This is a genomic window from Streptomyces sp. NPDC006365, assembly GCF_042870755.1.
GTDB classification, from domain to species: domain Bacteria; phylum Actinomycetota; class Actinomycetes; order Streptomycetales; family Streptomycetaceae; genus Streptomyces; species Streptomyces xiangluensis.
Genome location: NZ_JBIAHS010000010.1, coordinates 120,623 through 176,360, shown reverse-complemented (window position 1 = coordinate 176,360; position 55,738 = coordinate 120,623). Strand labels below are relative to the sequence as shown.

At 70.2% G+C, this 55,738-nt stretch carries 52 protein-coding genes (2 of these 52 cut by a window edge); 31 read left to right on the top strand and 21 right to left on the bottom strand.

What is annotated here, in order from left to right; genetic code table 11:
* Window positions 1-710, bottom strand: partial view of an ADP-ribosylglycohydrolase family protein gene (locus ACFYO0_RS26765; protein ID WP_388680778.1) — the 5' portion only. Its footprint begins 160 nt before the window's first position; 710 of the gene's 870 nt are visible here — the first part of the coding sequence; its start codon is at window positions 708-710; the stop codon falls past the left edge of the window.
* Window positions 711-819: 109 nt separating this feature from the next.
* On the opposite strand from ACFYO0_RS26765, the gene ACFYO0_RS26760 reads away from it, so the two are divergent.
* Both ACFYO0_RS26760 and ACFYO0_RS26755 read left to right on the top strand, forming a co-directional pair.
* Window positions 820-1,107: a hypothetical protein gene (locus ACFYO0_RS26760; protein WP_388680776.1), complete on the top strand. Its 288-nt coding sequence runs from the start codon at window positions 820-822 to the stop codon at window positions 1,105-1,107.
* Window positions 1,108-1,244: 137 nt separating this feature from the next.
* Window positions 1,245-2,411, top strand: coding sequence for a glycerate kinase (locus tag ACFYO0_RS26755; RefSeq protein ID WP_388680774.1), 1,167 nt, complete (start codon window positions 1,245-1,247; stop codon window positions 2,409-2,411).
* 114 nt (window positions 2,412-2,525) lie between these two features.
* On the opposite strand, the gene ACFYO0_RS26750 is transcribed toward ACFYO0_RS26755, so the two are convergent.
* Window positions 2,526-3,716, bottom strand: coding sequence for a PucR family transcriptional regulator (locus ACFYO0_RS26750; protein WP_388680771.1), 1,191 nt, complete (start codon window positions 3,714-3,716; stop codon window positions 2,526-2,528).
* Between the two features lie 180 nt (window positions 3,717-3,896).
* Between ACFYO0_RS26750 and ACFYO0_RS26745 the strand changes: the two genes are divergently transcribed.
* Genes ACFYO0_RS26745 through ACFYO0_RS26725 form a run of 5 tightly spaced genes read left to right on the top strand, consistent with a single transcriptional unit; the run spans window position 3,897 to window position 8,799 of the window.
* Complete coding sequence (locus ACFYO0_RS26745; protein ID WP_388680769.1) at window positions 3,897-4,712, top strand: ABC transporter ATP-binding protein; 816 nt, start codon at window positions 3,897-3,899, stop codon at window positions 4,710-4,712.
* Window positions 4,709-5,527: an ABC transporter ATP-binding protein gene (locus tag ACFYO0_RS26740; RefSeq protein ID WP_388680767.1), complete on the top strand. Its 819-nt coding sequence runs from the start codon at window positions 4,709-4,711 to the stop codon at window positions 5,525-5,527. The genes ACFYO0_RS26745 and ACFYO0_RS26740 overlap by 4 nt, the downstream gene beginning before the upstream one ends.
* Window positions 5,524-6,414, top strand: coding sequence for a branched-chain amino acid ABC transporter permease (locus tag ACFYO0_RS26735; RefSeq protein ID WP_388680765.1), 891 nt, complete (start codon window positions 5,524-5,526; stop codon window positions 6,412-6,414). Before ACFYO0_RS26740 ends, ACFYO0_RS26735 begins: the two co-directional genes overlap by 4 nt.
* Window positions 6,407-7,537 carry a branched-chain amino acid ABC transporter permease gene (locus ACFYO0_RS26730; RefSeq protein WP_388680762.1) on the top strand — a complete coding sequence of 377 codons (1,131 nt, stop codon included), beginning with the start codon at window positions 6,407-6,409 and terminating at the stop codon, window positions 7,535-7,537. Before ACFYO0_RS26735 ends, ACFYO0_RS26730 begins: the two co-directional genes overlap by 8 nt.
* Window positions 7,534-8,799 (top strand): ABC transporter substrate-binding protein, encoded by a 1,266-nt coding sequence (locus ACFYO0_RS26725; protein WP_388680759.1) that lies wholly within the window; start codon window positions 7,534-7,536, stop codon window positions 8,797-8,799. Before ACFYO0_RS26730 ends, ACFYO0_RS26725 begins: the two co-directional genes overlap by 4 nt.
* 97 nt (window positions 8,800-8,896) lie before the next feature.
* Here the strand turns inward: ACFYO0_RS26725 and ACFYO0_RS26720 are convergent, their stop codons facing one another.
* The 11 genes from ACFYO0_RS26720 to ACFYO0_RS26670 all read right to left on the bottom strand — a co-directional run bounded on the left by ACFYO0_RS26720 (window position 8,897) and on the right by ACFYO0_RS26670 (window position 24,105).
* Window positions 8,897-10,006 (bottom strand): class I SAM-dependent methyltransferase, encoded by a 1,110-nt coding sequence (locus tag ACFYO0_RS26720; protein WP_388680757.1) that lies wholly within the window; start codon window positions 10,004-10,006, stop codon window positions 8,897-8,899.
* Between the two features lie 64 nt (window positions 10,007-10,070).
* Complete coding sequence (locus ACFYO0_RS26715; RefSeq protein ID WP_388680754.1) at window positions 10,071-13,043, bottom strand: BTAD domain-containing putative transcriptional regulator; 2,973 nt, start codon at window positions 13,041-13,043, stop codon at window positions 10,071-10,073.
* A 103-nt stretch (window positions 13,044-13,146) separates the two neighbouring features.
* Window positions 13,147-13,965 (bottom strand): CDP-diacylglycerol--serine O-phosphatidyltransferase, encoded by an 819-nt coding sequence (pssA, locus tag ACFYO0_RS26710; protein WP_388681014.1) that lies wholly within the window; start codon window positions 13,963-13,965, stop codon window positions 13,147-13,149.
* A 28-nt stretch (window positions 13,966-13,993) separates the two neighbouring features.
* Window positions 13,994-14,650, bottom strand: coding sequence for a phosphatidylserine decarboxylase (locus ACFYO0_RS26705; RefSeq protein WP_388680751.1), 657 nt, complete (start codon window positions 14,648-14,650; stop codon window positions 13,994-13,996).
* Between the two features lie 169 nt (window positions 14,651-14,819).
* The gene (locus ACFYO0_RS26700; protein ID WP_388680749.1) at window positions 14,820-16,025 is read right to left on the bottom strand and encodes an acyl-CoA dehydrogenase family protein; all 1,206 of its coding nucleotides are present in this window, start codon (window positions 16,023-16,025) and stop codon (window positions 14,820-14,822) included.
* 2 nt (window positions 16,026-16,027) lie between these two features.
* On the bottom strand, window positions 16,028-16,540 hold the full coding sequence (locus tag ACFYO0_RS26695) for a MaoC family dehydratase (protein WP_388680747.1): 513 nt from the start codon (window positions 16,538-16,540) through the stop codon (window positions 16,028-16,030).
* A gap of 6 nt (window positions 16,541-16,546) precedes the next feature.
* Window positions 16,547-17,521: an HpcH/HpaI aldolase/citrate lyase family protein gene (locus tag ACFYO0_RS26690; RefSeq protein ID WP_388680744.1), complete on the bottom strand. Its 975-nt coding sequence runs from the start codon at window positions 17,519-17,521 to the stop codon at window positions 16,547-16,549.
* Window positions 17,518-19,581 carry a protein meaA gene (locus ACFYO0_RS26685; protein ID WP_388680741.1) on the bottom strand — a complete coding sequence of 688 codons (2,064 nt, stop codon included), beginning with the start codon at window positions 19,579-19,581 and terminating at the stop codon, window positions 17,518-17,520. The genes ACFYO0_RS26690 and ACFYO0_RS26685 overlap by 4 nt, the downstream gene beginning before the upstream one ends.
* 9 nt (window positions 19,582-19,590) lie before the next feature.
* Window positions 19,591-20,928: a crotonyl-CoA carboxylase/reductase gene (ccrA, locus tag ACFYO0_RS26680; protein ID WP_388680739.1), complete on the bottom strand. Its 1,338-nt coding sequence runs from the start codon at window positions 20,926-20,928 to the stop codon at window positions 19,591-19,593.
* 419 nt (window positions 20,929-21,347) lie between these two features.
* Window positions 21,348-22,160 (bottom strand): TetR family transcriptional regulator, encoded by an 813-nt coding sequence (locus ACFYO0_RS26675; RefSeq protein WP_388680735.1) that lies wholly within the window; start codon window positions 22,158-22,160, stop codon window positions 21,348-21,350.
* A gap of 139 nt (window positions 22,161-22,299) precedes the next feature.
* On the bottom strand, window positions 22,300-24,105 hold the full coding sequence (locus tag ACFYO0_RS26670; RefSeq protein ID WP_388680733.1) for a 3-hydroxyacyl-CoA dehydrogenase family protein: 1,806 nt from the start codon (window positions 24,103-24,105) through the stop codon (window positions 22,300-22,302).
* Between the two features lie 367 nt (window positions 24,106-24,472).
* On the opposite strand from ACFYO0_RS26670, the gene ACFYO0_RS26665 reads away from it, so the two are divergent.
* Entirely contained in the window at window positions 24,473-25,063 is a 591-nt protein-coding gene (locus ACFYO0_RS26665; protein ID WP_388680730.1) for an adenylosuccinate lyase, read from the top strand.
* Between the two features lie 177 nt (window positions 25,064-25,240).
* On the opposite strand, the gene ACFYO0_RS26660 is transcribed toward ACFYO0_RS26665, so the two are convergent.
* The 4 genes from ACFYO0_RS26660 to ACFYO0_RS26645 all read right to left on the bottom strand — a co-directional run bounded on the left by ACFYO0_RS26660 (window position 25,241) and on the right by ACFYO0_RS26645 (window position 29,031).
* Window positions 25,241-25,747: a GNAT family N-acetyltransferase gene (locus ACFYO0_RS26660; RefSeq protein ID WP_388681010.1), complete on the bottom strand. Its 507-nt coding sequence runs from the start codon at window positions 25,745-25,747 to the stop codon at window positions 25,241-25,243.
* A 14-nt stretch (window positions 25,748-25,761) separates the two neighbouring features.
* Window positions 25,762-26,160 carry a RidA family protein gene (locus tag ACFYO0_RS26655; RefSeq protein WP_388680728.1) on the bottom strand — a complete coding sequence of 133 codons (399 nt, stop codon included), beginning with the start codon at window positions 26,158-26,160 and terminating at the stop codon, window positions 25,762-25,764.
* Between the two features lie 73 nt (window positions 26,161-26,233).
* Entirely contained in the window at window positions 26,234-27,823 is a 1,590-nt protein-coding gene (locus tag ACFYO0_RS26650) for an alpha/beta hydrolase (protein WP_388680725.1), read from the bottom strand.
* Between the two features lie 170 nt (window positions 27,824-27,993).
* Window positions 27,994-29,031 carry an Rv2578c family radical SAM protein gene (locus ACFYO0_RS26645; RefSeq protein WP_388680722.1) on the bottom strand — a complete coding sequence of 346 codons (1,038 nt, stop codon included), beginning with the start codon at window positions 29,029-29,031 and terminating at the stop codon, window positions 27,994-27,996.
* Window positions 29,032-29,222: 191 nt separating this feature from the next.
* Between ACFYO0_RS26645 and ACFYO0_RS26640 the strand changes: the two genes are divergently transcribed.
* The 14 genes from ACFYO0_RS26640 to ACFYO0_RS26575 all read left to right on the top strand — a co-directional run bounded on the left by ACFYO0_RS26640 (window position 29,223) and on the right by ACFYO0_RS26575 (window position 43,392).
* Complete coding sequence (locus ACFYO0_RS26640; protein ID WP_388680720.1) at window positions 29,223-29,612, top strand: VOC family protein; 390 nt, start codon at window positions 29,223-29,225, stop codon at window positions 29,610-29,612.
* 131 nt (window positions 29,613-29,743) lie between these two features.
* Window positions 29,744-30,187: an SRPBCC family protein gene (locus ACFYO0_RS26635; RefSeq protein ID WP_388680717.1), complete on the top strand. Its 444-nt coding sequence runs from the start codon at window positions 29,744-29,746 to the stop codon at window positions 30,185-30,187.
* Window positions 30,188-30,401: 214 nt separating this feature from the next.
* A complete protein-coding gene (locus tag ACFYO0_RS26630) occupies window positions 30,402-32,900 on the top strand; it encodes a SpoIIE family protein phosphatase (protein ID WP_388680714.1) in 2,499 nt (832 codons plus the stop codon).
* Between the two features lie 151 nt (window positions 32,901-33,051).
* Window positions 33,052-33,774, top strand: coding sequence for a class I SAM-dependent methyltransferase (locus ACFYO0_RS26625; RefSeq protein WP_388680711.1), 723 nt, complete (start codon window positions 33,052-33,054; stop codon window positions 33,772-33,774).
* A 221-nt stretch (window positions 33,775-33,995) separates the two neighbouring features.
* Window positions 33,996-35,165, top strand: coding sequence for an NAD(P)/FAD-dependent oxidoreductase (locus tag ACFYO0_RS26620; protein ID WP_388680708.1), 1,170 nt, complete (start codon window positions 33,996-33,998; stop codon window positions 35,163-35,165).
* Window positions 35,162-35,485 (top strand): (2Fe-2S)-binding protein, encoded by a 324-nt coding sequence (locus tag ACFYO0_RS26615; RefSeq protein ID WP_388680706.1) that lies wholly within the window; start codon window positions 35,162-35,164, stop codon window positions 35,483-35,485. The genes ACFYO0_RS26620 and ACFYO0_RS26615 overlap by 4 nt, the downstream gene beginning before the upstream one ends.
* On the top strand, window positions 35,466-36,896 hold the full coding sequence (locus ACFYO0_RS26610; protein WP_388680704.1) for an NAD(P)/FAD-dependent oxidoreductase: 1,431 nt from the start codon (window positions 35,466-35,468) through the stop codon (window positions 36,894-36,896). Before ACFYO0_RS26615 ends, ACFYO0_RS26610 begins: the two co-directional genes overlap by 20 nt.
* 34 nt (window positions 36,897-36,930) lie before the next feature.
* Window positions 36,931-37,845: a dihydrodipicolinate synthase family protein gene (locus ACFYO0_RS26605; RefSeq protein WP_388680702.1), complete on the top strand. Its 915-nt coding sequence runs from the start codon at window positions 36,931-36,933 to the stop codon at window positions 37,843-37,845.
* A gap of 16 nt (window positions 37,846-37,861) precedes the next feature.
* A complete protein-coding gene (locus tag ACFYO0_RS26600) occupies window positions 37,862-38,863 on the top strand; it encodes a proline racemase family protein (protein ID WP_388680699.1) in 1,002 nt (333 codons plus the stop codon).
* Window positions 38,864-38,908: 45 nt separating this feature from the next.
* Window positions 38,909-39,586: a GntR family transcriptional regulator gene (locus ACFYO0_RS26595; RefSeq protein ID WP_388680696.1), complete on the top strand. Its 678-nt coding sequence runs from the start codon at window positions 38,909-38,911 to the stop codon at window positions 39,584-39,586.
* Window positions 39,587-39,698: 112 nt separating this feature from the next.
* On the top strand, window positions 39,699-40,694 hold the full coding sequence (locus tag ACFYO0_RS26590; RefSeq protein WP_388680693.1) for a branched-chain amino acid ABC transporter permease: 996 nt from the start codon (window positions 39,699-39,701) through the stop codon (window positions 40,692-40,694).
* A gap of 10 nt (window positions 40,695-40,704) precedes the next feature.
* The gene (locus ACFYO0_RS26585) at window positions 40,705-41,697 is read left to right on the top strand and encodes a branched-chain amino acid ABC transporter permease (protein ID WP_388680691.1); all 993 of its coding nucleotides are present in this window, start codon (window positions 40,705-40,707) and stop codon (window positions 41,695-41,697) included.
* Window positions 41,687-42,649 carry an ABC transporter ATP-binding protein gene (locus ACFYO0_RS26580; RefSeq protein ID WP_388680689.1) on the top strand — a complete coding sequence of 321 codons (963 nt, stop codon included), beginning with the start codon at window positions 41,687-41,689 and terminating at the stop codon, window positions 42,647-42,649. The genes ACFYO0_RS26585 and ACFYO0_RS26580 overlap by 11 nt, the downstream gene beginning before the upstream one ends.
* Window positions 42,650-42,651: 2 nt before the next feature.
* A complete protein-coding gene (locus tag ACFYO0_RS26575; protein WP_388680687.1) occupies window positions 42,652-43,392 on the top strand; it encodes an ABC transporter ATP-binding protein in 741 nt (246 codons plus the stop codon).
* 38 nt (window positions 43,393-43,430) lie between these two features.
* Here ACFYO0_RS26575 and ACFYO0_RS26570 read toward each other — a convergent pair whose 3' ends face one another.
* Window positions 43,431-44,678, bottom strand: coding sequence for an ABC transporter substrate-binding protein (locus ACFYO0_RS26570; RefSeq protein WP_388680684.1), 1,248 nt, complete (start codon window positions 44,676-44,678; stop codon window positions 43,431-43,433).
* A 197-nt stretch (window positions 44,679-44,875) separates the two neighbouring features.
* Here ACFYO0_RS26570 and ACFYO0_RS26565 point away from each other — a divergent pair, with 197 nt between their 5' ends.
* The 7 genes from ACFYO0_RS26565 (at window position 44,876) to ACFYO0_RS26535 (ending at window position 52,088) form a co-directional block, all read left to right on the top strand.
* A complete protein-coding gene (locus ACFYO0_RS26565; protein WP_388680681.1) occupies window positions 44,876-45,709 on the top strand; it encodes a M55 family metallopeptidase in 834 nt (277 codons plus the stop codon).
* Window positions 45,702-47,015, top strand: a complete 1,314-nt coding sequence (locus tag ACFYO0_RS26560; RefSeq protein WP_388680678.1) for a M20/M25/M40 family metallo-hydrolase — start codon at window positions 45,702-45,704, stop codon at window positions 47,013-47,015. Before ACFYO0_RS26565 ends, ACFYO0_RS26560 begins: the two co-directional genes overlap by 8 nt.
* Before the next feature lie 163 nt (window positions 47,016-47,178).
* The gene (locus ACFYO0_RS26555; RefSeq protein ID WP_388680675.1) at window positions 47,179-49,152 is read left to right on the top strand and encodes a prolyl oligopeptidase family serine peptidase; all 1,974 of its coding nucleotides are present in this window, start codon (window positions 47,179-47,181) and stop codon (window positions 49,150-49,152) included.
* Window positions 49,149-50,072 (top strand): LD-carboxypeptidase, encoded by a 924-nt coding sequence (locus ACFYO0_RS26550; protein ID WP_388680672.1) that lies wholly within the window; start codon window positions 49,149-49,151, stop codon window positions 50,070-50,072. Before ACFYO0_RS26555 ends, ACFYO0_RS26550 begins: the two co-directional genes overlap by 4 nt.
* A 76-nt stretch (window positions 50,073-50,148) precedes the next feature.
* Window positions 50,149-50,709, top strand: coding sequence for a GNAT family N-acetyltransferase (locus ACFYO0_RS26545; RefSeq protein ID WP_388680669.1), 561 nt, complete (start codon window positions 50,149-50,151; stop codon window positions 50,707-50,709).
* Window positions 50,710-50,714: 5 nt separating this feature from the next.
* Complete coding sequence (locus ACFYO0_RS26540; protein ID WP_388681008.1) at window positions 50,715-51,617, top strand: arginase family protein; 903 nt, start codon at window positions 50,715-50,717, stop codon at window positions 51,615-51,617.
* Between the two features lie 66 nt (window positions 51,618-51,683).
* Window positions 51,684-52,088, top strand: coding sequence for a DUF5709 domain-containing protein (locus ACFYO0_RS26535; protein WP_388680666.1), 405 nt, complete (start codon window positions 51,684-51,686; stop codon window positions 52,086-52,088).
* 10 nt (window positions 52,089-52,098) lie between these two features.
* Here ACFYO0_RS26535 and ACFYO0_RS26530 read toward each other — a convergent pair whose 3' ends face one another.
* A complete protein-coding gene (locus ACFYO0_RS26530) occupies window positions 52,099-52,452 on the bottom strand; it encodes a VOC family protein (protein ID WP_388680664.1) in 354 nt (117 codons plus the stop codon).
* Between the two features lie 114 nt (window positions 52,453-52,566).
* On the opposite strand from ACFYO0_RS26530, the gene ACFYO0_RS26525 reads away from it, so the two are divergent.
* Together ACFYO0_RS26525 and ACFYO0_RS26520 are read left to right on the top strand one after the other, a co-directional pair.
* Window positions 52,567-53,085 carry a phage holin family protein gene (locus ACFYO0_RS26525; protein WP_388680662.1) on the top strand — a complete coding sequence of 173 codons (519 nt, stop codon included), beginning with the start codon at window positions 52,567-52,569 and terminating at the stop codon, window positions 53,083-53,085.
* A 3-nt stretch (window positions 53,086-53,088) separates the two neighbouring features.
* Window positions 53,089-54,159: an SDR family oxidoreductase gene (locus ACFYO0_RS26520; RefSeq protein ID WP_388680659.1), complete on the top strand. Its 1,071-nt coding sequence runs from the start codon at window positions 53,089-53,091 to the stop codon at window positions 54,157-54,159.
* A gap of 18 nt (window positions 54,160-54,177) precedes the next feature.
* Here ACFYO0_RS26520 and ACFYO0_RS26515 read toward each other — a convergent pair whose 3' ends face one another.
* On the bottom strand, window positions 54,178-55,302 hold the full coding sequence (locus ACFYO0_RS26515) for an enolase C-terminal domain-like protein (protein WP_388681006.1): 1,125 nt from the start codon (window positions 55,300-55,302) through the stop codon (window positions 54,178-54,180).
* A gap of 160 nt (window positions 55,303-55,462) precedes the next feature.
* Window positions 55,463-55,738: the 3' end of an LLM class F420-dependent oxidoreductase gene (locus tag ACFYO0_RS26510; protein ID WP_388680657.1), read on the bottom strand. The gene runs 690 nt beyond the window's last position; only the last 276 of its 966 coding nucleotides appear in the window; the start codon falls outside the window, past its right edge; it ends in the stop codon at window positions 55,463-55,465.

Sequence of the window (55,738 nt, the reverse complement as noted above, 5' to 3'; positions counted from 1 at the left end):
GCGCAAGCCGTCCTCTCCGCTGTGCTCGGGGCGGCATGCTGGCCTGGCGCCTCCGGGGTCGGGAATGACCTCGTAAATCGGCGTGACCTGGGGTGACGTGGCATGGACACGTGGGTGTAAGAACGGGGTTTCTGCACGCCGTTGGCGGTGTGCGACAGGACGGCGTCGCGGCGGGCGAGGGAGGCCGCGCGTCGAGGGTCGCCCGGGCTGGTCCAGCCGTAGATGTCGGCGCGGATGAGGGCGCCGATCCATTCCTGGTAGGGGTTGTCGTGCGTCGCGGTCAGCGGCGGTTTCAGACCGTCCGCGAGGTTCCGGTACGCGACGCGCTCCGCCGTGAACGTCTGCAGATACGGCAGCCGCAGCAGCCACAGCTCGCCGACCTGCTCCGTACTGAAGCCGAAGCCGTACGTCTCGAGGAGATCGAGGCCGAGGATCGCGTAGTCCACGTCGTCGTCCCGGCAACTGCCGTGGATCCGGCCGCGTACGCACTCACGCCACTCGGGGCGCAGCTCCAGTTCGACGCCCGGCTCGACGGGCTCGGGCAGATAGTCGGTGAGCGGCAGGGCGGCGGCCTGCCGCAGATAGTGGTCGATGCGGTCCCGCGTCCAGTGGTCGCCCTGCTCGACCGGCTTGCCGAGCATGTTGCCCGCGATCCGGCCCAGCCAGCCCCCGAGAACGCGGTCCGCGACGTCAACACCGACAGGGGTCATACGTCCGGTGTACCGAATTCCTGCCCGTCCTGCCTGGTTTATGCCGATCCCGTCTCGCGCCACATGAGAGTCTCGTCGGGTTTTATTCGTAATGCGGGTTTGGAGATCCATGCGTTCCGTGCGTTCCGTTCAGTCCCTGCGCTCCGCGCAGCCGAAGAGCCGTGCGACCGTCCTGGCGGTCGCCACCGCTGTCGCCGCCCTGTCCGCCGCCGCGGCGGCCCCCGCCCACGCCGCGCCCGGCGATCCGCTGGTCAGGACCGGGGACGTCGGCAACGTCCGGATGGGCGACACCGACACCCTGGAGGACGTGCTGGAGCACATCAGCGTGCCGTTCGGCGGCAGCGGGACGCTGACGCACCAGATGTACGACTCGCCGGGCGCCGCGACGGCCGAGTAAGCGCCGTTCACTGTTCACTCAGGCACTGTCCGGCGTGCGGGATTCTGCCTGGGCAGCGCCCGCCTCCGCCGGTTAGGGTCACAGCGGCGCGACTGCCTTGACATGTCAAGGCCCGGAGAGCAAAAGGGGAGTACAAGGTGGCGGACGCTGCAGTGAACCGGACCCGGGGGCGTACCCAGCGGGTGCTCATCGCCGCGGACAAGTTCAAGGGCTCGCTCACGGCCGTGGAGGTCGCGCAGCGGGTGACGGCGGGGCTGCACCGGGTCGCGCCGCGCGTCGAGGTCGAGGCACTGCCGGTGGCCGACGGTGGCGACGGCACGGTCGACGCCGCGGTCGCGGCCGGGTTCGAGCGGCGTGAGGTACGCGTCGCCGGGCCGCTCGGGGACGAGGTCACCGCCGCGTACGCACTGCGCGGCGACACGGCGGTCGTGGAGATGGCCGAGGCCAGCGGCTTGCAGCGGCTGCCTCGCGGCGTCCTCGCTCCGCTCACCGCGTCCACGTACGGGGCCGGAGAGCTGCTGCGGGCCGCCCTGGACGCCGGGGCGCGGACCATCGTCTTCGGGGTGGGCGGCAGCGCCACGACGGACGGGGGCGCGGGGATGCTGGCCGCGCTCGGGGCCCGCTTCCTGGACGACGACGGGGAGCCGCTGCCTCCCGGCGGCGGTCCGCTGCGGGAGCTCGCCACGGCCGACCTGTCCGGTCTCGATCCCCGTCTCGCCTCCGTCGACGTCGTGCTCGCGAGCGACGTGGACAATCCGCTGACCGGGCCGAAGGGGGCGCCCGCGGTGTACGGCCCGCAGAAGGGGGCCTCTCCGGATGACGTGGTGGCCCTCGATGCCTCCCTCGCGCACTTCGCCGCGGTTCTGGAGAAGGCGATCGGGGACAGAGCCGCGGAGTACGCCGTGGCGCCCGGTGCGGGGGCCGCCGGCGGAATCGGCTACGGGGCTCTTGTGGGCCTCGGCGCGAGCTTCCGGCCCGGGATCGAGGTGATGCTCGACGTTCTCGGCTTCGCGCCCGCGCTGGAACGGGCCACGCTCGTCATCACCGGCGAGGGCTCCCTCGACGAGCAGACCCTCCACGGCAAGGCTCCCGCCGGAGTCGCCGCTGTCGCTCGCGCCGCCGACAAGGAGGTCATCGCGGTCTGCGGCCGGCTCGCCCTTCCTCCGGAGGCCCTCGGCCGGGCGGGCATCCGCAGGGCGTACCCCCTGACGGACGTGGAGCCCGACGTGGCGCGCTGCATCGCCGAGGCGGGGCCGCTTCTGGAGGCCGTGGGGGAGCGGATCGCGCGGGACTTCCTGCTCTGAGACCCGGAGCCCAGGAAAACGGGCGTGGGCCCGAGCCTGAACCCCCGCGGTGGTCTGGGGGCACAGCCCGCGGGAACGGGATGGGGCGAGCAGGGCGGCGGGGGCGAAAGAAGTTCACCGGCCCGACAACCGGTACGCGTCCAACGCCAACGTCATCTCGATCAGATCCCGAGGCCGTGCCAGCGACCTCGAGGTCAGCTGTTCCAGGCGGCGCAGGCGGTTGAAGACGGTGTTGCGGTGGCAGTAGAGACGCCCGGCGGCCCGCCCGGCGGATCCCTCGCAGGACAGCCAGACGTCCAGCGTCTCCAACAGCACCGCCTGATCGCCCGGTTCGAGCTCAAGGAGGGTTCCGAACACGTCGGAGACGAGGCGCCCGGCCAACTCGGGCTGGCTCACCACGAGCGCCGTCGGCATCCGCTGATCGAGCCGGACCACCCCCGTCGCGTCCGGCGGACAGGTGCGGAAGGCCAGTTCGGCAAGGCGCCGGGCTCGGCCCAGTTCGCCGAGACCGGCCACTACGGGGCTGATCCCGCCCGGACCGGAGCAGCGGCCGTCGAGCGCCCGCTCGACCACGTCGAGCCCCTGCCCGTCGGCGAGGGCCACCACCCCGACCTCACAGTCCGCCCGCATCCGCCACACGAACCGGACTCCGTCACCCTGCACGGGCCGCAGAAACGACTCCCGCCGCTGTGAACGCAGCACCACCACGGCGTACGGCCCACGTTCCGGCAGATCCAGCCCGGCCGCCGCCCGCGCGGCGAGCCCCGGCGCCTCCTGCCCCTCCAGCAGCGCGTCGAGCAGCGCCTGAAGCTGCTCGTCCGTACGCCGCCGAAGCTCCATCTCCGTCGCCCGGTACGCCTCGGAGGCCACCGCCGCCTGCGCGTCCACCGCCGACCACATCATCGTCGCGGACCGCATCAGCGCCGCGAGCCGCTCGGGCTCCCGACCGGCCGCCCCCTCCATCAACGCGTCCCACACCAGATAACCCGCGCTGCGGTACGCGTGCACAAGGAGCTCCAGCGGCAATCCCTGCTGGGCACGCCGCCGTCCCGCCTCCTCCGCGTACTCCAGGTCGCGGCGCGGCGAGTCCCGGGGCGCGGAGATCGTCTCGATGCCGATCCGCATCGCCTCCTCCGCCTCCCGCCACTGCTGGTCGTAGGGCAGGAACCGCTCGTAGAGGGGGGAGTACTCGGCGAGCTGCCGCATGTGCTCGTCCACGAGCTCCGGTACCCGTCCGAGCAGCGCCGTACAGGACTCGGCGAGCAGCTTCCAGTCATGCCCGGTACGCCTTCTGCGCGCTCCCATGGCCGGAGGATGCCACCGGAGTGCCGCTCCGCACAGGCCCCTGACACGCGGTGTTGTGCCCGTGCACAACGCGCGGCGGTGCCCGCTGGTCACCCGCAGCGATTCGACCTCGCCCCGTGGACGGGCGCCCGCCCTGGTGCTGTGGTGAGCGCCACACCGCGCGACTACAGGGGGAATGGCATGGGCGCTTCCGGGCTGGTCGTACGGGACCTGTCGGTCGGATACGGCCCCGTACGCGCACTGCGTCAGGTGTCCCTGGAGGTGCCGAAGGGAGCCGTGGTCACAGTGCTCGGCGGCAACGGCGCGGGCAAGTCGACGCTGCTGCGGGCCGTGTGCCGCACCCTGTCCTTCCACGGTGGCGCCGTCACCGGCGGCACCGTGAGCCTCGGCGGCCGACGGCTCGACGGGCTGTCGCCGGACCGCGTGGTCGCGGCCGGGGTGTCCCAGATCCCCGAAGGACGGCGGGTGTTCGCCCGGATGACCGTCGCCGACAACCTGCGCGCCGGAGCGCTCGGCGCCACCGGAGGCCGCGCGCAGCGGGCCGCCGCCCTCCACCGCGTCCACGAACTGTTCCCCGTCCTGGCCGCCCGCGCCCAGCAGCGCGCCGGACTCCTGTCGGGTGGCGAACAGCAGATGCTCGCGGTCGGCCGGGCCCTGATGGCGACGCCCAGGGTGCTGCTCCTCGACGAACCGTCACTCGGCCTCGCTCCGATGATGGCCGAGCGGATCGCCGACACCGTACGGGAGATCAACGCCCAGGGCACCTCGATCCTGCTCGTCGAACAGAACGCAGCCCTCGCGCTGCGGCTCGCGTCACGCGCATACGTCCTGGAGGTCGGCGAAGTGACGCTGTCCGGCCCGGCTCAGCAACTGGCCGCCTCGGACGAGGTGCGCCGCCGCTACCTCGGGGTGGTCGACGAGGACGCGGCGGCCGACGCCTCACGGGGCACGGCCACGTTGCCGTCGCTGTCCCGGTGGGAGGGTGACGCCGAGTGACGCCCACGACGGACGTTCCCCCGCTCCAGGTACGCGAGTTGACCGTACGCTTCGCCGGGCTGACCGCCCTGGACGCGGTGAGCTTCACGGCGCGGCCCGGTACCGTCCACGCTCTCATCGGCCCGAACGGTGCCGGCAAGTCCACCTGCTTCAACGTGCTGTCCGGCGTCTACCGGGCCACCGGGGGGAGCGTCCGCTTCGGCGAGCACGAGCTGACCGGCATGCCTGCGCACCGCATCGCCGATCTCGGCATCGCCCGCATCTTCCAGAACCTCGCGCTGCCGCCGCTGGCCACGGTCGAGGACAGCCTGCTGCTGGGCCGCCACCGGCTGACCCGAACCGGGTTCCTGGCGGCCGGACTTCGGCTGCCCTCCGCCGCGCGCGAGGAGCGCCGCCACCGCGCACGTGTCCGGGAGATCGCCGAGTTCGTGGGCCTCGCGCCCTACCTCGACCGTCCCGCCGGTTCCCTCCCGTACGGGCAGCGCAAGCTCGCCGAACTGGCCCGTGCCCTGTGCATGGAGCCCCGGCTGCTGCTCCTGGACGAGCCGGTCGCGGGCATGACCGCCGACGAACGGCGCCGGACCTCCGCCGTGATCGCGGGAGTCCGCGACAGCCTCGGCATCTCGATCGTCCTGGTGGAACACGACATGGGGGTGGTGATGCGGCTCGCTGACGCGGTGACCGTGCTCGACTTCGGCCGCCTGATCGCGGACGGCGTCCCCGGCGACGTACAGAGCGATCCGGCGGTCGTACGCGCGTATCTGGGCCGGCGCTCCGAGGGCGAGGGCCCTGGAGGAGAGGAGAGCGCCTCATGAGCACCTTCGCCGAACTCCTCCTCAACGGCGTCTCGCTGGGCTCTGTCTACGCCCTCATCGCGCTCGGCTTCGTGATCATCTTCCGGGCCACCGAGGTCGTCAACTTCGCGCACGCGTCGCTGCTGCTGGCCGGCGGATACGTGACCGCGACCCTCCACGACGACATCGGCTTCTGGCCCGCGCTGCTCGCCGGGATCGCGGGCGCCGCGCTGGTCGGCGCGGCCGTGGAGTTCCTGGTGATGCGCCGCTACCGGGGCGCCGACCACAGCGTCCTCGCCATCGTCACGATCGGCGTGGACATCCTGCTCACCACCGAGCTGACCCGCCGCATCGGTACGGATGTCCTGGCGCTCGGCGACCCCTGGGGGGACGCCGTGCTCACGGTCGGGCCGATCTCGCTCGCCCACACCCGCATCGCCGCCTTCGTCGCCGCGGCCCTGCTCATCACCGCCTTCCTGCTCGCCTTCCGGTACACCACCTGGGGCGTGGCGATGCGCGCGGCGGCCGAGAGCGCGGAGACGGCGGCGCTGATGGGCGTACGGCTGGGCCGGGTCTCGCTCGGCGCCTGGGCCGTCGCGGGCGGCCTCGCGGCCGTCGCGGCGCTCTTCCTGACCGTCTTTCCGACACCCGGCCTGGAGAGAGCCACCTCGCTCGCCGCCCTCAAGGCATTCCCCGCCGCCATCCTCGGTGGCCTCGACTCCACCACAGGCGCGCTTGTCGGCGGTCTGCTCGTGGGCGTCACCGAGTCCCTGGCCACCGGCTACCAGAGCGATCTGACCTTCCTGGGACGCGGGTTGGGCGATCTGGCCCCCTATCTCGTCATGACCGCGATCCTGCTCATCCGGCCCGCCGGGCTGTTCGGTACGAAGGAGCTCGCCCGTGTCTGAGGTCCTGGCCACTTCCGACGAGGCGAGCGGCACGCCCCGGCCCACCCGCCGCCGGCGCGCCTGGCTCACCCGCACCCGTACGTACGTCTGGGCCGCCTGCGCCGTGCTCCTGCCAGCCCTGCCGTTCTACCTGGACCGCTTCTGGCTCCAGGCCGGCCTCTTCGCGATGGCCGCCGCGATCGGCGCGATCGGGATCAACCTCCTCACCGGTTCCACGGGGCAGCTCTCCATGGGCCACGCCTTCTTCCTCGCCGTCGGCGCCTACGGTTACTGCGTGTTCGCCGCCGACGGGAGCGGGGGCGACGGGCTGGCCGGTCTCGGGCTGCCGACCTGGCTCGCAGCCGTGCTCGCCGTGCTGGTCGCCGGGGTGGCGGGCGGCCTCTTCAGCCCGATCGCGGGCCGTCTGCGGGGCGCGTATCTCGGAATAGCGACGCTCGCCCTGATCTTCATCGGCCAGCACGTGCTGTTCAACGCCCGCGACCTCACCGGCGGCTTCAACGGCCGCGACGTACCGCCCCTGAGTCTGTTCGGCCTCACCTTCGACGACCGTGAACTCGTCGTGGCCAACGTGCCGTTCGGCTCCGCGGAGAAGCTCTGGTACGCGGGACTCGTGCTGCTCCTCGGCTGCGCTCTGTTCGCCCGCGGGGTGCTGCGCGGGCGCCCGGGACGGGCCATGAACGCGATCCGCGACCACCGAATCGCCGCCGGGGTCATCGGCGTGCCCGTCGCCCGCTACCGGGCCGCCGTCTTCGTGCTCTCCTCGATGTACGCGGGACTCGCGGGCGTCCTGCTCGCCCTGGTCTTCCAGCGGACGGTGCCGGACTACTTCGGTATCACCCTGTCGCTCGAATACCTCGCCATGATCGTCATCGGCGGGCTCGGTTCGGTGTCGGGGGCGGTGCTCGGGGCGGCCTTCGTGTCGCTGCTGCCGCAGCTGCTGACCCGCTACAGCGATGCGCTGCCCCTGGTCTCCGACCCGGGCACGGGCGGGATCGCACCGGGCGAGGCATCCCGGTACCTCTACGGCGCCGCCGTCGTCGCGGTGGTGCTCTTCCTGCCCGGCGGCCTGGTCAGGGCGACCGCCGGGCACCGTGCACGGACCCACCCAGGGGAGGAACGATGAGGACGACATACGCGGCCAGGGCGGCCGCCGGCGCGCTCGCGGCGCTGCTCGTGCTGGCCGGGTGCAGCTCCAAGGCCCAGGACGACGACAAGGGGGACGGCGCGGCCGCCGGCGAGGTGAAGACAGGCGACGGAATCTCCGGCAAGACCATCAAACTGGGCGCCCTCACCGACATGACCGGTGTCTACGCCACCCTCGGCAAGAGCGTCACGCAGGCTCAGCAGCTCTATGTGAAGCAACTCAACGCCGACGGAGGCGTCTGCGGCTACAAGGTCGCGCTCAGCGTCCGCGACCACGGTTACGACCCGCAGAAGGCCGTGGCCGGGTACACGGAGCTGGAGCCGGACGTGCTCGGTTTCGCCCAGTTCATCGGCTCCCCGTTCGTCGCCGCCGTCAAGCAGCGCATCGACGGGCAGGACAAGGGACTGGTACTGCCTCAGGCGTGGTCGGCCTCGCTGCTCGGCAGCCCGTACATCCGGGTCATCGGATCCACGTATGACATCGAGACGATCAACGCCGTCGACTTCCTGATCAAGGAGAAGGGCATCAAGAAGGGCGACAAGATCGGCCACGTGTACTTCGAGGGTGACTACGGAGAGAGCGCGCTGGTCGGCTCGAAGCACATGGCGAAGGAGTCCGGGCTCGCCGTCGTCGAGCAGAAGATCAAGCCGACCGACAACGACATGACCGCGCAGGTCGCGGCCTTGAAGAAGGCCGACGTGCAGGCGGTCGTGATCAGCGCGGGCCCGCGGCAGGCGGCCTCATTCGTCGGCGTTGCCGCGGCCGGCGGCTTCGATGTCCCGATCATCGGCAACAACTCGGCCTTCGCCCCGCAGCTCCTCGCCACCCAGGCGGGTCCGGCCCTCATGAAGAACTACTACGTGGCGTCGCCCTCGCTGCCCATCGGCGCGGACACCCCTGAGGCCAGGAAGCTCGTGGCCGACTACAAGGCCGCGTACCCGAAGGACGCGCTCGACAACGGCGTGGTCGCGGGCTGGACGGCCGCCTCCGCCTTCGGAGAGGCCCTCAAAAAGGCCTGCGCGAGCAAGGACCTCACGCGCGCCGGCGTCGGCAAGGCCCTCCTGACGATCGACTCCCTCGACACCGGCTTCGGCATCCCACAGGATTTCACCGACCCGAACGCCCCATCCTCCAAGCAGAGCGTCATCCTCCAGCCGGACAAGAGCGTGACGGGCGGCATGAAGGTCGTACGGGACGCGGAGGCTTCGGAGGTGGCGGAGGCGTACGCGCCCGGCGCCTGAGCCTGCCGTCCGACCCGTCGTCCCAGCGTGTCGTGACCGGCACGTGGAGAGGGCCCGAACCGTGTGGTCCGGGCCCTCCTGTCATCGCTCCAGCCGATCACTTGGTCGCGGTGAGTACCAGGTTGAAGCCGGTGTCGGCGGCCAGCGCCGGGTTGCGGAAGCCCGCCTCGGAGAGCAGCTCGATGCGCTTCGAAGGCCCGCCCTGGGTGCCCAGCCCGTAGCCGCCGGGCTGCGCCAGCGAGGTCGGCGTGCACACGGACGTGGACGCGGAGTAGTCGATCCGCACCGACGGGTTGCCGATACCGTCCTCCAGCCGGTCCAGTGACCACGGTTCGACGGCGACCACGATGCCGCCCTCGGAGAGCACCTCGTGGGCCCGCCGCAGGGCCGCGGGCGGATCCCCGAGGTCGTGCAGCGCGTCGAAGAAGACCACCACGTCGTACGGGCCGGGGCCGGCACCGGCGGCATCGCTCACACGGAACGACACATTGCCGGGACTGCCCGCCTCGATCGCCTTCGCGCGGGCCTGGGTGATCGACGGCTCGTGGGCGTCGAAGCCGGTCACCGTGGACGCGGGCCAGGTCCGGCCGATGAGCAGGCTCGCCACTCCGTGCCCGCAGCCCACGTCGGCGACCCGGGCGCCGCGCTCCAACCGCTCGACCAGCCCCGGCACGGCAGGGAACCAGCTCGCCGCGAGCTCGTGCACGTACGCGGTGCGGAAGAACCGCTCTATGCCGCTGAACACGCACGTGGGCAGCGCGCTGTAGTCGACGCCGCCGTCCGTGCGGAACGCCTGGGCAAGCTGGTCCAGGGACTGGTACTGGCCCGCGATGAAGTCGGCTGCGCCGATGACGTAGGCGGGGGAGTCCACGACGGACAGCACCGCCGCGTGCTCGATGGGCAGTTCGTACGTTCCTGCCGTCGGGTCGTAGGTCACGTACTCGGAGACCGTCTGCGAGCCGAGCCACTCGGTGACCAGCCGCGGATGCAGCCCGGTCATCTCCGCGAGCGCTTCGGCCGTCAGGGGGCCCGCGCCGGTCATGGCCTCATAGAGCCCGAGCCGGTCGCCGAGGACGGTCATCGCCGTGCTCGCGGCCCCGGCGAAGTCGGTGAGGAGCCGGCCGAGGAATCCCTCGACGCGGGCCTCGTCGATCTCGCCGGCCTTGTCGTTCTTGTCGGCTTCTTGGAGCTGGGTTGTTGTCGTCATGGTCCGACGGTGCCGCGCTCCGCTTGCCGGACGCCTGCTGACGGCTTGCCCGCCGCCTGCCCGCTCAACAGTGCACGTCAAGGGCGCGCAGGGCGCGTTCCGTGGCGCCGGCTCGGCCGTCCGTACGTCCCTCGCTCCTGCAGTGCGCGAGGCGGTGCGGGTCGAGGCGGTCGGTGATGGCCGCCCACAGGACCGCATGGCGGTCCCGGTCGGTGCCCAGCACGGCGGGAGCGAGCGCGTCGCCGTCGGCGGCGGTGAGCAGGGCCGCCGCTGTCGCGTGATCGCCGAGCGCGACCAGCAACTCGGCGGTGAGCCGCAGCACCATCCACAGCTGGGGCCACATGCCGAGGCGGCGCAGGCTGTCGACGAGGCCGCGGCAGGCGGCCGCGGCTTCGCTGTGACGGCCGAGCCGGATGAGCACGGCGGCCCGCCCGACCGCGGCCGCCTCGCGGATATAGGTCTGGCCCTGCGCGTCACACCGCTGACAGGCCTCATCGAACCAGGCCAGGGCACGAAAGGGATCCTGGTCCGCAGCCAGCTCACCGCGCGTGTACGCCACGATGCCTTCTACGGGGTTCACCTCGGCGAGCAGCGCCTCGTCCCGCGCCAGCCACCGCGCGGCGGCGGCGTGGTCGCCGGAGAACTGTCTGACCAGTGCCGCACCGCACACGCCCGTGGCCGCGGCCCAAGCAGGAGCGGTGCGATCATGTCGTAGCGCCATGGCATCGGACTCGACCCCGCTCACGTCGCCGCTGAACATCCGATTGGTCAGGCGGAAGAACAGTCCGATCCACGCGTACGGAGAACCACCGGGAAGCCGCTCGACAGCTGCCGTCAGGAGCTGTTCGGCTCTGGGCGCATCGCCCGCGAGGCCGGCGGCGGTGCCTGCCGCGACGGCGCAGACGGCCTCGCTCTCCGTGCGGGGCGGCAGCACCGCGGGCGCGAGGCGGAGCAGTTGCGTGGTCAGAGGGAGGGCCGGCTCGTCGGACTGCGCGCACGCGGTCAGCATCCCGAGCAGGGCGGCGAGCTCCCGTCGGCCGGAGTGGACCGACTCCCCGGCCGGTGGTTCGGTTGGTGGTTTCTTCGACGAGTCGGCCAGCCAGGAAAGCGCCTGGTGGAGGTTGGCCGCCTCCCGCCGCAGCAGCGGCGTGGCTTCGGGGGACCGCTCCCGCTGCAACGCGTGGATCGACTCGACATGAGCCATCATCCACCGGGCATGCGCACCGCGGGCGTCGTCTGCCTCGGCGGGCGTCAGGTGACTGCCGCAGACGTGGCGTACGGTCTCCAGCAGCCGGTAGCGCGGAGTCGCGGCCGACAAATCGCAGCCGACCAGCGACGCGTCGACCAGCTCGGCCAGCAGCGCCGCGGGGTTGGTGACCCCGACGGGTGCCAGATGCTCCAGCGCCTGCGGCCCGAATCCGCCCCGGCACACCGAGAGCCGGTCGAGCAGTGCCCGCGCGTCGGGGTCGAGCAGGCGGCAGGACCATTCGACCGTCGCGGTCACCGCGGTGGACCGATCACCTCCCCGCAGGGGTTCCAGCACGTCGAGGCCGGCGGACAGGCGCTCGCGCAGCTCAGGCAGCCCGAACGCGGCTTCCCGGCGGGCCGCCAGTTCCACGGCGAGCGGGAGCCCGTCGATCAGGTGACAGACTTCGCCGACCAGCCGGCGGGTGTGCGCCGAGGCGTCGAAGCCGTCGCGCAGCAGCGCCGCCCGGTCGCAGAAGAGCTCCACCTGGTGGCCCTCCGGCAGCGGCCCGAGTCGGACCACCCGCTCGCCCGCCACGCCGAGCCGCTGCCGCGACGTCGCGAGCACCCGCAGGGCAGGGCATCGCGCGAGGAGTTCCGCGACCAGATCGCGAGCCGCCGTCAGCAGGTGCTCGCAGTTGTCCAGTACGAGCAGTGCGGGTTCACCGCCCAACCGGTCGGCGACAGCTCTCGCACTGCCTTCGGGCGCCGCACGCAGACCGAGGGCAGTGGCCACGACGCCGCCGGTCTCGGCGGGCGTAGAGGTCTCCGCGAGCTCGACCAGATGCACCGGCTCGGCACCGGCGCCCCGGTGCAGCAGCTCCAGGACCAGCCGTGTCTTGCCGACGCCACCGGGGCCGACGACCGTAACCGCCCGGTGCTCCCGCAGGGCATGCCGCACACGCTCCAGTTCGGGGCCGCGCCCGATGAACCGGTCGGCCGGCCGGTGCACGAGGCCCCCGGATGCCACGCCTTGCGCGTCCTGGCGTGCCGGGTCACGGCGCGCCGAGTCACCGCGCACCAGTGAGGAGCCCGGCATTCGCCGCGCCCGCAGCCCGGGATCGTCGGCCAGCAGTCGCTGCCGCAGATCGGCGAACGCGGGGCTCGGGTCGAGACCGAACTCCTCGATGAGCCGGCGTCGGTACGCGTCAGCGACCGTGAGTGCTTCCGCGGTCCGGCCCGCCTGGTGGCGTGCGCGGATGAACAGCAGCTGGACGCGTTCGCGCAGCGGGTCCGCTGCCGCGGCCTCCTCCAGGTCGGGCAGGACGCCCTCGGCCTCACCGGCTGTGAGGCGCAGTTCGAACCACTCCTCGCGCAGCTGTCGGTGCCACTCGGCCAGACGGGCTCGCTCGGGTGCGAACGCCGGCCGGTCCGCGAGGTCCGCGAGCGGTTCACCGCGCCAGACCACCAGGGCCCGGCCGAGCAGCTGGGCGCCCCGGGCCGGATCCGTGGTGGCCGCAGCCGCGGCCACCTGCCGCTCGACCCGGCCGATGTCGACCTGGTCGTGCTCCAGCCGCAGCCGGTACCCCGCGGGTTCCCGGTCGATCCGCTCGCCGCCCACCACGCGTCGTAGCCGGGAGACGTAGCTGTGCAGGTTGCCGACGGCGCCCCGCGGGGGCTGTTCACTCCAGAGCGCGTCGATCAGGTCGGCCACCGGCACGACCTTCTGCGGGGAGAGGGCGAGGCGGGCCAGCAGGACCCGCTGGGGCAGGCTCGACAGCGGCAGCGCCTCACCGCCGACGCTCACCTGAATCGGGCCCAGCAGCCCGATCTCGACCGGCGGTACGCCCACGGCAGCCATTGTGGCCGAACACGGGGCCACCGGCTCCTCGGGTACGTGAAAGAGGGCCCGAACCTTCCGGTTCGGGCCCTCTTTCACATACCTGCACAACGAGCTAAGGCAACTGCGCCGCCCGGGCCTCACGCCGGTTGTCGCGGAAGTTGTTCACCCTGCGAGCCGTGGCGAAGAGGGGGATCACCGCGCCCGTGACCAGCTGGAGTGCGCAGCCCGTCTGGAGGAGGAGCGCACCGCCGGGGGCGTCGAAGGCCCAGGACGTCAGCAGGCCCATGCTGAGGACGATCCAGGAGAGCATCGCCACCGCGAGGCGGCCCCGCGGCTTCGGGTACTCGACGCGGCTCACCATCAGCCAGGCCGTGCCCAGGATCGCCATGAGCGTGGCGACGAAGGGCAGCTCCAGCAGCACGATGGACACCACGGTCAGCGCGCCGAATGGTGACGGCATGCCCTGGAACGTGCCGTCCTTCACTGTCACGCACGAGAATCTGGCGAGCCGCAGCACGACCGCCAGCAGGACCACGATGGCCCCCACCGCCGCCACTCGCTGCTGCGCGTCGTCCGCGACCATGCCGTAGACGAGGACGAAGTACGCGGGTGCCAGACCGAAGCTGATCAGGTCCGAGAGGTTGTCGAGCTCCGCACCCATGGGAGAGGAGCGCAGCTTGCGGGCCACCAGTCCGTCGAAGAGGTCGAAGACCGCCGCGCACAGCATCAGGATCACGGCCGTGGCCGCGCTGTTCCGGGCCATACCGGACTCCTGGCTGCCCGTGAGGTGCGGGATCAGGATGCCGGTGGTGGTGAAGTACACCGCCATGAAGCCGCACGTGGCGTTGCCGAGAGTCAGCGTGTCCGCTATTGAGAGGCGGAGTGACAGCGGCATCTCCTCCGCGTCGTCCACCTCGTCGGTATCCGGCACCCAACCGGTGCCGGCCTGAGTCTCCGGATCAATCACGGTCAATGCGAGTCACCCCAGCCACCGTCTTCTGACCGACCTCCACCGCGACCTCGACGCCCTCGGGGAGGTAGATGTCGACGCGTGAGCCGAAGCGGATCAGACCGATGCGGTCCCCCTGCTCGACCTTGGTGCCCTGCGGAACGTACGGCACGATGCGCCGCGCGACCGCACCGGCGATCTGGATCATCTCGATGTCGCCGAGCTCGGTGTCGAAGTGCCAGACGACGCGCTCGTTGTTCTCGCTCTCCTTGTTGAACGCCGGAACGAAGCCGCCGGGGATGTGCTCGACCGACGTGACCGTGCCGGAGAGCGGGGCGCGGTTCACGTGGACGTTCAGCGGGCTCATGAAGATCGCGACGCGGGTGCGGCCGTCCTTCCACGGCATGATGCTCTGCACCACTCCGTCGGCGGGCGAGATGACCAGGCCCGAGGTGATCTCGCGCTCGGGGTCACGGAAGAACCACAGCATGCCCGCCGCGAGCGCGGTGGCGGGTACGGCCACTGCCTTGGCGGCGCCGGACTTGCGCGCGCGTACCAGGCTGAGGGCTGCGGTGGCGACGGTCGGGAGGAGCCACGGCGATGCTCCGCGCGCGAGGCGTGCGCCGACCAAGCTGTCGCGAGGTGCAGAGATTGGGCTGTGGGGCATGGATGACCTTCGTAGCGGATGATGCCGCGCTGCAGGAGGGGGACGGCGGCTTCCTGGGATCGTACCGGTCGCGGGCCACAACTGGGCAAGCCAGGAAGCCGAGTCAACGGCCGAAGAGTCTTGACGGGGTGTGATGTTCACCTCGAGCAAAACACCCCAATCGGCACGTCTAACCCTGGAATCGATACTCTTCGAGCAGCCGGCGCCCGATGATCATTTTCTGGATCTCGGCCGTACCTTCACCGATCAGCAGCATCGGAGCCTCTCGGTAGAGGCGCTCGATCTCGTACTCCTTCGAGAAGCCGTAGCCGCCATGGATCCGGAACGCGTCCTCCACGACTTCCTTGCAGTATTCGGAGGCGAGGTACTTCGCCATCCCTGCCTCGAGGTCGTTTCGCTCCCCTGAGTCCTTTTTGCGAGCTGCGTTCACCATCATCGCATGGGCGGCCTCGACCTTGGTGGCCATCTCGGCCAGCTTGAACTGAATGGCCTGGTGCTGGGCGATCGGCTTGCCGAAAGTGTGACGCTGCTGGGCATACGAGACACCGAGCTCGAACGCACGCTGAGCGACGCCACAGCCACGCGCCGCCACATTGACGCGGCCGACCTCGACACCGTCCATCATTTGGTAAAAACCGCGGCCGGTGACTCCGCCGAGCACGCGATTGGCCGGAATACGCAGGCCATCCATGATCAGCTCGGTGGTGTCGACGCCCTTGTAGCCCATCTTGTCGATCTTCCCGGGGATGGTGAGGCCGGGCCGGACCTCACCGAAGCCGGGCTCCTTCTCGACCAGGAAGGTCGTCATCGACTTGTGGGGCGCGGTGCCCTCCGGGTGTCCTTCGTCACTTTTGACGAGGACGGCCACGAGCGTCGACGTACCGCCGTTGGTCAGCCACATCTTCTGGCCGTTCAGGACGTATTCCTCGCCGTCCTTGACCGCCTTGGACGTGATCGCCGACACGTCCGAGCCGAGCGCGGGCTCCGACATGGAGAACGCGCCGCGCACCTCGCCCGCCGCCATACGCGGCAGGAAGTACTCCTTCTGCTCCTGCGTGCCGTGCTGCTTGAGCATGTACGCCACGATGAAGTGCGTGTTGATGATGCCGGACACCGACATCCAGCCGCGCGCGATCTCCTCGACGCAGAGGGCGTACGTCAAGAGCGACTCGCCCAGGCCCCCGTACTCCTCGGGGATCATCAGCCCAAAGAGGCCCAACTCCTTGAGGCCGTCGACGATCTGCTGCGGGTACTCGTCGCGGTGCTCCAGCTCGGTCGCGACCGGGATGATCTCCTTGTCCACGAAGTCCCGGACGGTGGACAGGATCTCCTGCTGGATGTCGGTCAGACCGGCGGTCTGGGCGAGTCGCGCCATGGCTACTTCTCCTGCTCCTTGAGCTGGGGCCGGCCGGGCTGCTCGCCGCCGCGCTCCTTGATGTACGTCTCGGTGGGAACCATCACCTTGCGGCGGAACACGCAGACCAGCGTGCCGTCCTGCTTGTAACCCTTTGTCTCGACGTAAACGATTCCGCGGTCCGACTTGGACTTGGAGGGCGTCTTGTCGAGGACGGTCGTCTCGCCGTAGATCGTGTCGCCGTGGAAGGTCGGCGCGACGTGACGGAGGGACTCGATCTCCAGGTTCGCGATCGCCTTCCCGGACACGTCCGGCACGGACATGCCGAGCAGCAGGGAGTAGATGTAGTTCCCCACGACCACGTTCTTCCCGAAGTCCGTCGTCTTCTCCGCATAGTTGGTGTCCATGTGGAGGGGGTGGTGATTCATCGTCAGGAGACAGAAGAGGTGGTCGTCGTACTCCGTGACCGTCTTCCCGGGCCAGTGCTTGTAGACGTCCCCGACGATGAACTCTTCGTAGGTGCGGCCGAACTGCATGGTGTCTTACGCCTCCGGGGCCTCGAACTTGGACGTACGGGTCATGCCGGCCGCCCGGCCCTTGCCCGAGATGACGAGCGCCATCTTGCGGCTGGCCTCGTCGATCATCTCGTCGCCGAGCATCGCGGAGCCCTTCTTGCCGCCGGCCTCGGACGTGTAGTACTCGTACGCGTCCAGGATCAGCTCGGCGTGGTCGAAGTCCTCCTGGGAGGGCGAGAAGATCTCGTTGGCGGCGGCGACCTGGTCCGGGTGCAGCACCCACTTGCCGTCGAAGCCGAGCGCGGCGGCTCGCTGCGCGACCTCGCGGTAGCCCTCCTGGTTGCGGATCTGGAGGTAGGGGCCGTCGATCGCCTGGAGGTTGTGCGTACGGGCCGCCATCAGGATGCGCATCAGGATGTAGTGGTACGCGTCCGCCGGGTAGCCCGGCGGCTGCTCGCCCACGACGAGCGACTTCATGTTGATCGACGCCATGAAGTCGGCCGGGCCGAAGATGATCGTCTCAACACGTGATGAGGCGGCGGCGATCTCGTCAACGTTGACGAGACCCTTGGCGTTCTCGATCTGTGCCTCAATACCGATCTTGCCGACCTCGAAGCCCATCGTCTTCTCGATCTGCGTCAGCAGGAGGTCCAGCGCCACGATCTGCTGGGCGTCCTGGACCTTCGGCAGCATGATGCAGTCGAGGTTCGGACCCGCCCCCTCGACCACCGTCACGACATCGCGGTATGTCCACTCCGTCGTCCAGTCGTTGACGCGCACCACCCGCGTCTTGCCCGTCCAGTCACCCTCGTTGAGGAACTTGACGATGGTGTGCCGCGCCTCGGGCTTGGCGAGCGGCGCGCACGCGTCCTCCAGGTCCAGGAAGACCTGGTCCGCGGGGAGGCCCTGGGCCTTCTCCAGGAAGCGGGGGTTCGAGCCGGGGACGGCCAGGCACGAGCGCCGCGGACGGAGACGGTTGACAGTGGACGGGTGGGCGGTCATGCGGGGACCTCCAGGGGGTCGAGCTTGTTCGCGGTCCGGATCTCGTCGACGATGCGGCCGATGATTCCGGTGATGTCGAAGTCCTTCGGGGTGAAGACCGCGGCCACTCCTGCGGCACGCAGCTGATCGGCGTCACCGTTCGGGATGATGCCACCTGCGATCACTGGGATGTCTGTGGCTCCTGCCACACGCAGCCGCTCCAGGACATCCGGCACGAGCTGCGCGTGCGAGCCGGACAGGATGGACAGGCCGACCGCGTGCACGTCCTCGGCGAGGGCCGCGGCCACGATCTCCTCGGGCGTGAGCCGGATGCCCTGGTAGACCACCTCGAACCCGGCGTCGCGGGCCCGTACGGCGATCTGCTCGGCGCCGTTGGAATGCCCGTCCAGGCCCGGCTTGCCCACCAGGAAGCGCAGTTTGCCGACGCCCATTTCACGGGCGGTCACGTCGACCCTGCGGCGCACCTCCGCCAGCGCGCTGCCCTCCTGCGCGGCGACCGCGACGGGCGCCGACGAGACGCCGGTGGGTGCCCGGAACTCGCCGAACACCTCCCGCAGGGCGCCCGCCCACTCGCCGGTGGTGACCCCCGCACGGGCGCACTCCAGGGTGGCCTCCATCAGGCTGCCCGTCCCGGCAGCTGTCTCCTTCAGCCGCTCCAGCGCCGCTCCCGCGCGCGCGTGATCGCGTGCGTCACGCCATTCACCCAGGGCCCGTACGACGCGTTCCTCGACCGTCGGGTCGGCCGTATGGATCGCCGTGTCCAGGTCGGCCGTCAGCGGGTTCGGCTCGGTCGTCTCGAAGACGTTGACGCCCACGATCTTCTCTTGACCGGACTCGATACGGGCCCTGCGCTCGGCATGCGAGGAGACGAGCTGCGACTTCAGGTAACCGGACTCGACGGCCGCCATCGCGCCGCCCAGCTCCTGGATGTGGTCGATCTCGGCGAGCGACTCCTCGACGAGCTTGCTGACCTTCGCCTCGATGACGTGCGAGCCCTCGAAGATGTCCTCGTACTCGAGCAGGTCGCTCTCGTAGGCGAGCACCTGCTGCATGCGCAGCGACCACTGCTGGTCCCAGGGGCGGGGGAGGCCCAAGGCCTCGTTCCAGGCGGGGAGCTGCACGGCACGCGCGCGTGCGTCCTTCGAGAGCGTCACGGCCAGCATCTCGAGCACGATCCGCTGGACGTTGTTCTCCGGCTGGGCCTCGGTCAGACCGAGGGAGTTGACCTGGACGCCGTACCGGAAGCGCCGGTGCTTGGGGTTCTCGATCCCGTACCGCTCGCGCGTGATCCGGTCCCAGATGCGGCCGAACGCCCGCATCTTGCACATCTCCTCGACGAAGCGGACACCCGCGTTCACGAAGAAGGAGATGCGCGCGACGACGTCACCCATGCGCTCCTGCGGCACCTGGCCCGAGTCGCGGACCGCGTCCAGTACCGCGATGGCCGTCGACATCGCGTACGCGATCTCCTGGACCGGAGTGGCTCCGGCCTCCTGGAGGTGGTAGCTGCAGATGTTGATCGGGTTCCACTTGGGGATGTGGCTGACCGTGTACGCGATCATGTCCGTCGTCAGACGGAGCGAAGGCACCGGCGGGAACACATGCGTGCCCCGCGACAGGTACTCCTTCACGATGTCGTTCTGTGTCGTCCCCTGGAGCTTGGTGATGTCCGCACCGTGCTCCTCCGCGACGACCTGGTAGAGCGCCAGCAGCCACATGGCCGTGGCGTTGATCGTCATCGAGGTGTTCATCTGCTCCAGGGGGATGTCCTGGAACAGCCGGCGCATGTCACCGACGTGCGAGACGGGGACGCCGACCCGGCCGACCTCGCCGCGGGCGAGGATGTGGTCGGGGTCGTAGCCGGTCTGCGTCGGCAGGTCGAACGCGACCGAAAGACCGGTCTGGCCCTTGGCGAGATTGCGCCGGTACAGCTCGTTGGACGCCTCGGCCGTGGAGTGACCTGCGTAGGTCCGCATCAACCACGGCCGGTCCCGTTCTTTGTGCGCCTGCGGCCCGGGCGGCGCGCCCTGTGCCGCAGGCGCAGTCTGACGCTCACTCATGTACGGACCTCAGATGTTCCGGAAGCGGTTGATGGCGTCGATGTGCTTGGCGCGCTTCTCCTCGTCGCGCACGCCCAGGCCCTCGCGGGGCGCCAGTGCCAGCACGCCCACCTTGCCTTGGTGGAGGTTGCGGTGCACGTCGTACGCGGCCTGACCGGTCTCTTCCAGTGAGTACACCTTGGAGAGCGTCGGGTGGATCTTGCCCTTCGCGATGAGCCGGTTGGCCTCCCAGGCCTCGCGGTAGTTGGCGAAGTGCGAGCCGATGATGCGCTTCAGGGACATCCACAGGTAGCGGTTGTCGTACTCGTGGTTGTAGCCCGAGGTCGAGGCACAGGTGACGATCGTGCCGCCCTTGCGGGTGACGTACACGCTGGCGCCGAAGGTCTCGCGGCCCGGGTGCTCGAAGACGATGTCGACGTCCTCGCCGCCGGTCAGCTCACGGATGCGCTTGCCGAAGCGCTTCCACTCGCGCGGGTCCTGGTGGTGCTCGTCCTTCCAGAACTTGTAGTCCTCGGCGGTGCGGTCGATGATCGCCTCGGCGCCCATCGAGCGGCAGATCTCCGCCTTGGTGGGGGAGGACACGACGCAGATGGGGTTGGCGCCGCCCGCGAGCGCGAACTGCGTGGCGTACGAGCCGAGTCCGCCGCTCGCGCCCCAGATGAGGACGTTGTCGCCCTGCTTCATGTCGGCGCCGTTGCGGGACACCAGCTGCCGGTACGCGGTGGAGTTGACCAGGCCGGGAGCGGCGGCCTCCTCCCAGCTGAGGTGGTCCGGCTTCGGCATCAGCTGGTTGGACTTGACGAGGGCGATCTCAGCGAGGCCGCCGAAGTTCGTCTCGAAGCCCCAGATGCGCTGCTCCGGGTCGAGCATCGTGTCGTTGTGGCCGTCGGACGATTCCAGCTCGACCGACAGGCAGTGCGCGACGACCTCGTCACCGGGCCGCCAGGCGTTCACGCCGGGGCCGGTGCGCAGGACGACGCCCGCGAGGTCGGAGCCGATGATGTGGTACGGCAGGTCATGGCGCTTGGTGAGCTCCGAGAGCTTGCCGTACCGCTCCAGGAAGCCGAAGGTGGCCAGCGGCTCGAAGATCGAGGTCCACACCGAGTTGTAGTTGACCGAGGAGGCCATCACGGCCACCAGGGCCTCGCCGGGACCGAGTTCGGGCACCGGCACCTCGTCCAGATGCAGCGACTTGCGGGGGTCCTTGTCGCGGGTGGTGAGGTCCGCGAACATCTCCGTCTCGTCCTTGTGCACGGTGACCGCGCGGTACGAGTCGGGCAGCGGCAGTGCGGCGAAGTCGGCGGAGGTGGACTCCGGCGACTGAATCGCGTCCAGGATTTCCTTCACGGTGTTGCCTCCGGCGAAGCGAGCGCTCGGGGAGCGCTTGAGGGTTACGTCGGGGTGGTTGCTGCTGATGTGAGGCGTGCCGTCGGTTCGGCGAAGGTGGAGCTGGCAGCGCTTTGTGGCGCGGAAGGTTGCCTGTGACGCAGGCGTCCGGGCGCGCAGGCCGTAAGGCTTGCGGGGACAGCCGGCGTACGAAGGTGCTCTGCACGCCGGCCGCCCGGACTACTCCAACGTATGGCACCGCGTGTCACGTCGCAAGGCACGCAGTGCCAAAACTTTCTCTCATCTGTCATTCGCCCGTAACAGATGAGCGATGATCGATCAGAACTCGCTCCCGAATCGCACCCGAACAGTCCGGTGGAAGGTGAACGGCGGGGCCGCGGTGCCGCGGCCGAAGTCCCTACGTCCGCTGTACGGCCTTTCTACGACCGTTCCCGCAGCGCCTGCTCGATCGTCTTCATGACCTCGTTGAGCGGTGCGTCCGTCCTGGCCACCGTCACCAGCACCTCGCCCTGCGAGGCGACCGAGGCCGCCGTTGAGCGAGGCGCGGTCTCACGCCCCACCCCGATTCCCGTACCGAAGGTCTTCTGGACGATGGCGAACGCGTGGTCCAGCTGCGCCTCCACGTCGCCCTGCCCGCCGGCTCGCAGCCACCGCCGCAGCACATGGTTGTGCGCCGTGACCACAGCCGAGGCAGCGACCTCCGCGAGCAGCGGATCGTCGTTCGCGTCGTCGTCGTGCGCGTGCTCGTCGAAGTGCCCCAGCAGATAGCGCGTGAACAGCCGCTCGTACCGCGCCACGGACGCGATCTCCGCCTCCCGCAGCGTCGGCACCTCACGCGTGAGCTTGTACCGCGACACCGAGATCTCCGGCTGGGCCGCGTACATCTTCATGACTTCCTTGATGCCGCGGCACACGGTGTCGAGCGGATGCTCGTGCGCCGGCGCGGCATTCAGCACCGCCTCTGCCCGGATCAGGGTGTCGTCGTGATCGGGAAAGATCGCCTCTTCCTTGGAGCGGAAGTGCCGGAAGAAGGTGCGCCGGGCGACCCCGGCCGCCGCGGCGATCTCGTCGACAGTCGTCGCCTCGTAGCCCTTGGTCGCGAACAATTCCATGGCCGCGGCCGCCAGCTCGCGGCGCATCTTGAGCCGTTGGGCGGCGGCGCGACCGCCCGCGGCACTCTCCGGAGCGTCGGGCGTGGCTGGTGTACGGGAGGACTTGACCGGCTGGGACATGCCCCGAACGTACTGCATTCGGGGAGCGGGGCGCTCAAGATCCCCTCTCCCCCCGCCCTGGGCGGGGGGAGAGGCACCGGCCGGGGCGAGCAGTCCGCCCCAGTCCGCGCGGTCCGTGAACCAGTCGCCGGGCCGTCGCTCAGCGCCGTGCATATTCGCGGAAGCCGCGGCCGGTCTTACGGCCGAGGCAGCCCGCGGCCACCAGGTGCTCGAGAAGCGGCGCCGGGGCAAGGCCCGGGTCGCGGAACTCGCGGTGCAGGACCTTCTCGATGGCCAGTGAGACATCGAGACCGACCACGTCGAGGAGCTCGAAGGGGCCCATCGGGTAGCCGCCGCCGAGCTTCATCGCGGCGTCGATGTCGTCGAGCGAGGCGTAGTGCTCCTGGACCATCTTGATCGCGTTGTTCAGGTACGGGAACAGCAGCGCGTTCACGATGAAGCCCGCACGGTCGCCGCAGTCCACCGGGTGCTTCTTGATCTTCGTGCACAGCTCGCGGACCGTGGCGTGCACATCGTCCGCGGTCAGGACGGTCCGGACGACCTCGACCAGCTTCATCGCCGGGGCCGGGTTGAAGAAGTGCATGCCGATCACGTCCTGCGGGCGCGAGGTGGCGCGGGCGCAGGCGACCACGGGCAGCGAGGAGGTCGTGGTGGCCAGGATCGCGCCCGGCTTGCAGACCTTGTCGAACACCGCGAACAGCTGCTGCTTGATCTCCAGGTCCTCGGCGACGGCCTCCAGGGCCAGATCGACCTCGGCGAAGGCGTCGTACGAACCCGCCGGAGTGATCCGCTCCAGAGTCTCGGCGGCGGCCTCGGCGGTCATCCGTCCCTTGTCGACAGAGCGCGAAAGCGACTTGCCGATACGGGCCTTGGCGGACTGCGCCTTCTCCTCGGTGCGCGCGGCGAGCACGACGTCGTACCCGGCCTTCGCGAAGACCTCGGCTATGCCGGACGCCATGGTGCCGGAGCCCGCGACACCGACCGAGCGGACGGTGCGGCCAGGGATTTCGGGGTCCGAGGAGAGCGGCGTCAGCGCGTCCCGCACGATGGCCCCGCTGCCCGGAGCGTCGTACGTGTAGAAGCCGCGACCCGACTTGCGGCCGGTCAGGCCCGCCTCGCTGAGCTGCCTGAGGACGGGTGCGGGCGCGTGCAGCCGGTCGTGGGAGGCGGCGTACATGGCCTCCAGGACCGTACGCGCGGTGTCGACGCCGATGAGGTCGAGCAGCTCGAGCGGGCCCATGGGCAGTCCGCAGCCCAGCCTCATCGCGGCGTCGATGTCCTCGCGGCTCGCGTACTTCGCCTCGTACATCGCGGCCGCCTGGTTGAGGTAGCCGAACAGCAGACCGTCAGCGACGAAGCCGGGGCGGTCGCCGACGGCGACGGGCTCCTTGCCGAGTTCGAGGGCGAGATCCGTGACGGCGGTGACGGCGCCGGGCGCGGTCAGCACGGACGAGACGACCTCGACCAGCTTCATCGCGGGCGCCGGGTTGAAGAAGTGCAGCCCGAGAACACGCTCGGGACGGGCCGAGTCGGCGGCGAGCCGGGTGACCGAGAGAGCGTTGGTGCCGGTCGCCAGGACCGTCGCGGGGCGCACGATGCCGTCGAGCTCGCGGAAGATCTGCCGCTTGATCTCGTACGACTCCGGGGCCACCTCGATCACCAGGTCGGCGTCTGCCGCCGCGTGCAGATCGGTGGAGGTGCGGAAGCGGCCGAGGAGTTCCTCGCGCTCCTGCTCGGTGAGCCGCTCGCGCCGAACGGCACGGGCGGTCGCGGCCTCGAGCGCGGTGTGGGCCCGGGCGGCGGCGGACTCGCTGATGTCGATGCCGATGACCTCGCGGCCGGCCCGGGCGAGAACCTCCGCGATGCCGGTGCCCATCGTGCCGAGGCCGACCACGGCGACGGTCTTCAGATGGGACAGAGGGGTGTCGGACAGGGGAGAGGCCATCACGGGACTCCAGGGATGAGTGACGACTGAGGGACGCATCTGGATACGCCGACCGGCGCACACGGTGCGGGAGTTGTGCGGGTGTGGGTCCGGGCTACGAAGCGCACACGCCCGGTGCCTTCCGCGGGCCGGACACGCAGGCCCGCGAGGCTGTGAAGACCGACCGGCCCTGTCCCGGAGCCGAGTCGTACTGAGGTACTCGAAGTACCGAACCGACCGACACTCACGGCGGCTGCGTCACCAGGCCGCCGTAAGCAGGTATGCGAGTGGGTAACTCGCTCGATTGAGCTTAACTCGCCGGTAACGAGCGCGCCAGTGTGCGGACGAGCCGAGGTTATGTGACGTACGTCGCGGATAGGCTCGCGCCATGGACGAAGAGCTGCGGTCGCTCACTGGGCGCTTACGGTTCGAGGCGGGTGCTGGGGAGGCATTCGCATACGAACGTCTGGTCTCCACCGGTGATCTCGATGAGCTGGCCGGTGTGCTCACCGCGCCCCAGCAGCCGTTGTGGGCACGGGAGCTGGCGGCGTTCCGGCTTGGGCTCGTGGGGGATCGGCGGGCTTTTGAGACGCTTGTTCTGCTGCTCAATCATCGGGATCCGCAGCGGTGTGCTTCTGCTGCGTATGCGTTGGCGCGGCTTGGGGATCCGCGTACCGCCCGGGCGGCGGCTGCGCTTGCCACCAATGAGCTGCGGGTTGCTTATGCGCTTCATCCGGTGCGGTTGTTGGTGGAGCTGCGGGCCCCTGAGGCTGTGCCTGCGCTGATTACCACGCTGGCGCGGCGGTTTCGGCCGCATGATCCGTATCGCAGGGTTGCGCTTGCTTGTGTGGAGGGGCTGGGTGCGCTGGGGGACGAGCGCGCGCGTGCCATCTTGAACGAGGCGCTTGCGCATCCTTCGCTGGCGCAGGCGGCTGCGGGGGCGCTCAAGCGGTTGCCCGCTCAGCGGGCTCCTCGGTAGCGCGGTAGCGCTGGGCGGGGTTTTCGCCCTCGCCGCCCCTACCCCTTCCCGTCCGCTGGGGCTCCGCCCCGGTCCCCGGCAGGCTCGGGGTGCGTGGGCGGATTGCATGCACTGCGGGTGCGTCGTGGCTGACACGCCCACGCGGCAGAGCCGCAGATCTATACAGCCCCGCGCCCCTTACGGGGCTACTGTCGACGGTCCGGCGTATCTCACCTCGGGTACCGAGACGCCCGTCACGTCCCAGGACTCCTCCGTGCCGTCCGGAGTGAAGCCGGCGCGCTCGTAGAAGCGGCGGGCGCGAGCGTTCTCCTTGAGTACCCACAGCAGCATCCGGTCGTGGCCTGCGTCGGTGCACCGGGCCTTGGACTCCCGTAGCAGAGCGTGGCCCACGCCCTGGGAGAGCCGGTCGGGGTGCACATAGATCGCGTACAACTCGGCGTCCTCCGTGGGGACTTCACTGTCCCGACAGGGACCGTGACACGCCCAGCCGACCACCTCGCCGTCCCACTCCGCTACCAGGTTCACCACGCCCTCGCCGGCCTGCTCGAAGTGGGCCCGGCGGCGCGATACCTCGGCCGTAACGTCGAGTCCGTCGAGGTAGGACTGGGGTATCAGGCCCGCGTAGGCGCTCTGCCAGCCGCGTATCCGGATCTCGGCCACGCGCTCGCAGTCGGCGAGGGACATTTCGCGGATGTGGATCACTCGGGAAGTATCGCGTACGCCTCGATCTCCATCAGGAACTCGGGGCGTACCAGGCCGGCGACCTGCACGGCCGTGGACGCAGGGAGGCGGTCGGGGGATACGCAGGCGTCGCGGGCCGCGCGGACGGCCGGGATGTGGGCCATGTCCGTGACGTAGTAGGTCAGTTTGATCACGTCGTCGAACGTTGCCCCGGCGGCGGCCAGGCAGCGGCGGAGGTTCTCGAATGTCTGGCGGGCCTGGGACGCGGGGTCGTTCTCGCCGACCAGCTTGCCGTTTTCGTCCAGTGCCACCTGGCCCGAGATCGCCACGAAGCGGCCGGTGCCCAGGACGACATGGGTGTATCCGGTGGCGGGGGCGACCCCGTCGGGGGCGGGAATGCGCGTCAGTTCGGTCATGCGTCCATCGTGGACCATGGCACTGACAATGCCCCCGACGGGCAGCCGCTGCTCACGGATCACATACCGAGGCTCAGCCTCGGAATCCGAGCATGCCGTGCAGTGTCGCGCCGCGCGAAGCCGAGGCCTCCTGTGCGGTCAGCGGCTCGGGATCCGGCAGCGTCTCGCACACCGCGTCGGCCTCGCCGTCGCTGCGCGGAACCTTGCCGGTGGACAGGTACGTTGCCAAGTGCTGGTCCAGGCACGTGTTCCCGGACAGCGTGATGCCGTGGTTTCCGCCGCCCTGCTCGACGACCAGGCTGGAGCCGCGCAGCAGGTGATGGACCGTGACACCGCCCTCGTACGGGGTGGCCGCGTCGTCGGTCGCCTGGAACAGCAGCGCCGGCGGCAGCGAGTCGTTGGCGACGTCGACCGGGTCGAGTGAATCCGTCGGCCAGAACGCGCACGGTGCGTTGTACCAGGCGTTGCTCCAGGTCATGAACGGCGCCTTCTTGTGCACCTTCCAGTTGTCGTGGCGCCACTGGTTCCAGTCGCGCGGCCAGGGCGCGTCACGGCACTCCACGGCGGCGTAGATGCTGTAGCCGTTGTCGCCCGCCGCGTCGACGGCGGCGAAGTTCTGGTACGCCTCGACCAGCGGGTCGTCGTTCTCGTCGTTCACGTAGGCTGCGAACGCCTCGGCGAGGTAAGGCCAGTAGCCGTTGTAGTAGCCGCCGGGGAGGAAGGTGTCCTCCAGTTCGGCCGCGCCCACCGTGTCGTCCGCGGGCTCCTTCGCCAACGCCGCCCTCATCGCGTACCACTTGGCCTCGATCTTCGCCGGATCGGTGCCGAGCTTGTAGGTCGCGTTGTACTTGGCGACCCATGCCATGAAGGCCTTGTGGCGGCTGTCGAAGGCGTAGTCCTGATCGATGTTGTCGTCGTACCAGACACCGGTGGGGTCGACGATGGAGTCGAGCACCAGCCGCCGCACACGCTCCGGGTAGAGCTTGGCGTACACGGCGCCCAGGTAGGTGCCGTACGAGTAGCCGAAGTAGTTGATCTTCTTGGCGCCGAGTGCCTGCCGGATGGCGTCCATGTCCCGGACCGCGCTCACCGTGTCGATGTAGGGCAGCACGTCCGCGTACTTCTCGCCGCACTCCTCGGCGAAGGCCTGCACCCGGGCGAGGTTGGCCTTCTCCAGGGCAGGCGTGCTCGGTACGGAGTCGGGGCGTACCGGCGCGAAGTGACCAGGCCGGCAGTCCAGCGCGGGCTTGCTGGCGCCGACGCCGCGCGGGTCGAAGCCGACGACGTCGTACTGCGCCGCCACCTCCTTCGGCAGCGAGGACGCGACGAACCCGGCGAGCGTGAGACCGCTGCCGCCGGGACCGCCCGGGTTGACGAGAAGTGGTCCCTGGTACGTCTTCGAGGTGTGGGGGATCCGCGACAGCGCGAGCGTGATGCGTTCGCTGTACGGGTTCGAGTGGTCGAGCGGCACTTTGAGGGACGCGCACTGGAGCGTCGGATAGTCCTCGGTGCCGCACTTCTTCCAGGTGAGCTTTGCCGCGGGGGCGGACTGGTTGGAGTGCGGTGTGGTCGCGGCGCCCGCGTTCGCGTCGGCCGGAACCGCGGTCATCAACCCGGCCAGCACGGCGGCGGCACCGCACAGAGCGGTTGCTCTTTTCTTCATCAAGGCCTCCCAGGACGGAGGAATTTGAACCGTGCACATCACGGCCCGCCCCGCATCGTCCCGGAAATGACCCTCAGGAAGGACAGGTTCTGCGAAGAGTTGACCCTATTGGGCAGCGCGATGCCGCCGGATGCCAGGCAAAGGCGCTGGTCGGAGCAGGGAAACGTTCGTCAGAGCAGAGTGAGTTGAGTAGGCCCCGGTACGGCCGGCTCCGGCTCCGGTCGGGGAATCCGGCGAGGCATCCCCGCGCGTGTGGGACCGATGCCGTACTCCTGGGCCAATTCGTGCACCTGACGGGTGATCCGGCGCTGGTACCACTTCGGGGCGTACGCGCCTTCCGCGTACAGCCGCTCGTAACGGCGTACCAGGTGCGGGTGATGGTGCTCGAGCCAGCTCATGAACCACTCGCGCGCGCCCGGCCGCAGATGCAGCACGAGCGGGGTCACCGAGGTCGCTCCGGAAGCCGCGATCGCCCGTACGGTGGCGCGCAGTTGGGAGGGGTGATCGCTCAGGAAGGGGATCACCGGGGCCATCAGTACGCCACAGCCGATGCCGTTCTCGTTGAGCGTCCGCACGACGTCCAGACGCCGTTCCGGGGCGGGTGTGCCCGGTTCGACGGTCCGCCACAGCTCGTGGTCGGTGAAGCCCACGGAGACGGATATCCCGACCTCGGTGACGGCGGCGGCCTGCTTCAGGAGGTCGAGGTCGCGCAGGATCAGGGTGCCCTTCGTCAGGATCGAGAAGGGGTTCGCGTGGTCGCGCAGAGCGGCGATGATGCCGGGCATCAACTGGTAGCGGCCCTCGGCGCGTTGGTAGCAGTCGACGTTCGTGCCCATCGCGATGTGCTCCCCCTGCCAGCGTCGCGAGCCCAGCTGACGGCGCAGCAGCTCCGGTGCGTTCACCTTCACCACGATCTGGCTGTCGAAGCCGAGGCCCGTGTCGAGGTCCAGATAGCTGTGGGTCTTGCGGGCGAAGCAGTAGACACACGCGTGTGAGCAGCCGCGGTACGGGTTGACCGTCCACTCGAAGGGCATGCGTGAGGCTCCCGGGACCCGGTTCACGATCGAGCGGGCCCGGATCTCGTGGAAGGTGATCCCGCGGAACTCCGGCGTGTCGAAGGTGCGGGTGGTCACCGCGTCCGCGCCGAACAGCGCGGGGTTCTCCGGCGGATTGCCGCCGGATTCCACTGTGAGGTTCTCCCAGCGCATGAGGCCTCCTCGGTAGCACTGAGCACAGAATAGAACACTTGTTCCCTTGATCGTGCGTGGAGTGAGTCAAACTTTCCGGCAGGGGGTTGAGCAGGGTGGTGAGTTGGGCGGTCGGGAAGGATGGCGGGGTGAGAGGACAAGCCGTCACGGCAGGTGCCGGCGGACCCGCTACCTGACTGGGAGGTCCTGACATGGCCAGTAAGTTCACCGAGCTTGCGATCGACTGTGCCGATCCCCGCGGTCTCGCCAGGTTCTGGTGCTCGGTCCTTGACTACGAGGTGCAGGACGAAGACGACGGAATCGTCATCATCGGCTCCCCCGCGGTGCCCGAAGGCAAAGACCGTCTTGGACCGGTGCCACCGACGTTGACATTCGCGCAGGTGCCCGAGGGCAAGACCGTCAAGAACAGGCTCCACATCGACGTCAACCCCACCGACAGGGAGCAGGGCGAAGAGGTCCGTCGCCTGCTCGACCTGGGGGCCCGACACGCCGACGTCGGCCAAACCGGCGATGAGAGCTGGGTGACACTTGCCGACCCGGAGGGGAACGAGTTCTGCGTCCTCGCGGGCCGCCGCCCCTGATCGGAGGCCGCACACCGCGCCGGTTCCACCGCCCTTTCTGCGCCCCTTGAGGGACCCCCGATTTGGGCGGCTCGGCCGCCTGGTGGTTGGCTGACCGTGAACCCCCGAGTTTCCAAGTGCTGGAGGAACCAATGGCGCAGGTCGAGGCCACCACGGAGCGAGTCGTAGCGGCTCAGTCGGACGACGTTTTCGACGCCCTGGCCGACTACAGCGGCACGCGCGGGAAGATCCTGTCCGAGCACTTCAGCGAGTACGAGGTCCGCGAGGGCGGTGACGGCGAAGGCACCCTCGTGCATTGGAAGCTCCAGGCCACCAGCAAGCGCATCCGTGACTGCCTGCTCGAGGTGAGCGAGCCCACCGACGGCGAACTCGTCGAGAAGGACCGCAACTCCTCGATGGTCACCACCTGGCGGGTCACCCCGGCCGGCGAAGGCGCGGCCCGCGTCGTCGTGACCACCGTGTGGAACGGCGCCGGCGGCATCGGGGGCTTCTTCGAGAAGACCTTCGCGCCCAAGGGCCTCGGCCGGATCTACGACACGGTGCTCGCGAAGCTCGCCGCCGAGGTCGAGAAGTAGCCCAAAGAAGCCCAAGCGGTCTCTGTGCAGGGCGCGTTGAATGCGCCCTGCACTGACGTGCTCTGTCGCGGTGTTCCCGATGTCTCCGCCGGTGGCGCTCCGTCGCGTACGCCGGAGCAATTCCCGGGTTGCCACACATGGCAACCGTACGCACCCGTACCGTGGTGGGTGCGGCACAGATCTTGCGGGACCGTGGGGAGAAGGGGCCTTGGCCATGGACCGTGGCACCGATGGGGGCGCGGCTTCAAGCGGCGGAGCCGGGAACGGCGCTGTGGTGGAGAGTGTCACGGCCGGCCGCATTCCGCTGGCCGTGGTCGTCGTCGACCGTGAGGGGCTGGTCTCCCACTGGAGCCGGGGTGCCCGGCGGCTGTTCGGGACCCCCAAGGACGAAGCGGTGGGCAGCCCCGCCGTCGATCTGCTCCCCGTGTCCGGCGCCCTGACCGAGGACGACGAGATCACGCCGTACGGAGCGTATGCCGCATACGACGGACTCGGCCCCGACCTCGAATCGTCCCTCGACGGGCGGCTGTCCTATCCGGCGGCGGGCCGCGCCCGGCTCTCGGTGCAGGGCTCCGACCGGGGCCGCGTCGACGTACTGTGGTGGGCGTATCCCCTGGTGGGCCCCGGCCGGGAACGGCTGCTCGTGCTGGCCGCCGACGCGGACGGGACGCGCCGCGACGACGCCGCCGATGACACGGGGGCGAGCGAGCCCGTCGAGCGCATCGCGCCCGGCTTCGCGCTGCACACCGACTTCCCCGGCGCCGAAGACCTCGCCCGCCGACTGCCCGAGATCCTGCCCAGCATGAGTGTCGGCGAGAGCGCCCGCATCGTCGGACAGGTTCTCGAACTGGGCTATCCCGTCCTGGAGTTCAGCCAGAACGAACGGGTGCCCGTCACCCCCGACTGGGGTGTGCCGCGGCGCATCGAGCGGAAGGCACGCCAGGAGCGTGCGGCCCGGGCGGCGGCGTCCGGTGGGCCCCTGCCCGCGGACCACGAGGACGACGTGGAGGACCTCGAGTACGCCGCGGTGCGTGAGCGTCTGGAGTTCCTGAACGAGGTCAGCGGGCGCATCGGCAGCTCGCTCGACCTGTCCCGCACCATCATCGAGGTCAGCAAGGCCGTGGTGCCGCGGTTCACCGACGTCGCCGGGACGTACCTGCGTGAACAGGTCGTCGCCGGTGAGGGCTTCCCCGACGGCGTGCCCGACACGACCACCATGTGGCACCGAGTCGCCGTGGAGCACACCGACGAGCCGGGCCGCTGGGACGATGTCGTACCGGTCGGCGAAGCCATGCCGTTCCCGGCGCACACGCCGTTCTTCCAGTGCATGACCACCGGCGAACCCGTTCTCGTGCCGCACATCAGCGAGCAGATGGGCCACATGATCGCCGCGCAGTTCGAGAAGCGCGACATCCGGCCCCTCATCACTGGCCGCTCCATGCTGGTCGTCCCGCTCAAGGCCCGCAATGTGGTCCTCGGGTTCATGATCCTGCTGCGCCACCCGGAGCGCGTCGAGTTCAACGACATGGACCGGGTGACGGGTGCCGAACTCGCCGCCCGCGCCGGGCTCGTGCTCGACAACGCCCGCATGTACACGTACCAGGAGAGTGTCGCCGAGACCCTCCAGGACAGCATGCTGCCGCATATCGCGCCCCGTATGTCGGGATGCGACATCGCCACCCGCTATCTGCCGGGTACGTTGCTGGGGCGGGTCGGCGGCGACTGGTTCGACTCGGTGAAGCTGCCTGGCTCACGGACCGCGCTGGTCGTCGGCGATGTGATGGGGCACGGGCTCAACTCGGCTGCGATGATGGGCCAGTTGCGCACCGCCGTACAGACCATGGCAGGCCTCGACCTGCCGCCCGCCCAACTCCTTCGAAACCTCGACGACTTGGCGCAGCGGCTCGGTGAGCACTATCTCGCGACCTGTCTGTACGCGGTGTACGACCCGATCGCCAACGAGCTCCAGATCGCCAACGCGGGCCATATTCCACCCGTGTTGGTGCGAGCCGAGGACGGCCGCAGCGAACTGCTCGACCTGCCGACGGGGGCACCCATCGGGGTCGGCGGAGTGCCTTTCGAGACTGTACGGGTGCGGGTGTCGCCCGGCGACCGGCTTGTGATGTGCACGGATGGACTGGTGGAGGTGCGCGGCGAGGACATCGGCGTCGGGCTCGCCACGCTGTGCGAGTCCGCCGCGCATCCGGCGGCGTCCATGGACGACGCCTGCGACACCATCATCCGGTCCCTTGCCGAGACGTTCTCGAAAGCGGGGCGCGGCGGGCGCAAGGACGATGTGGCGTTGCTGATGGCTCGGCTCGGGGGCATCGCGCCTGAGGACGTCGCTACGTGGAGGCTCGCGGCTGAGCCGATCGAGGTGAGTCGTGCGCGAGACGTGGTTCGTGAACAGCTCCATGAGTGGGGGCTCAACTCGCTTGCCGATCAAGCTGAGTTGATGGTCGGCGAGCTCGTCACCAATGCCGTACGGCATGCCCGGAGCCGACGGATCGAGCTGCGGGTTGTTCGTGGGGACATGTTGCTGTGCGAGGTGGATGACGGCGATCCCACGTTGCCCACGATGCTCAGTGCGGGGCCGTATGACGAGTTCGGCCGCGGCTTGCGTGTGGTCAGCAGGCTGGCCCGCGAGTGGGGCACCAGCCGCACGGCTTCCGGCAAGACCGTGTGGTTCGAGATGACGTTGCCTCGTCGTTAGCCGAGGGGGGCGCGCGGCGGCGTACGTGTGTCGAATGAGTCGTGAAAGGTATGAAAGGTGTGCGCCCTGCGCTTGTCGCCGCACTCTGGGCGCGGTACACCGATCTGGCCCGCCCGTTTTGGCGGGCGCTGTCGCATCCTGGGGAGCGGGCATGAGCGTGACTACTCGGTACAGGGACGCGTGGGATGGCTTTTGGCGGGAGGCTCCTGACGAACCGGGGGCCGTCTTCTGGGACGCGGAGCCCGGGCTCACTGTGGGGGTTCATCTTCCGTTGTTCGAACCGCACTTGACCGCGCCCGGGCTGCCGTTCGTGGACCTCGGATGCGGTAACGGGACCCAGACGCGGTTCCTCGCCGATCGGTATCCCCACGTTGTCGGTGCCGATCTCTCGGCTGCCGCCCTCGATCATGCTCGGCGGGCGGATCGGGCGGGGCAGGCCGCGTATCGGCTGCTTGATGCGGCTGAGAAGAGTGAGGCGGAGACACTGCATGCCGAGTTCGGGGACGTGAACGTGTATGTGCGGGGCGTGCTCCACCAGTGCGAGCCCGACGATCGGCAACCGCTTGTCGACAGCGTCGCTGCTCTGGTGGGCGAGCGCGGGCGCGCCTTCCTCGTCGAACTCGCCGAGGCCGCCGGGGATGTGCTGCGTGGGCTCGCCCAGCGGCCGGAGGGGCCGCTGGCCAAGCTCGCGCCTGTCTTTCGGCATGGCATTGCGCCCGGCGACGTGGCCGATGACGCGGTGCTGGAGTATCTGCGGTCCGCCGGGCTCACCGTTCTTGCTGGTGGCGAGCTGCCCCTCGTCACCACGGAGTACCAGGGCGACGGTACGCGGATTGAGTTGCCGTCCAAGTGGGTGGTGGCGGGACGGGGTTGAGGGTGCGGGTGGGTGGGGGGTTTCTTTCCCCAGACCCACCCCTTCCCGACACCTGGGGCTGCGCCACAGGTCCCCAGGGGGTGGGGTGTTTCCCATCGTGCTCGGCTGCGGATTTGGTGTGGCTGGTCGCGCCCGTGCGGCGGAGCCGCATATTGATACAGCTCCGCGCCCCTGAGGGGCGCGCCCTTGGCGTCACCTGCGACATGTGACATGGTACTGGGGTGAGTATGGTGCTGACCTGCGATGTTGTTGTCGTTGGGGCCGGGATGGTGGGGGCCGCCTGTGCCCTGTATGCGGCTCGGGCGGGGCTCGATGTCGTTCTCGTGGACCGTGGGGCTGTGGCCGGAGGGACCACCGGGGCGGGTGAGGGGAATCTGCTCGTGTCCGACAAGGAGCCTGGGCCTGAACTTGAACTTGCTCTGTTGTCCGGGCGGTTGTGGGGTGAGCTCGCCGGGGAGCCCGGTATGGGTGCGGCTGTTGAGTATGACCTCAAGGGTGGGCTTGTTGTTGCCTCCTCGGCGGAGGGGCTTGCGGGGCTGGAGGGGTTTGCCGGCGGGCAGCGGACTGCCGGAGTTGAGGCTGTGGCGGTCGACGCCGACGAACTCCCGGACCTGGAACCGCAGTTGGCGGGAGGGCTCGCGGGTGGGGTGCTGTATCCGCAGGATGCGCAGGTCATGCCCACCCTCGCCGCCGCCCATGTCGTACGGCTTGCCCGGGCTGCGGGTGCCTCGTTGCGGACGGGGTGGGCGGTCACGGAAGTGCTGCGTACGGGGGCGGGGGCGGTGCGGGGAGTGCGTACCTCGGAGGGTGAGGTTCATGCTCCGGCCGTCGTGAACGCTGCCGGGACCTGGGGCGGGGAGGTGGCCGCGCTTGCCGGTGCGTCCCTGCCTGTGTTGCCTCGGCGCGGGTTCGTTCTTGTCACCGAGCCGTTGGCGCCTCGTACCGTGCGGCACAAGGTGTACGCCGCTGACTATGTGGGCGATGTCGCCAGTGACTCGGCGGCGTTGCAGACCTCGCCGGTGGTGGAGGGGACGGCTGCCGGGCCGGTGCTGATCGGGGCCAGCCGGGAACGGGTCGGGTTCGACCGGGTCTTCTCGCTGCCGGTCGCGCGGGCGCTGGCGGCTGGGGCTACGCGGTTGTTTCCGTTCCTGGAGAAGGTGCGGGCGATGCGCGCGTACCTCGGCTTCCGCCCGTACATGCCCGACCACCTGCCCGCGATCGGGCCGGACGCACGGGTGCCCGGGCTCTTCCACGCTTGCGGCCACGAGGGGGCGGGGATCGGACTCGCCACGGGTACGGGGCACTTGATCGCCCAGGTGCTGAGCGAGAAGAGCCCGGATCTCGACCTCACTCCGTTCCGTCCTGATCGATTCCCCGAGGAGGGCCTGTGAGAGGTACGAGATCTCCGCTGGAGCTGGTGGGGGCCCGGCCCGGTTCCGCCTTCACCGTCACCTTCGACGACCGTGCGATCGCCGTCCTGCCGGGACAGACGATCGCCGCCGCGCTCTGGGCGGCGGGCATCACGTCGTGGCGTACGACGCGGGGGAGCGGTGAACCGCGCGGTGTCTTCTGCGGGATCGGGGTCTGCTTCGACTGTCTGGTGACCGTCAACGGGCGGGCGAACCAACGCGCTTGTCTGGTGCGGGCGGAGGCCGGCGATGTGATCCGTACGCAGGAAGGGAGGGGGCGCGATGGGCAGCGGCATGGCTGAGGGGGCGCCGCACGTCGCGGTGGTCGGTGCGGGCCCTGCCGGGCTTGCGGCAGCTCTTGCCGCTGCCGCGCGTGATGTGCGCGTGACCCTGATCGACTCCGCGGCGGAGGCGGGCGGTCAGTTCTACCGTCAGCCCGCCGCAGCGCTCGGCGCCCGCCGTCCCCAGGCCCTGCACCACCAGTGGCGTACCTGGGAACGGCTGCGTGATGGCCTTGCGGCGCACATCGCGAGGGGGCGCATTACGCAGTTGACGGACCACCACGTGTGGTTCGTGGAGCGGCAGTCGGACGGATTCGCCGTGCACGCCCTCCTCGGCCCCGAGCAGGAGCAGCCCGTCGCCGTTCATGCCGATGCCGTGCTGCTTGCCACCGGGGGGTACGAGAAGGTCCTGCCGTTCCCCGGGTGGACCCTTCCGGGAGTGGTCACCGTGGGCGGGGCGCAGGCCATGCTCAAGGGTGGGCTGGTGTTGCCGGGGCGTGTGGTCGTGGTGGCCGGGACCGGGCCGTTGCTGATGCCGGTGGCGGTCGGGCTCGCGGCGGCCGGGGCGGAGGTCGCCGCGCTCGTCGAGGCCGCGGACCCCAAGGTCTTCGTGCGGCAGGCGAGAGCGCTGGCCGCCCATCCCGCCAAGCTTGCCGAAGGCGCCCGGTACGCCGCCGAGTTGGCGCGGCGGCGGGTGAGAGTCCACGTCCGTCACGCCGTCGTCGCCGCGCACGGCAGCGAACGGGTCGAGGCCGTGACCGTTGCCGCCCTCGACGGCGACGGGCGGCTCCGGCCCGGCAGCGAGCGGCGCATTCCGTGCGACACCCTCGCCGTCGGACACGGCATGCTGCCGCACACCGACCTCGCCGAGGCGCTCGGCTGCCGGCTCGACGGGCCGGGCGTCGCCGTCGACGACGAGCAGCGCACCGATGTGCCCGGCGTCTGGGCGGCGGGGGAGACCACCGGGATCGGGGGCGCCGTACTGTCGCTCGCCGAGGGGAGAATCGCCGGACTGTCGATCGCGGCGCGGCTCAACTCCCGTACGCCCCATGCGCGTTCGTACGAGGCTGCCGCCAAGGCCCGTAGCGGACTGCGGAAGTTCTTCGCCCTCCTCGAAACCGTCTACGCCCCGCCCGCCCACTGGGCCGAGCAGGTCACCGACGACACCGTCGTGTGCCGCTGCGAGGAGGTGCCCGCCTCCGCGATCCGGCAGGCCCTGGGCGAGCTCGGCGCCGGTGACGTACGCACCGTGAAGCTGCTGACCCGGGCCGGGATGGGCTGGTGCCAGGGCCGGATGTGCGGACCGGCGGTGGCAGGGCTCGCGGGGTGCGAGTTCCAGCCCTCGCGACGGCCGTTCGCCCGGCCCGTACCGCTCGGCGTGCTGGCACGGGCCGGAGACACCGACTCCGCAGACGACACGGACCTCCAGTGAAATGTCCCCCTCTACCGATCGGATGGGACCGCTCATGACCGTCACCGACGTCACCGTCGCCACCGAGAACCGCCCCTGGCGCGGTGTCCTCGTCGCCACCGCCCTGCCCCTCGACGACGATCTCTCCGTGAACCACGACAAGTTCGCCGAGCACTGCGCCTGGCTCGTCGCGAACGGCTGCGACGGAGTCGTACCGAACGGCTCCCTCGGCGAGTACCAGGTGCTCACTCCGGAGGAGCGCGCCAAGGTCGTCGAGACGGCCGTGGCCGCGATCGGCGGAGAGCGCGTGATGCCCGGGGTCGCCGCCTACGGGTCCGCCGAGTCCCGCCGCTGGGCCGAGCAGGCGCGCGACGCCGGCTGCCGTGCGGTGATGCTGCTGCCGCCCAACGCCTACCGCGCCGACGAACGCTCGGTCCTCGCCCACTACGCCGAGGTCGCGAAGGCGGGGCTGCCCATCGTGGCGTACAACAACCCCATCGACACCAAGGTCGACCTCGTACCCGAACTGCTCGCGAAGCTGCATGGCGAGGGGTACGTCCAGGGGGTCAAGGAGTTCTCGGGCGATGTCCGGCGCGCCTACCGGCTGGCCGAACTCGCCCCGGAACTCGACCTGTTGATCGGCGCCGACGACGTGCTGCTGGAGCTGGCGATCGCGGGCGCCAAGGGCTGGGTGGCCGGCTATCCGAACGCGCTGCCCAAAGCCTCCGTCGAGCTCTACCAGGCCGCGGTCGAGGGCGACCTCACCACCGCGCTGCCGCTGTACCGGCAGCTGCATCCGCTGCTGCGCTGGGACTCGAAGGTCGAGTTCGTGCAGGCCATCAAGCTGTCCATGGACATCGCCGGGCGGCACGGCGGACCCGTACGCCCGCCGCGCGTCCCGCTCCTGCCGGAGCAGGAGGCCGCCGTGCGCGCGGCCACCGAGAAGACCCTCGCCGCCGGACTCGCGTAACGGAGCATCGACACACATGCGCAGCAAACTCGTCCTGCACGCCGTCGACTCGCACACCGAGGGCATGCCGACCCGGGTGATCACCGGCGGCATCGGCACCATCCCGGGCGCCACCATGAACGAGCGGCGCCTGTACTTCCGTGAACACCGCGACCACATCAGGCAGTTGCTGATGAACGAGCCGCGCGGGCACTCCGCGATGAGCGGCGCCATCCTTCAGCCGCCCACCCGCCCCGACTGCGACCACGGGGTCGTCTACATCGAGGTCTCCGGCTATCTGCCCATGTGCGGGCACGGCACGATCGGGGTGGCGACCGTGCTCGTCGAGACGGGCATGGTGGAGGTCGTCGAGCCGGTCACCACCATCCGGCTCGACACCCCGGCCGGACTCGTCGTCGCCGAAGTCGCTGTGGAGGACGGGGCCGCCAAGGCCGTCACCCTCCAGAACGTGCCGTCGTACTCCGTCGGCCTCGACCGCAAGGTCACCCTCGCCGACGGGCGGACAGTGACCTACGACCTCGCGTACGGCGGGAACTTCTACGCGATCCTGCCGATCGACCAGCTCGGGCTGTCCTTCGACCGGGCCCGCAAGGACGACATCCTGGCCGCCGGTCTCGCCCTGATGGACGCCGTCAACGCGGAAGCAGAGCCCGTCCACCCCGAGGACCCCTCCATCCGTGGCTGCCACCATGTGCACTTCGTGGCCCCGGGCTCCGACGCACGGCACTCGCGCCACGCGATGGCGATCCACCCCGGCTGGTTCGACCGCTCCCCCTGCGGTACGGGGACCAGCGCGCGCATGGCGCAGTTGCACGCGCGTGGTGAACTCCCGCTGCACACCGAGTTCGTGAACGAGTCCTTCATCGGGACACGGTTCACCGGCCGGATCCTCGGGACCACCGAGGTGGCCGGGATCCCGGCCGTGCTGCCGAGCTTCACCGGGCGTGCCTGGGTGACCGGGACCGCCCAGTACCTGCTCGATCCGTCCGATCCGTTCCCGGCCGGGTTCGTCCTCTGAGTCCTGCCGCCCGCCTGTACGTCGTAACCCGCAAGGAGACACCCGATGCCCGCCCAGCGCACCAGCGCCCCCGCTTTGCCCACCCTGGGGGGACAGAAGCGCAACTACCGCGAGCGCGTCGCCGACGCCCTGCGCGCCGCGCTGATCGCGGGCGAGCTGCGCCCCGGCGAGGTGTACTCGGCGCCGACCCTCGCCGCCCGCTTCGGTGTCTCGGCGACGCCGGTACGGGAGGCCATGCTCGACCTCGTCAAGGAGGGCCTGGTCGACACCGTGCCGAACAAGGGCTTCCGGGTCACCGCCGTCTCCGAGAAGCAGCTCGACGAGTACACCCACATCCGCTCGCTCATAGAGATCCCCACGACCGCCGGGCTTGCCGCCACGGCCGACCCCGTCGCCCTGGAGGCGCTGCGCCCCGCCGCCGAGGAGACCGTCACGGCCGCCGCGGCGGGTGACCTCATCGCGCACGTCGAGGCGGACACCCGCTTCCACCTCGGCTTGCTCGCGCTCGCCGGCAACGAGCATCTGGTCGAGGTGGTGCGCGACCTCCGCAAGCGCTCCCGCCTCTACGGCCTGCACGCGCTCGTCGAGGCGGGCCGCCTGGAGGACTCCGCGCAGGAGCACCTGGAGATCCTCGACGCGCTCGCGGCCCGCGACGAGGAGGCGGTACGCGCGGTGATGACGCGGCATCTCGGGCACGTACGGGGCCTGTGGGCAGCCGGATGACGCGGGATGAGACCGCACCGGGCAAGGGGGGCCGCGGAGCCTGCCCGAGTCACCGCTCTGGCCTGCGCTTACACTGAGTCACAAGGGATGTTCGTGACATACCGGAACCGCCGTGCGCTATCAGCGGATGCTCGTACCTGCCCTCGCCCTGGTCCTCGTGATGGTGCCCGCGATCTCCGCGCGGGCTCAGGGTGAGGCAGTCCCGCGCGGCCCGACGTTCGGCGCACGAGCTCTGCAGGCGCTGATCGACGGTATCCAGTTCGGGGTCGTCATCGCGATCACGTCGGTCGGACTCTCGCTGATCTTCGGCACCATCCATTTGATCAACTTCGCGCACGGTGAGTTCGTCACGATCGGCGCCACCTTCGCGTTCTTCCTCAACGTCTCCGCGGCCGGTCCGGGCTGGCACCTGATCCCCGCAGCCATCGCCGCGGTGGTCTTCGGCGCCCTGCTGGGCGGAGCCGTCGAGCGGGGCATCTGGCGCCCGCTGCGGGCCCGGGGCACCGGGCTGATCAACATGTTCATCGTCACCATCGGGCTCTCCCTGCTGCTGCGGCATGTCGTGCTCGTGCTGTACGGAACCCGGCCCGCCTCCTACGCGCAGTACGACATCCAGAGCACGATCGACCTGGGACCGGCCGGTATCACCCCACGGGACCTCACGGTCACCCTGCTCGCCGTGCTGGTGCTGCTCGGCATTGCCGCGCTCCTGCAGAAGACTCGGATCGGTACCGCTGTCCGAGCCGTCTCCGCCAACCGGGACCTCGCGGAGGCGTCGGGCATCGACGTGCAGCGGGTGGTGCTGTTCGTGTGGATGCTCGCCGGCGGACTGGCCGCACTCGGTGGGGTCTTCTTCGGCCTGGTCGAGATCGTCACCTGGGACATGGGCTTCAAGCTCCTGTTGCTCATGTTCGCGGGGGTGATCCTGGGCGGCCTCGGCTCCGCCTACGGTGCGATGGTCGGCAGCCTTGTCGTCGGCATCGTCGCCCAGATGTCCACCCTGTGGTTCCCGGTCGACCTGCAGTACGCGTGGGCGCTGCTCGTCCTCATCGTCGTCCTCCTCGTCCGGCCACAGGGCATCCTCGGCCGGGCGGAACGCGTCGGGTGAGGGGTGCGCCATGGACTTCTCGGCCATCGTCTCCGACGCCCTGCGCTCCGGCATCGGCCCCATCGCGGCTGTCTACGCGCTCGCCGCGATGGGCCTGAACCTGCACTTCGGTTACACGGGGCTCCTCAACTTCGGCCAGGTCGGATTCATGCTGGTCGGCGGCTACGGGCTCGCCATCACGGTGGCGACGTACGACGGCCCCATGTGGCTCGGTGTCCTGGGCGGCATCGCCTGCGCGATCGTGCTGGCCCTGCTGCTCGGCCTGCCCACCCTGCGGCTGCGCGCCGACTACCTCGCGATCACCACGATCGCGGCGGGGGAGACGCTTCGGCTGTTCTACCGGTCCAGCTGGGCCGAGCCCGTCACCGGTGGGGTGTTCGGGCTGCAGAGGTTCGCGAACGACTTCTACGCGCTCAACCCGATCGAGCCCGGCACCTACGGCCTGTGGCTGGTGAAGTTCAGCTCCCGCGACGTCTGGGTGATGATCGTCGGATGGGCGCTGGTGCTCGTGGTCGGACTGTTTCTCGCCCTGCTGATCCACAGCCCGTGGGGCCGAGTCATCCGGTCGATCCGTGAGGACGAGGTCGCCGCGCGCAGCCTCGGCAAGAACGTCTACGCGTACAAGATGCAGAGCCTCGTGCTGGGCGGTGTCATCGGGGCGGTCGCGGGCATGATGCAGGCGATCCAGGTGCAGTCCGTGAACCCGGACAACTTCGATCCGGGCGTCACGTTCTTCCTGTACACGCTGCTCGTCCTCGGAGGTGCCGGGCGGATCCTCGGGCCGGTTATCGGCTCGATCCTGTTCTGGTTCGTCCTCAGCTTCCTCGACAGCGCGCTCCGCCAGGCCATCGGCGCGGGGTACATCTCGCCTGACCTCATCAGCACGTCGGAGGTCGGCGCGGTGCGCTTCGCCCTGGTCGGCATCGCCCTGATCCTGCTGGTCGCGTTCCGGCCGCAGGGCATTCTCGGCAGCCGGAAGGAGATGCTGCTCAGTGGCCGCTGACACTGTCGTATCCAACGCCGGCCGGCTCTCCGCGACCGTTCCCGAGCCGGGCGTACGCAAGCCCGATCCTCTGCTGGTCCTGGACCAGGTGACCCGTATCTTCGGCGGCCTCGTCGCCGTGCGGGTCGAGCACCTGGAGGTGCCGCGCGGGGCCATCACGGCGCTCATCGGGCCCAACGGCGCCGGCAAGACCACGTTGTTCAACGTGGTGAGCGGGTTCGACCGGGCCGACGGCGGCCGGTGGTCGTTCGACGGACAGCCGCTCACCGGCGCCTCGGCGCACCGGGTGGCGCGGCGAGGACTGGTCCGTACGTTCCAGCTCACCAGGACGCTCGCCCGGCTCACCGTGCTGGAGAACATGCTGCTCGCGGCGCCCGGGCAACGCGGCGAGCGGGCGATGCCCGCGCTGCTGCGACCGCTGTGGCGCGGGCAGGAGCGGGAGCTCGAGCGCCGGGCCGACGAACTGCTGGACCGGTTCCGGCTCGGGCCCCTGCGCGACGACCATGCCGGCACGCTCTCCGGCGGTCAGCGCAAGCTGCTGGAACTGGCCCGCGCGCTGATGGCCCGGCCGGTCATGCTCCTGCTCGACGAACCGATGGCCGGGGTGAACCCCGCGCTGGCCCAGTCGCTGCTCGGACACATCACCCAGCTGCGCGACGAGGGGCTGACCGTGTGCTTCGTCGAGCACGACATGGACGTGGTGATGGGCATCAGCGACTGGGTGGCCGTCATGGCCGACGGCCGCCTCGTGGCCGAGGGCCCACCGCACACGATCAGCCGGAACGCCGCCGTCGTGGACGCCTACCTGGGCAAACGGCACGACGAACCGCAGGCGACCGAAGAGAGGGAGAAGGAGAGCGGGAAGGACAAGGAGAAGGGGGAGGGGGACGAGTCGGGAGAGGAGAAGGAGTCGGGAGAGGAGAAGGAGACGGGGGAGGAGAAGGAGGAGTAGAGATGTCCGCCGAAGAGCAGGCACCGGTGCTGGCGGCCGACGACATCGTCGCCGGCTATGTCCCCGGTGTCGACGTGCTGCGCGGATGCAGCATCGAGGTGCGGCCGGGCGAGGTGGTCGGGGTGATCGGCCCCAACGGCGCCGGCAAGTCGACGCTCATCAAGGCCGTCTTCGGGCTGCTGCGGGTGCGTGGTGGGACCGTGCGACTGCGCGGCGAGGACGTCACCAGCCGGCCCGCGCACGAACTGGTCCGGCGGGGCGTGGGCTACGTACCGCAGCTGCAGAACGTGTTCCCCGCGCTGACCGTCGAGGAGAATCTGCGGATGGGTGTCTATCTGCGGCCCAGGAACTATGCGCGGCGGACCGCGGCGGTCGAGGAGCTCTTCCCCGTGCTGGCCGACCGCCGGAAGCAGAAGGCCAGTGCGATGTCCGGCGGCGAACGCCAGATGCTCGCGATGGCGCGCGCGCTGATGATGGAGCCGCAGCTGCTGCTGCTCGACGAGCCGTCGGCCGGCCTGTCACCGGTCCATCAGGACCACGTCTTCGACCAGTGCAGAATGATCAACAACGCGGGCGTCGCCGTCCTCATGGTCGAGCAGAACGCTCGCAGGTGCCTGCAGCTCTGCGACCGCGGCTACGTCCTCGACCAGGGCCGCAACGCGTACACCGGGGCCGGTGCGGCGCTGCTGCACGACGAGAAGGTGATCGAGCTCTACCTCGGTACGCTCGCCCGCGCGCGTTGACTCCTGTCCCTATGGCTCCTGCCTGTCGCTCCTCCCGGTCACTCCTGTTCCCTGCTGGTCTCGGTACGCAGGGTCTGCAACCGTCCTTCGTCGTCGTAGCCGTACACCTCGATCGTCGCCTGGCCGGGCTCGCCCTTGTCGGTGAAGTTGAGCGGACCGCTCACACCCTGGTAGTCGACGTCCTTGTCGTCGGCGATCAGCTCCTTGCAGGCGGCGAACGAGTTGCACTTCTCACCGCCCTTGGTGATCCCGTTCATCTCCTTCACGTATTCGCCCGGGTCGTCGGACCCCGCCTTCTCGGCGGCGAGCGCGATCGTCGTCACGCAGTCGAAGACCTGCGGTGCGAACTGCAGCTCCTTGAGCTCCGGTGCGAACTCCTGCAGATCCTTCACGTACTGCTCGTTCGTCTCCGATGCCGGCGCGGTCCCCTTCATCCCGGCAAGCCGCTCCGGCTGACCCGGGGCGACCAGCGAGGGCAGCTCCTCGCTGCGCAGTCCGTCGGCGCCGTAGACACCGATCTGGTCGGGCCCGAGTCCGGACTCGATCATGCCCTGCAGGATCTGGGTGCCTTCCTCGAACGCGATCACCACGGCGGCGTCCGGCCGGGAGTTCTCCACCTGCTGGACGACCTGGTCGAAGTTGGTCGCCTTCGGGTCGTACGTCTCGGCGAGCGTCACCGTCACACCGCGGTCCTCGAGTGACTTCCGCGTGGACTCCATGAGGCCGCGCCCGTAGTCGTCCGCCCGTGCGACCATGGCCACCCGGTCGTGGCCGTCCTCGCGGACGACGTCCGCCAGGATGGGTCCCTGCAGGGCGTCGCTCGGGGCGGTACGGAAGTAGAACCCGTCGTCCTCGTAGTCGGTGAAGGTAGGCGCGGTGTTCGAGCCCGAACACTGCACGACGCCCGCTCCGGTCACCCGGTCGATGAACGCCAGCGACATACCGGAGGCCGCGGCGCCGATGATCGCGTCCACGCCCGCCGCCAGGACCCGGTCGGCAGACTGTGCGGCAACGGCCTCCTGGCCCGCCTCGTCACTGGAAACCACAGCCGGCACGGGCTTGTCCAGTACCCCGCCGGCGTCGTTGATCCTCTGTATCGCCAACTTCAACGACTCGATCTGCGGCGGGCCGAGGTAGGCCAGCTGTCCCGTCTCCGGCAGGACATAGCCGAACTGGAGCTCACCATCGCCCGGGTCGGCCCGGGCGGTACCCGTCGTACCGCAGACGGCTATCACAAGAGCAGCCGCGCTTGCGAAGATCGCGGACCGCCGTATCGACGCTTTCATCTCCGCCTCCGCTCGTTACAGGCGCCGGGGCGGTGGTCGACAGGCCGGCCATCGCCCGCCATCTCTACATGAGGGTAGAACCCATTGCGACGGTCTGAAAAGTGCGGATTGTAAGAGTTTGCGAGGGGGTCGGGAACTGGAGCTGAGCTCCTCCTCATTCCTGGCCGGTTTCCGGTCCGGCGCGTAACGTGACGCAGATGAAGATCCTCATCAGCGCCGACATGGAGGGAGCCACCGGCGTGACCTGGCCGGCCGACGTGCTGCCGGGCACGCCGGAGTGGGAGCGCTGCCGGTCGATGTTCACCTCGGATGTGAACGCCGCCGTGCTCGGCTTTTTCGACGGGGGCGCCGACGAAGTCCTCATCAACGAGGCGCACTGGACCATGCGCAATCTGCTCCTGGAGCGGCTGGACGAGCGGGCGCAGATGCTCACCGGACGACACAAGTCGCTGTCCATGGTGGAAGGCGTACAGCACGGGGACGTCGACGGCATCGCGTTCGTCGGCTATCACGCCGGGGCGGGCATGGAGGGGGTGCTCGCCCACACCTACCTCGCCAACTCGATCACCGGCGTGTGGGTCAATGACGTACGCGCCAGTGAGGGCCTGCTCAACGCGCATGTCGTCGCGGAGTACGGCGTCCCCGTCGTGCTGGTCACCGGCGACGACGTGGCCTGCGAGGACGCGCTCGGCTACGCGCCCGAGGCACGGAAGGTCGCCGTCAAGGACCATGTCTCGCGGTACGCGGCGGTATGCCGGACGCCCGCTCGGACCGCGTCCGACATCCGGGCGGCGGCGAAGGAGGCGGTCGCACTCGCCGTGCGGCACGAGCCCGTGGACGGCGGTCCGTTCACGGTGGCGCTGGAGTTCGACGCTGAGCATCTGGCCCCGGCGGCCACCGTCGTGCCGGGTGTGGACCGGATCGGGGAGCGGAAGGTCGCGTACACGAGCGCGACCATGTACGAGGGCATCCGTACCTTCAAGGCGGTCACCACGATCGTCTCGGCCGCCGTGGAGGAGCAGTATGGCTGACCAGCAGGCTCTGGACGAGGTCGTGGAGTTCACCTCCGACCTCATCCGTATCGACACGACCAACCGCGGGGGCGGGGACTGCCAGGAGCGGCCCGCCGCCGAGTACGCCGCCGCGCGGCTCGCCGAGGCGGGCCTGGAGCCGACGCTGCTGGAGCGCACGAAGGGGCGTACGAACGTCGTCGCACGCCTCGAAGGCAGCGACCCGTCGGCCGACGCGCTGCTCGTCCACGGTCATCTGGACGTGGTCCCCGCCCAGGCCGAGGACTGGAGCGTGCACCCGTTCTCCGGAGAGATCCGTGACGGGGTCGTCTGGGGCCGGGGCGCGGTCGACATGAAGAACATGGACGCGATGATCCTCGCGGTCGTTCGGCAGTGGGCGCGCGACGGCCTACGTCCACGCCGTGACCTCGTCATCGCCTTCACCGCCGACGAGGAGGCGAGCGCCGAGGACGGTTCGGGCTTCCTCGCGGACCGGCATCGCGAGCTCTTCGACGGCTGCACCGAGGGCATCAGCGAGTCCGGGGCGTTCACCTTCCACGACGGCGCCGGGCGGGAGCTGTATCCCCTCGCGGCCGGCGAGCGCGGCACCGGCTGGCTGAAGCTCACCGCGCGGGGCCGGGCCGGGCACGGCTCCAAGGTCAACCGGGAGAACGCGGTCACCCGTCTCGCCGCCGCCGTCACACGGATCGGCGCGTACGAGTGGCCGCCGCGGCTGACGCCGACCGTCCGCGCGGCCCTCGTCGAACTCGCCGCGCTGTACGGCATCGAGCCCGAACCGGACTACCTCGACGATGTCGACGGGCTGCTGGACAAGCTCGGCCCGGCGGCGAAGCTGGTCGAGGCGACCGTCCACAACAGCGCCAACCCGACCATGCTCAACGCCGGTTACAAGGTCAACGTGATCCCGGGGGAGGCCGTCGCGTACGTCGACGGACGCTATCTCCCCGGCCACGAGGACGAGTTCCGCGCGACGCTCGACGAACTCACCGGGCCGGACGTGGAATGGGAGTTCCACCACCACGAGGTGGCCCTCCAGGCGCCGCTGGACTCGCCGACGTACGCGAGGATGCGCGCCGCCGTCGAGGAGTTCGCACCCGAGGGACATGTCGTGCCGTACTGCATGTCGGGTGGCACGGACGCCAAGCAGTTCTCGCGTCTCGGCATCACCGGATACGGGTTCTCTCCGCTGAAGCTCCCCGCGGGCTTCGACTACCAGGCCATGTTCCACGGCGTCGACGAGCGCGTGCCGGTCGACGCGCTCCACTTCGGCGTCCGCGTGCTCGACCGCTTTCTGCGCGCGGCCTGAGCGCTCCGCTGGGAATGCGGTTCGAAGCTGCGGGTACGTCGTGGCTGGTCGCGCCCGCGCGGCAGAGCCGCATATGCCACAGCCCCGCGCCCCTGAGAGGCCTGCGGCCTCCTTGGCGGCGCGGTACCGCACCGCACTTCGGCAAGTCCACTTCGGCAGGGAAATGGGGGACATCGTGCAGACCCTGGCCTACGGTTCCTGGCTCTCGCCCATCGACGCGTCGCTCGCCGCGGCGCACGACGGGCACCCCGAGTACGTCGGCTTCGTCGGCGACGAGGCCTGGTGGACCGAGCCCCGGCCGGGCGAGGCCGGCCGCCGCACCCTGGTGCGACGTCGTGCCGACGGCAGCGAGGAGTCGGTGCTGCCCGCCCCGTGGAACGTGCGCAGCCGTGTCATCGAGTACGGCGGACACCCCTGGACCGGCACGATGCTCGACACCGGCCCGCTGGTCGTCTTCGTCAACTTCGCCGACCAGCGGCTGTACGCGTACGAGCCCGCCGCCCCCGACAGCGAGCCGCGTCCGCTCACGCCCTTGTCGCTCGTGGGCGGCGGACTGCGCTGGGTGGACCCGCAGTTGCACCTGGAGCGGGGCGAAGTCTGGTGCGTACTGGAGGAGTTCACCGGCGACGGGCCCACCGACGTACGCCGGGTCGTGGCCGCCGTGCCGCTGGACGGCTCGGCGGAGCAGGACCGGGACGCCGTACGCGAACTCACCGACGACCGGCACCAGTTCGTCACCGGCCCCCGGATCTCCCCCGACGGGCGGCGGGGCGCCTGGCTCGTCTGGGACCACCCGCGGATGCCGTGGGACGGTACGGAACTGATGCTCGCCGACGTGGCCGGCGACGGGACCCTCCAGGGTGCCCGGCGGGCCGCGGGCGGGCCCGACGAGTCGATCATCCAGGTCGACTGGGCGGCCGACGGGTCCCTGCTGTACGCCAGCGACCGCACCGGCTGGTGGAACCTCTACCGCGACGGCGAACCCCTCTGCCCGCGCGAGGAGGAGTTCGGCGGACCGCTGTGGAAGATCGGCCGGAGCTGGTTCGCGCCCCTCGCCGACGGACTGATCGCCGTCGTACACGGGCGTGGCGCAACCGCGCTCGGCATCCTCGACCCGGAGACCGGCGAGGTCGTCGACACGGCCGGACCCTGGACCGAGTTCGCGTCGAATCTCGCGGCGAACGGCAGCCGCGTCCTCGGCATCGCCGCCAGCCCGCGCAGCGCGTACGAGATCGTCGAACTCGACGCCGGCACCCGCCAGGCCCGTGTCATCGGCGACGCCCACGACGACCCGGTGGACCCCGCGCACTACCCGGAACCGCAGATCCGCACCTTCAACGGCCCCGCCGGACGCGAGATCCACGCCCACATCTATCCGCCGCACCACCCCGCCTGCATCGCCCCCGGCGACGAACTCCCGCCCTACGTCGTCTGGGCCCACGGCGGCCCCACCGACCGGGCCCCGCTCGTCCTCGATCTGCAGATCGCCTACTTCACCTCGCGCGGCATCGGTGTGGCCGAGGTCAACTACGGCGGATCCACCGGCCATGGCCGCGCGTACCGCAACCGGCTGCGCGAGCAGTGGGGCGTCGTCGACGTCGAGGACTGCGCGGCCGTCGCGCTCGCCCTCGCCGACGAGGGCACAGCGGACCGCGACCGGCTCGCCATCCGGGGCGGCAGTGCGGGCGGCTGGACCGCGGCCGCGTCCCTGACGAGCACCGACGTCTACGCCTGCGGAACCGTCCTCTACCCGATCCTCGACCTCGCGGGATGGAGCGCCGACGAGACGCATGACTTCGAGTCCCAGTACCTGGAAACCCTCGTCGGACCGTACGCCGACGTACCCGGCCGGTACGCCGAGCGGTCGCCCACCGAGCACGCCGACCGGATCACCGCACCCTTCCTGCTGCTCCAGGGCCTCGACGATGTCGTCTGCCCTCCCGCCCAGTGCGAGCGGTTCCTGGCCCGGATGGAGGGACGGAACGTGCCGCACGCGTACATCGCCTTCGAGGGCGAGGGCCACGGCTTCCGGCGCGCGGACACGATGGTGCGCGTCCTGGAGTCCGAACTCTCCCTGTACGCCCAGGTCTTCGGCCTCAACCCACCCGGCATCCCCACGCTGGAGCTGACCAAGTGAAGCCCCTCATGCGCCCCCGCCGACTGGCCCCCGGCGCCCGTGTCGCCGTCGTCGCGCCCAGCGGTCGCGTCCCCGAGGAGCGGCTTGAGGCGGGCCTGGACATCCTGCGCGGCTGGGACCTGGACCCGGTCGTGGCACCCCACGTCCTCGACCGTCACCCGGAGTTCGCCTACCTCGCCGGCACGGACGCCGACCGCGCCGCCGACCTCCAGGCCGCCTGGTGCGATCCGGCCGTGGACGCCGTGCTGTGCGCCCGCGGCGGCTACGGCGCCCAACGCATGGTCGACCTCCTGGACTGGGACGCCCTGCGTGCCGCCGGCCCCAAGGTGTTCCTCGGCTACAGCGACATCACCGCACTGCACGAGGCGTTCGCGACCCGCATGGACCTCGTGACGCTGCACGGCCCGATGGTCGCGTCCGTCGACTTCCTGAAGAGCTCGCGGGCACAGGAACACTTGCGGTCGACGCTGTTCGACCCGGAGTCGGTCCGGACGATCACCTCGTCCGGCCGGTCCCTGACCCCGGGCCGAGCAGGGGGCGTCCTCCTCGGCGGCTGCCTCTCGCTCCTCGCGGCCGACCTGGGCACGCCGTGGGCCCGCCCGTCGGCACGAGGCGGCCTGCTCTGCCTGGAGGACGTGGGCGAGGAGACGTACCGCCTGGACCGCTACCTCACCCAACTCCTGCGCGCGGGTTGGTTCGACGGGTTGGCCGGGGTCCTGCTCGGCTCCTGGGCGGAGTGCTCCCCGTACGACGAGGTACGAGGCCTGCTCCTCGACCGGCTCGGCGGGCTCGGGATCCCGATCACGGAGGAGTTCGGCTTCGGCCACGGTGAGGGATCGCTGACGATTCCGTTCGGGGTACGGGCAGAGCTGGACGCGGAGAAGGCAAGCCTGACGCTGGAGGAACCCGCACTTCTATGACCGGCCCGCAGCCGCCGGACCACAGAACCTCCCGAGCTCTCGAACCGCACAACCAGCGGAGGGTTACGGTTGAAAGGTGGGCCAAACGAACCGCTACCTCGCCGAAGGCAATCGCGTAGGCATACGCCACTACCGCTACGAAGACGCAGCCGAGTTCACCGCCCGCGCGCGCGAAAGCAAAGACCTGCACCACCCCTGGCTGTTCCCGCCCACCGGCGCAGGCGGCTACACCGCGTACGCGAAACGCCTCCTCGAAGACCCCACGAAGACCGGCTTCCTGGTCTGCGAAAAGAGCGGCAGCGAAGTCGGCGGCGGCGACATCGCAGGGTTCATCAACATCAACAACATCGTCGAAGGCGCGTTCCTCAACGGAGCCCTGGGATACGGCGCCTTCGCCCACGCCGCAGGCCGCGGCCTGATGACCGAGGGGCTGGGCCTGGTCGTACGGTACGCGTTCGGCAGACTCGGCCTGCACCGGCTGGAGATCAACGTCCAGCCGGACAACGCCGCCTCGATCGCCCTCGCCCGCCGCTGCGGCTTCCGCCTCGAGGGCTTCTCGCCGGACTTCCTCTTCATAGACGGAGACTGGCGGGATCACGAACGCTGGGCCCTCACCGCGGATATGGTGCGAAGGTGAGCCGGATACGCAACCTCGTCGTCCTGGACGCTCCCTCCAACCTGGGCCTCCGCCCACCGGCCCCGGGAACGGTACCCGGCTGCTACAAGCTCGCCGGCGCCCTGCGCGAGCAGCGGATCGTGCAGCGGCTGGGTGCAATGGAGGGCGGGGTGGTCGTACCGCCGCGTTACGACCGGGGCGACTGGCAGGAGGGCGACGGTGTCTTCAACGCCGCCGCGCTCGCCGCGTACACCCGTAAGCTCGCCGACCGCATCGAGCACCATGTCCGCGCCGGGGACCTGCCGGTCGTCCTCGGCGGCGACTGCTCCATCCAGCTCGGCGCCTCGCTCGCGCTGCGCCGCATCGGACGGTTCGGGCTCGCGGCCGTGGACACTTCCGCGGACTTCCGGCACCCCGGCAACTCCGAGCGGGTGGGTGCCGCCGGGGGAGAGGAACTGGCGCTCGCCACGGGGCGCGGCCAGGAGAACCTGACCGACCTGGAGGGCCTCAAGCCCTACCTCAAGGACGAGGACGTACGGCTCTTCGGCATCCGCGACTACGACGAGGAGCGTGCCGAACTCGCCGCGCTGAAGATCCCGACGGTGACCGTCGGTGATCTGCGCGAGTGGGGTGCCGATGCCCTGGCGCGGGCCGCGGTCCAGTCGTTCGAAGCGCCGGATGTGGGCGGATTCTGGGTGCACCTCGACGCCGACGTACTCGATCCGTCCGCCATGCCCGCCGTTGACAGTCCCGATCCCGACGGACTGCTGCCGGACGAACTCGTCGCGCTGCTCCGCCCGTTGGTGAACTCACCGCACTGCGTCGGCTTCAACGTCACCATCTACGACCCCGACCTGGACCCCGAGGGCACGGCGGGCGCGCTGCTGGCCGACATCGTGGCCGCCGCCTTCACGGACACTCCGCTCTGACTCCGGTGTGAACCGCGTGGCCCATGGGAACCCGGTCGTCCCGCACGTCGGAAGGAGGCGGATCCCATGAACACCAGGCCGCACGATCCCGGGGCCGACCCCGAGGACGAGGGCATGCCGGATCTGCAGGACGGTACGCCCGAGCAGCAGGAGGCGAGCGATCCGCAGCAGCTGCCCGTGGCCGGTGACGAGCCGACGATCGCCGAGGAGCGGGACACCACCGTGAACGAGGTGATCGAACGGGAATCGCTCGACGAGCGCCTCGCGGACGAGGAGGCCGAGGTCGACGCCGAGGGCGAACCGGGCCCGCCCGAGGAGCAGGCGGGGCTGCTCTACGACGAGCCGGACCCCGATCTGCCGCGCAACCAGGACGTGTACGCGCAGGAGGGCGCGACCCGCGGGCTTTCGGCCGAGGAGGACGCGGTGCGGATCAGGGACGAGGAGGACTTCGGGGAGGACGAGCTGACCTGACAGCGGGTCCCTACGCCGGAGCGCGCCGGTCCGCGTACTCGTACACCGTGCCGTCCGGGTGCAACGCGATCAGGTTGCGGCCCGCCGGGGTGGCCACGGGCCCCGCGAGGACCTGTGCGCCCGAGTCGGTGAGGACCTGACGGGCTTCGTCGACGTCCTTCACGGCGATCGTCGCCGAGACCTTCCGGAGGACCTCCAGCTCCTCCTCCGGTCCGCTCATCAGCAGGAAGCAGCCGACCGCGGCGACCGAGACACCGCCGCGCTCGAAGCGCATCGCTCTGCCGCCCGCCAGCTTCTCGTAGAAGGGGACCGTAGCGTCCAGGTCTCGTACGCAGATGCGCAGCGTGGCTCCCAGAATCTCCATGCCGACGAGCCTAGTTGCGGCACGCCGCGAACGAGATCGTTTCAGCCGGATCCCGGGCGGCGTGCCGGATCCCGCGCGGCGTTATGGGTGCGGGGGCGGGGGTACCCGGCCGCCATGGACCGCATCGATCACCTGGAACACCTGGACAAGAACCTGGTCGACGAACTGGCGCAGGTGGCCCGGGACGCCGTGCGCGACGAACTGCGGGAGCAGACCCGCAAGCAGCGCCGCGCCGCCGCCCTGTACGCCGCGTCCGGCGCCGTCGCCCTCTACGCGGGCGCCGCCCTGGCCCTGACGCTCGGGCTGCTGCTCGCGCTCGGGCTGCCCGACTGGGCGGCCGCACTGATCACCGCCGTCGTGCTCGCCGCGGTGGCGTACGTGCTGCGGGGCGCGGCACGGCCCTCGGCCTCCCGGCCCATCCCGGAGCAGTCCGGCGCGGCCCACGGCGAGCGTGGGGTCGTCGGCGGTACGCCGCCCGCGGGACCCGGCTCGTCCGCGTACCCGCCGATGCCGCCCGTCGCGCCCGGCGGCGTGGGCGGAACGACCGGCGCACCCGGTGCGGGCGCGCCGCCGCCCACGCCCACCAAGGGCGTACCCGCGGATCCCGAAGCACCGCACCACCGGGCCCGGTGAGCCATGGGGCGCCGCAGAGCAGTCGTGGTGACCGGAGCCAGCGGCGGCGTGGGCCGGGCCACGGCCAGGGCCTTCGCCGCCCGCGGCGACCGGGTGGCGCTGCTCGCCCGGGGCCGCGACGGGCTGGCCGCGGCGGCGGACGAGGTGACGCAGGCCGGTGGTGAGGCGCTCGTCGTCTCCGTCGACGTCGCCGACGCCAAGGCTGTGGAGGACGCCGCCCAGCAGGTCGTCGACGCCTTCGGGAAGATCGACGTCTGGGTCAACAACGCCTTCGCCGGGGTGTACGCGCCGTTCACCGAGATCACCCCCGACGAGTTCCGCCGGGTCACCGAAGTGACGTACCTGGGCTACGTGTTCGGCACCCGCGCAGCGCTGCGGCACATGCTGCCGCGCGACCGGGGCGCGATCGTGCAGGTCGGTTCGTCGCTCGCGTACCGCGGGATTCCGCTGCAGTCCGCGTACTGCGGGGCCAAGCACGCCATCCAGGGCTTCAACGAGTCGGTGCGCTGCGAACTGCTGCACGAGGGCTCGCGGGTGCGTACCACCATGGTGCAGCTGCCCGCGGTCAACACCCCCCAGTTCGACTGGGTGCTGAGCCGTATGCCGAGCCGGGTCCGTCCTGTCGCGCCCATCTACCAGCCTGAGGTCGCCGCCCGTGCCATCGTGCACGCGGCTGCGCATCCGCGGCGCCGCGAGTACTGGGTGGGAGGCTCCACGGTCGCCACGCTGGTGGCCAACGCCGTGGCCCCCGGGTTTCTCGACCGCTACCTGGCCCGCAGGGGGTTCGACGCCCAGCAGGAAGCCGGACGAGAACGAGAGGAGGCGGCCCGTTACGCCCGTTACGACGGTCACGGGAACCTGTGGACTCCGGCCGACGGTCCGCACGGCCATGACTACGGGGCGCACGGGCGCTTCGACGGCGAGTCGTTGCCGGGGAGTTCGCAGGAGTGGGTTTCGCGGAACCGGGGGCGGATGGGGGCGGGGCTGGCGGTGACAGGAGCCCTAGCGCTTGCTGTGCGGCTCACGCGCACGCCACTTGCCGCACAACTCAGGCGCAAACACCGCGTCCACTGAGAGTCGACCACTGAGAGGTCACGCCACCCGGTACTGCTCAACCTCCTCCGTCCGCAGCGTCAGCCCGTGGCCGACGCCTCCGTCCGGGTGGACCTCGCCGCCCGTGGGATCCAGGGCGCCGTCGAAGAACATGGACTCGATGCGGACGTGGTCGTGGAACCACTCGATGTGGCGGAGGTTGGGGATGGCGGCGGCGACCGCGGCGTGGGCGTGCGGGGCGCAGTGTGCGGAGATCTCCAGGCCGTGGGACTGGGCGAGGGCGGCGGCGCGGAGGAACTCGGTGAGCCCGCCGGTGGGGGTACCCCCACGCCGTTTTAGGCAGTGGGGGAGGGTGGCGTCGACCTGGAGGCAGTCGACCGCGCCGGCCGCGATCATGCGGGCGAAGTACGGCAGGTCGTAGCCGTACTCGCCGGCCGCGACGTCGCACAGCAGCGCGTCCCGGACAAGCCGCAGACCCGTCAGGTCGTCCGAGGACACCGGCTCCTCGAACCAGCCCACGCCGTGCTCGGCGAGCGCACCCCCGATGCGTACGGCCTGCTTGCGCGTGTAGGCGCCGTTCGCGTCGACGTACAACTCGGTCCGCGGGCCGATGACTTGACGCGCGGCGCGTACCCGGTGCAGGTCCCGGGCCACCTCCCGCCCCCAGCTCTCACCGATCTTGATCTTGACGCGCGGGATGTGCTGACCGTGCACCCAGCCGTTCAACTGGGCCGCCAGATGCGTGTCGTGGTACGTCGTGAAGCCCCCGCTGCCGTACACGGGCACGGCCTGTTGGGCGGCGCCGAGGAGGCGGGTCAGGGGGAGTTCGAGTAGGCGGGCCTTGAGGTCCCACAAGGCGATGTCGAGCGCGGAGATCGCACAGGCCGCGACGCCGGGACGGCCCGCGTTGCGCACCGTGTGGCACAGCGCCTCGTGGAGGGCCGGGATGTCGAACGCGTCGCGTCCGGTGGCGACCGGCGCGAGCTGTTCACGCAGCAGATCCCCGACGGCGGCCGGCCCGTAGGTCCACCCGGTGCCGGTCGCATCGCCCGCGGACACCTCGACGATCACCGTGCTCGTGCTGTCCCAGGCGAGCGTGCCGTCCGCCTCCGGCGCGTCAGTCGGCACGGTATACGTGGACACGACGGGCGCCCTGAGCTCCACCTGGACCTTCACCGGACACCTGACCGCACTTGCCGAAGTCCGGTCCGATACCGCGCCCCTGAACTCCCGAGCTCTCCGAACCGCACAACCAGCGGAGCGCCCGGCTCGGTCCGGACGGCCGGGAGAGGAGAAACCGTCCGGACCGAGAGCCCGCGGAGCATCAGCGAACCCCCTCCTGAAGCTGCGGCAGGACCTTCGTGCGGTAGAAGTCGAAGAAGCCGCGCTGGTCGGGACCGATCTGGTTGACGTAGACCCGGTCGAAGCCGGCATCCGCGAACGCGGCGAGCGCGCCGACGTGTTCGTCCACGTCGTCCCCGCACACAACGTTCTGGCTCACCATGTCCTCGGTGATCAGCGGCTCGAGCTGCTCGAAATGGCGCGGCGAGGGCAGGACCTGGCCCATCTCGCCGGGCAGCAGCTGGTTGGCCCAGAGCCG

What these genes read in the sequence shown, in the direction of transcription:
- ACFYO0_RS26760 (WP_388680776.1), top strand. Translation starts at nt 820, where the DNA reads ATGCGTTCCGTGCGTTCCGTTCAGTCCCTGCGCTCCGCGCAGCCGAAG.
- ACFYO0_RS26750 (WP_388680771.1), bottom strand. Translation starts at nt 3,716, where the DNA reads ATGGGAGCGCGCAGAAGGCGTACCGGGCATGACTGGAAGCTGCTCGCC.
- ACFYO0_RS26745 (WP_388680769.1), top strand. Translation starts at nt 3,897, where the DNA reads ATGGGCGCTTCCGGGCTGGTCGTACGGGACCTGTCGGTCGGATACGGC.
- ACFYO0_RS26735 (WP_388680765.1), top strand. Translation starts at nt 5,524, where the DNA reads ATGAGCACCTTCGCCGAACTCCTCCTCAACGGCGTCTCGCTGGGCTCT.
- ACFYO0_RS26725 (WP_388680759.1), top strand. Translation starts at nt 7,534, where the DNA reads ATGAGGACGACATACGCGGCCAGGGCGGCCGCCGGCGCGCTCGCGGCG.
- ACFYO0_RS26720 (WP_388680757.1), bottom strand. Translation starts at nt 10,006, where the DNA reads ATGACGACAACAACCCAGCTCCAAGAAGCCGACAAGAACGACAAGGCC.
- ACFYO0_RS26705 (WP_388680751.1), bottom strand. Translation starts at nt 14,650, where the DNA reads ATGCCCCACAGCCCAATCTCTGCACCTCGCGACAGCTTGGTCGGCGCA.
- ACFYO0_RS26700 (WP_388680749.1), bottom strand. Translation starts at nt 16,025, where the DNA reads ATGGCGCGACTCGCCCAGACCGCCGGTCTGACCGACATCCAGCAGGAG.
- ACFYO0_RS26695 (WP_388680747.1), bottom strand. Translation starts at nt 16,540, where the DNA reads ATGCAGTTCGGCCGCACCTACGAAGAGTTCATCGTCGGGGACGTCTAC.
- ACFYO0_RS26690 (WP_388680744.1), bottom strand. Translation starts at nt 17,521, where the DNA reads ATGACCGCCCACCCGTCCACTGTCAACCGTCTCCGTCCGCGGCGCTCG.
- ACFYO0_RS26685 (WP_388680741.1), bottom strand. Translation starts at nt 19,581, where the DNA reads ATGAGTGAGCGTCAGACTGCGCCTGCGGCACAGGGCGCGCCGCCCGGG.
- ACFYO0_RS26675 (WP_388680735.1), bottom strand. Translation starts at nt 22,160, where the DNA reads ATGTCCCAGCCGGTCAAGTCCTCCCGTACACCAGCCACGCCCGACGCT.
- ACFYO0_RS26670 (WP_388680733.1), bottom strand. Translation starts at nt 24,105, where the DNA reads ATGGCCTCTCCCCTGTCCGACACCCCTCTGTCCCATCTGAAGACCGTC.
- ACFYO0_RS26665 (WP_388680730.1), top strand. Translation starts at nt 24,473, where the DNA reads ATGGACGAAGAGCTGCGGTCGCTCACTGGGCGCTTACGGTTCGAGGCG.
- ACFYO0_RS26660 (WP_388681010.1), bottom strand. Translation starts at nt 25,747, where the DNA reads ATGTCCCTCGCCGACTGCGAGCGCGTGGCCGAGATCCGGATACGCGGC.
- ACFYO0_RS26655 (WP_388680728.1), bottom strand. Translation starts at nt 26,160, where the DNA reads ATGACCGAACTGACGCGCATTCCCGCCCCCGACGGGGTCGCCCCCGCC.
- ACFYO0_RS26650 (WP_388680725.1), bottom strand. Translation starts at nt 27,823, where the DNA reads ATGAAGAAAAGAGCAACCGCTCTGTGCGGTGCCGCCGCCGTGCTGGCC.
- ACFYO0_RS26645 (WP_388680722.1), bottom strand. Translation starts at nt 29,031, where the DNA reads ATGCGCTGGGAGAACCTCACAGTGGAATCCGGCGGCAATCCGCCGGAG.
- ACFYO0_RS26640 (WP_388680720.1), top strand. Translation starts at nt 29,223, where the DNA reads ATGGCCAGTAAGTTCACCGAGCTTGCGATCGACTGTGCCGATCCCCGC.
- ACFYO0_RS26635 (WP_388680717.1), top strand. Translation starts at nt 29,744, where the DNA reads ATGGCGCAGGTCGAGGCCACCACGGAGCGAGTCGTAGCGGCTCAGTCG.
- ACFYO0_RS26630 (WP_388680714.1), top strand. Translation starts at nt 30,402, where the DNA reads ATGGACCGTGGCACCGATGGGGGCGCGGCTTCAAGCGGCGGAGCCGGG.
- ACFYO0_RS26625 (WP_388680711.1), top strand. Translation starts at nt 33,052, where the DNA reads ATGAGCGTGACTACTCGGTACAGGGACGCGTGGGATGGCTTTTGGCGG.
- ACFYO0_RS26610 (WP_388680704.1), top strand. Translation starts at nt 35,466, where the DNA reads ATGGGCAGCGGCATGGCTGAGGGGGCGCCGCACGTCGCGGTGGTCGGT.
- ACFYO0_RS26605 (WP_388680702.1), top strand. Translation starts at nt 36,931, where the DNA reads ATGACCGTCACCGACGTCACCGTCGCCACCGAGAACCGCCCCTGGCGC.
- ACFYO0_RS26600 (WP_388680699.1), top strand. Translation starts at nt 37,862, where the DNA reads ATGCGCAGCAAACTCGTCCTGCACGCCGTCGACTCGCACACCGAGGGC.
- ACFYO0_RS26595 (WP_388680696.1), top strand. Translation starts at nt 38,909, where the DNA reads ATGCCCGCCCAGCGCACCAGCGCCCCCGCTTTGCCCACCCTGGGGGGA.
- ACFYO0_RS26585 (WP_388680691.1), top strand. Translation starts at nt 40,705, where the DNA reads ATGGACTTCTCGGCCATCGTCTCCGACGCCCTGCGCTCCGGCATCGGC.
- ACFYO0_RS26575 (WP_388680687.1), top strand. Translation starts at nt 42,652, where the DNA reads ATGTCCGCCGAAGAGCAGGCACCGGTGCTGGCGGCCGACGACATCGTC.
- ACFYO0_RS26570 (WP_388680684.1), bottom strand. Translation starts at nt 44,678, where the DNA reads ATGAAAGCGTCGATACGGCGGTCCGCGATCTTCGCAAGCGCGGCTGCT.
- ACFYO0_RS26565 (WP_388680681.1), top strand. Translation starts at nt 44,876, where the DNA reads ATGAAGATCCTCATCAGCGCCGACATGGAGGGAGCCACCGGCGTGACC.
- ACFYO0_RS26560 (WP_388680678.1), top strand. Translation starts at nt 45,702, where the DNA reads ATGGCTGACCAGCAGGCTCTGGACGAGGTCGTGGAGTTCACCTCCGAC.
- ACFYO0_RS26555 (WP_388680675.1), top strand. Translation starts at nt 47,179, where the DNA reads ATGGGGGACATCGTGCAGACCCTGGCCTACGGTTCCTGGCTCTCGCCC.
- ACFYO0_RS26535 (WP_388680666.1), top strand. Translation starts at nt 51,684, where the DNA reads ATGAACACCAGGCCGCACGATCCCGGGGCCGACCCCGAGGACGAGGGC.
- ACFYO0_RS26530 (WP_388680664.1), bottom strand. Translation starts at nt 52,452, where the DNA reads ATGGAGATTCTGGGAGCCACGCTGCGCATCTGCGTACGAGACCTGGAC.
- ACFYO0_RS26525 (WP_388680662.1), top strand. Translation starts at nt 52,567, where the DNA reads ATGGACCGCATCGATCACCTGGAACACCTGGACAAGAACCTGGTCGAC.
- ACFYO0_RS26520 (WP_388680659.1), top strand. Translation starts at nt 53,089, where the DNA reads ATGGGGCGCCGCAGAGCAGTCGTGGTGACCGGAGCCAGCGGCGGCGTG.